General features: G+C 52.3%; 46 protein-coding genes, 6 tRNA genes, 3 rRNA genes and 1 riboswitch (2 of these 56 cut by a window edge). Of the genes, 21 read left to right on the top strand and 34 right to left on the bottom strand.

Annotation, left to right across the window (positions count from 1 at the left end; all coding sequences use genetic code 11):
* From rpoB to GE278_00745, 12 genes are all read right to left on the bottom strand, one after another.
* Positions 1-1,827 carry the 5' portion of a DNA-directed RNA polymerase subunit beta gene (gene rpoB, locus GE278_00800; GenBank protein QLK59406.1) on the bottom strand. The gene continues 2,202 nt to the left of window position 1, outside the view, so 1,827 of the gene's 4,029 nt are visible here — the first part of the coding sequence; the start codon lies at positions 1,825-1,827; its stop codon lies off the left edge, out of view.
* Between the two features lie 330 nt (positions 1,828-2,157).
* Positions 2,158-2,523 (bottom strand): 50S ribosomal protein L7/L12, encoded by a 366-nt coding sequence (gene rplL / locus GE278_00795; protein QLK59405.1) that lies wholly within the window; start codon positions 2,521-2,523, stop codon positions 2,158-2,160.
* A 66-nt stretch (positions 2,524-2,589) separates the two neighbouring features.
* Positions 2,590-3,087: a 50S ribosomal protein L10 gene (gene rplJ, locus GE278_00790; GenBank protein QLK59404.1), complete on the bottom strand. Its 498-nt coding sequence runs from the start codon at positions 3,085-3,087 to the stop codon at positions 2,590-2,592.
* A 331-nt stretch (positions 3,088-3,418) separates the two neighbouring features.
* Positions 3,419-4,123: a 50S ribosomal protein L1 gene (gene rplA / locus GE278_00785; protein ID QLK59403.1), complete on the bottom strand. Its 705-nt coding sequence runs from the start codon at positions 4,121-4,123 to the stop codon at positions 3,419-3,421.
* A 3-nt stretch (positions 4,124-4,126) separates the two neighbouring features.
* Positions 4,127-4,555, bottom strand: a complete 429-nt coding sequence (gene rplK / locus GE278_00780) for a 50S ribosomal protein L11 (protein QLK59402.1) — start codon at positions 4,553-4,555, stop codon at positions 4,127-4,129.
* A 170-nt stretch (positions 4,556-4,725) separates the two neighbouring features.
* Positions 4,726-5,271 (bottom strand): transcription termination/antitermination protein NusG, encoded by a 546-nt coding sequence (gene nusG, locus GE278_00775; GenBank protein ID QLK59401.1) that lies wholly within the window; start codon positions 5,269-5,271, stop codon positions 4,726-4,728.
* Positions 5,272-5,655: a preprotein translocase subunit SecE gene (gene secE, locus GE278_00770; protein ID QLK59400.1), complete on the bottom strand. Its 384-nt coding sequence runs from the start codon at positions 5,653-5,655 to the stop codon at positions 5,272-5,274. It abuts the gene before it with no gap.
* A gap of 256 nt (positions 5,656-5,911) precedes the next feature.
* A complete protein-coding gene (gene tuf, locus GE278_00765; GenBank protein QLK59399.1) occupies positions 5,912-7,096 on the bottom strand; it encodes an elongation factor Tu in 1,185 nt (394 codons plus the stop codon).
* Positions 7,097-7,205: 109 nt separating this feature from the next.
* A tRNA-Thr gene (locus tag GE278_00760) sits at positions 7,206-7,281 on the bottom strand.
* A 7-nt stretch (positions 7,282-7,288) separates the two neighbouring features.
* Positions 7,289-7,363, bottom strand: a tRNA-Gly gene (locus tag GE278_00755).
* A 131-nt stretch (positions 7,364-7,494) separates the two neighbouring features.
* Positions 7,495-7,579 (bottom strand) — tRNA-Tyr (locus GE278_00750).
* A gap of 19 nt (positions 7,580-7,598) precedes the next feature.
* Positions 7,599-7,674 (bottom strand) — tRNA-Thr (locus GE278_00745).
* Between the two features lie 254 nt (positions 7,675-7,928).
* Between GE278_00745 and GE278_00740 the strand changes: the two genes are divergently transcribed.
* Positions 7,929-8,255 (top strand): hypothetical protein, encoded by a 327-nt coding sequence (locus GE278_00740; protein QLK59398.1) that lies wholly within the window; start codon positions 7,929-7,931, stop codon positions 8,253-8,255.
* A gap of 215 nt (positions 8,256-8,470) precedes the next feature.
* Positions 8,471-9,421: a type I pantothenate kinase gene (gene coaA, locus GE278_00735; GenBank protein ID QLK59397.1), complete on the top strand. Its 951-nt coding sequence runs from the start codon at positions 8,471-8,473 to the stop codon at positions 9,419-9,421.
* A gap of 44 nt (positions 9,422-9,465) precedes the next feature.
* Here the strand turns inward: coaA and birA are convergent, their stop codons facing one another.
* The 9 genes from birA to btuB form a co-directional block, all read right to left on the bottom strand.
* Positions 9,466-10,425, bottom strand: a complete 960-nt coding sequence (gene birA, locus GE278_00730) for a bifunctional biotin--[acetyl-CoA-carboxylase] ligase/biotin operon repressor BirA (protein QLK59396.1) — start codon at positions 10,423-10,425, stop codon at positions 9,466-9,468.
* Complete coding sequence (gene murB, locus GE278_00725; GenBank protein ID QLK59395.1) at positions 10,422-11,459, bottom strand: UDP-N-acetylmuramate dehydrogenase; 1,038 nt, start codon at positions 11,457-11,459, stop codon at positions 10,422-10,424. The genes birA and murB overlap by 4 nt, the downstream gene beginning before the upstream one ends.
* Positions 11,460-11,661: 202 nt before the next feature.
* Positions 11,662-11,777: ribosomal RNA gene (rrf, locus tag GE278_00720) — 5S ribosomal RNA — on the bottom strand.
* Between the two features lie 117 nt (positions 11,778-11,894).
* A 23S ribosomal RNA gene (locus GE278_00715) occupies positions 11,895-14,830 on the bottom strand.
* 205 nt (positions 14,831-15,035) lie between these two features.
* Positions 15,036-15,111 (bottom strand) — tRNA-Ala (locus GE278_00710).
* A gap of 138 nt (positions 15,112-15,249) precedes the next feature.
* Positions 15,250-15,326, bottom strand: a tRNA-Ile gene (locus GE278_00705).
* A gap of 64 nt (positions 15,327-15,390) precedes the next feature.
* Positions 15,391-16,942: ribosomal RNA gene (locus GE278_00700) — 16S ribosomal RNA — on the bottom strand.
* Together the 16S, 23S and 5S rRNA genes with 2 tRNA genes alongside form the textbook arrangement of a ribosomal RNA operon.
* Positions 16,943-17,344: 402 nt before the next feature.
* Positions 17,345-18,226 carry a glutamate racemase gene (gene murI / locus GE278_00695; protein QLK59394.1) on the bottom strand — a complete coding sequence of 294 codons (882 nt, stop codon included), beginning with the start codon at positions 18,224-18,226 and terminating at the stop codon, positions 17,345-17,347.
* Complete coding sequence (gene btuB / locus GE278_00690) at positions 18,171-20,036, bottom strand: TonB-dependent vitamin B12 receptor BtuB (protein QLK59393.1); 1,866 nt, start codon at positions 20,034-20,036, stop codon at positions 18,171-18,173. Before btuB ends, murI begins: the two co-directional genes overlap by 56 nt.
* Before the next feature lie 70 nt (positions 20,037-20,106).
* Positions 20,107-20,363: riboswitch (cobalamin riboswitch) on the bottom strand.
* 244 nt (positions 20,364-20,607) lie between these two features.
* On the opposite strand from btuB, the gene trmA reads away from it, so the two are divergent.
* Positions 20,608-21,708, top strand: coding sequence for a tRNA (uridine(54)-C5)-methyltransferase TrmA (trmA, locus tag GE278_00685; GenBank protein ID QLK59392.1), 1,101 nt, complete (start codon positions 20,608-20,610; stop codon positions 21,706-21,708).
* Between the two features lie 66 nt (positions 21,709-21,774).
* Here the strand turns inward: trmA and GE278_00680 are convergent, their stop codons facing one another.
* The 4 genes from GE278_00680 to fabR all read right to left on the bottom strand — a co-directional run bounded on the left by GE278_00680 (position 21,775) and on the right by fabR (position 25,853).
* On the bottom strand, positions 21,775-22,914 hold the full coding sequence (locus tag GE278_00680; GenBank protein ID QLK59391.1) for a glycoside hydrolase family 105 protein: 1,140 nt from the start codon (positions 22,912-22,914) through the stop codon (positions 21,775-21,777).
* Between the two features lie 20 nt (positions 22,915-22,934).
* Positions 22,935-24,521: an MFS transporter gene (locus GE278_00675; GenBank protein ID QLK59390.1), complete on the bottom strand. Its 1,587-nt coding sequence runs from the start codon at positions 24,519-24,521 to the stop codon at positions 22,935-22,937.
* A gap of 314 nt (positions 24,522-24,835) precedes the next feature.
* On the bottom strand, positions 24,836-25,192 hold the full coding sequence (locus GE278_00670; protein ID QLK59389.1) for a YijD family membrane protein: 357 nt from the start codon (positions 25,190-25,192) through the stop codon (positions 24,836-24,838).
* Positions 25,167-25,853, bottom strand: coding sequence for an HTH-type transcriptional repressor FabR (gene fabR / locus GE278_00665; protein QLK59388.1), 687 nt, complete (start codon positions 25,851-25,853; stop codon positions 25,167-25,169). The genes GE278_00670 and fabR overlap by 26 nt, the downstream gene beginning before the upstream one ends.
* A 203-nt stretch (positions 25,854-26,056) precedes the next feature.
* Between fabR and GE278_00660 the strand changes: the two genes are divergently transcribed.
* Positions 26,057-27,457, top strand: a complete 1,401-nt coding sequence (locus tag GE278_00660; protein ID QLK59387.1) for a Si-specific NAD(P)(+) transhydrogenase — start codon at positions 26,057-26,059, stop codon at positions 27,455-27,457.
* Here GE278_00660 and oxyR read toward each other — a convergent pair.
* Complete coding sequence (gene oxyR, locus GE278_00655; GenBank protein ID QLK59386.1) at positions 27,440-28,363, bottom strand: DNA-binding transcriptional regulator OxyR; 924 nt, start codon at positions 28,361-28,363, stop codon at positions 27,440-27,442. The two genes, GE278_00660 and oxyR, sit on opposite strands and share 18 nt — an antisense overlap.
* Before the next feature lie 160 nt (positions 28,364-28,523).
* Here oxyR and GE278_00650 point away from each other — a divergent pair, with 160 nt between their 5' ends.
* From GE278_00650 to GE278_00625, 6 genes are all read left to right on the top strand, one after another.
* On the top strand, positions 28,524-29,285 hold the full coding sequence (locus GE278_00650; protein ID QLK59385.1) for a redoxin family protein: 762 nt from the start codon (positions 28,524-28,526) through the stop codon (positions 29,283-29,285).
* Positions 29,286-29,497: 212 nt separating this feature from the next.
* Positions 29,498-30,544 (top strand): LacI family DNA-binding transcriptional regulator, encoded by a 1,047-nt coding sequence (locus GE278_00645; GenBank protein ID QLK59384.1) that lies wholly within the window; start codon positions 29,498-29,500, stop codon positions 30,542-30,544.
* 83 nt (positions 30,545-30,627) lie between these two features.
* Complete coding sequence (locus GE278_00640; protein QLK59383.1) at positions 30,628-32,046, top strand: Sapep family Mn(2+)-dependent dipeptidase; 1,419 nt, start codon at positions 30,628-30,630, stop codon at positions 32,044-32,046.
* Between the two features lie 2 nt (positions 32,047-32,048).
* The gene (locus GE278_00635; protein ID QLK59382.1) at positions 32,049-32,369 is read left to right on the top strand and encodes a PTS fructose transporter subunit IIB; all 321 of its coding nucleotides are present in this window, start codon (positions 32,049-32,051) and stop codon (positions 32,367-32,369) included.
* 35 nt (positions 32,370-32,404) lie between these two features.
* Entirely contained in the window at positions 32,405-33,646 is a 1,242-nt protein-coding gene (locus GE278_00630; GenBank protein ID QLK59381.1) for a PTS fructose transporter subunit IIC, read from the top strand.
* A gap of 34 nt (positions 33,647-33,680) precedes the next feature.
* The gene (locus GE278_00625) at positions 33,681-34,757 is read left to right on the top strand and encodes a M24 family metallopeptidase (GenBank protein QLK59380.1); all 1,077 of its coding nucleotides are present in this window, start codon (positions 33,681-33,683) and stop codon (positions 34,755-34,757) included.
* Between the two features lie 41 nt (positions 34,758-34,798).
* Here the strand turns inward: GE278_00625 and argH are convergent, their stop codons facing one another.
* The 3 genes from argH to argC all read right to left on the bottom strand — a co-directional run bounded on the left by argH (position 34,799) and on the right by argC (position 38,187).
* A complete protein-coding gene (argH, locus tag GE278_00620) occupies positions 34,799-36,175 on the bottom strand; it encodes an argininosuccinate lyase (protein ID QLK59379.1) in 1,377 nt (458 codons plus the stop codon).
* A 102-nt stretch (positions 36,176-36,277) separates the two neighbouring features.
* A complete protein-coding gene (argB, locus tag GE278_00615) occupies positions 36,278-37,051 on the bottom strand; it encodes an acetylglutamate kinase (GenBank protein QLK59378.1) in 774 nt (257 codons plus the stop codon).
* A gap of 131 nt (positions 37,052-37,182) precedes the next feature.
* Positions 37,183-38,187, bottom strand: a complete 1,005-nt coding sequence (gene argC, locus GE278_00610; GenBank protein QLK59377.1) for an N-acetyl-gamma-glutamyl-phosphate reductase — start codon at positions 38,185-38,187, stop codon at positions 37,183-37,185.
* A gap of 222 nt (positions 38,188-38,409) precedes the next feature.
* On the opposite strand from argC, the gene argE reads away from it, so the two are divergent.
* Together argE and GE278_00600 are read left to right on the top strand one after the other, a co-directional pair.
* Positions 38,410-39,561: an acetylornithine deacetylase gene (gene argE / locus GE278_00605; GenBank protein QLK59376.1), complete on the top strand. Its 1,152-nt coding sequence runs from the start codon at positions 38,410-38,412 to the stop codon at positions 39,559-39,561.
* 301 nt (positions 39,562-39,862) lie between these two features.
* Positions 39,863-42,508 (top strand): phosphoenolpyruvate carboxylase, encoded by a 2,646-nt coding sequence (locus GE278_00600; GenBank protein ID QLK59375.1) that lies wholly within the window; start codon positions 39,863-39,865, stop codon positions 42,506-42,508.
* 75 nt (positions 42,509-42,583) lie between these two features.
* Here the strand turns inward: GE278_00600 and metF are convergent, their stop codons facing one another.
* The 3 genes from metF to metB form a co-directional block, all read right to left on the bottom strand.
* Positions 42,584-43,492 (bottom strand): methylenetetrahydrofolate reductase, encoded by a 909-nt coding sequence (gene metF, locus GE278_00595; GenBank protein ID QLK59374.1) that lies wholly within the window; start codon positions 43,490-43,492, stop codon positions 42,584-42,586.
* A gap of 247 nt (positions 43,493-43,739) precedes the next feature.
* Positions 43,740-46,175 carry an aspartate kinase gene (locus tag GE278_00590; protein QLK59373.1) on the bottom strand — a complete coding sequence of 812 codons (2,436 nt, stop codon included), beginning with the start codon at positions 46,173-46,175 and terminating at the stop codon, positions 43,740-43,742.
* 2 nt (positions 46,176-46,177) lie between these two features.
* Entirely contained in the window at positions 46,178-47,338 is a 1,161-nt protein-coding gene (gene metB / locus GE278_00585; protein ID QLK59372.1) for a cystathionine gamma-synthase, read from the bottom strand.
* 338 nt (positions 47,339-47,676) lie between these two features.
* On the opposite strand from metB, the gene metJ reads away from it, so the two are divergent.
* Positions 47,677-47,994, top strand: a complete 318-nt coding sequence (gene metJ, locus GE278_00580; GenBank protein QLK59371.1) for a met regulon transcriptional regulator MetJ — start codon at positions 47,677-47,679, stop codon at positions 47,992-47,994.
* Positions 47,995-48,160: 166 nt separating this feature from the next.
* On the opposite strand, the gene rpmE is transcribed toward metJ, so the two are convergent.
* Positions 48,161-48,373, bottom strand: a complete 213-nt coding sequence (rpmE, locus tag GE278_00575) for a 50S ribosomal protein L31 (GenBank protein QLK59370.1) — start codon at positions 48,371-48,373, stop codon at positions 48,161-48,163.
* A gap of 201 nt (positions 48,374-48,574) precedes the next feature.
* Here rpmE and priA point away from each other — a divergent pair, with 201 nt between their 5' ends.
* The 7 genes from priA to rraA all read left to right on the top strand — a co-directional run bounded on the left by priA (position 48,575) and on the right by rraA (position 56,667).
* Complete coding sequence (gene priA / locus GE278_00570) at positions 48,575-50,770, top strand: primosomal protein N' (protein QLK59369.1); 2,196 nt, start codon at positions 48,575-48,577, stop codon at positions 50,768-50,770.
* Between the two features lie 194 nt (positions 50,771-50,964).
* A complete protein-coding gene (gene cytR, locus GE278_00565; GenBank protein ID QLK59368.1) occupies positions 50,965-51,993 on the top strand; it encodes a DNA-binding transcriptional regulator CytR in 1,029 nt (342 codons plus the stop codon).
* A 102-nt stretch (positions 51,994-52,095) separates the two neighbouring features.
* Positions 52,096-53,046: a cell division protein FtsN gene (ftsN, locus tag GE278_00560; GenBank protein ID QLK59367.1), complete on the top strand. Its 951-nt coding sequence runs from the start codon at positions 52,096-52,098 to the stop codon at positions 53,044-53,046.
* Between the two features lie 115 nt (positions 53,047-53,161).
* On the top strand, positions 53,162-53,692 hold the full coding sequence (hslV, locus tag GE278_00555) for an ATP-dependent protease subunit HslV (protein ID QLK59366.1): 531 nt from the start codon (positions 53,162-53,164) through the stop codon (positions 53,690-53,692).
* Between the two features lie 12 nt (positions 53,693-53,704).
* Positions 53,705-55,039 (top strand): HslU--HslV peptidase ATPase subunit, encoded by a 1,335-nt coding sequence (hslU, locus tag GE278_00550; protein ID QLK59365.1) that lies wholly within the window; start codon positions 53,705-53,707, stop codon positions 55,037-55,039.
* Positions 55,040-55,134: 95 nt separating this feature from the next.
* On the top strand, positions 55,135-56,061 hold the full coding sequence (locus GE278_00545; protein ID QLK59364.1) for a 1,4-dihydroxy-2-naphthoate polyprenyltransferase: 927 nt from the start codon (positions 55,135-55,137) through the stop codon (positions 56,059-56,061).
* A gap of 120 nt (positions 56,062-56,181) precedes the next feature.
* Positions 56,182-56,667: a ribonuclease E activity regulator RraA gene (gene rraA / locus GE278_00540; protein ID QLK59363.1), complete on the top strand. Its 486-nt coding sequence runs from the start codon at positions 56,182-56,184 to the stop codon at positions 56,665-56,667.
* 78 nt (positions 56,668-56,745) lie between these two features.
* Here rraA and zapB read toward each other — a convergent pair whose 3' ends face one another.
* Complete coding sequence (zapB, locus tag GE278_00535; GenBank protein ID QLK59362.1) at positions 56,746-56,985, bottom strand: cell division protein ZapB; 240 nt, start codon at positions 56,983-56,985, stop codon at positions 56,746-56,748.
* Between the two features lie 577 nt (positions 56,986-57,562).
* Here zapB and GE278_00530 point away from each other — a divergent pair.
* Positions 57,563-57,671, top strand: the 5' end (the start) of a protein-coding gene (locus GE278_00530; protein QLK59361.1) for an MIP family channel protein. It continues 740 nt past the right edge of the window; the window shows 109 of its 849 coding nt (coding positions 1-109); its start codon is at positions 57,563-57,565; the stop codon falls past the right edge of the window.

The raw sequence follows: 57,671 nt of genomic DNA, 5'->3' as shown, positions 1-57,671 counted from the left end.
GATGGCAGAAAGGTAGTTAATTTCATCGGTAACCATACCTTCACGCACACGGCGGTAAGGGGTTTCCAGGAAACCATACTCATTCGTCTGCGCATAGACAGATAAGGAGTTGATCAGACCGATGTTTGGACCTTCTGGCGTTTCGATAGGACATACGCGACCGTAGTGCGTCGGGTGTACGTCTCGAACTTCAAAGCCAGCACGTTCACGGGTCAAACCGCCCGGGCCCAATGCAGAGATACGACGTTTGTGCGTGATCTCAGACAACGGGTTGTTCTGGTCCATAAATTGTGACAGCTGGCTTGAGCCGAAGAACTCTTTCACCGCAGCCGAAATCGGCTTAGCGTTGATCATGTCCTGAGGCATCAGAGTGTCGAGGTCGCCAAGAGACAGACGCTCTTTAACAGCACGCTCAACACGGACCAAACCAACACGGAATTGGTTTTCAGCCATTTCGCCGACAGAACGAATACGACGGTTGCCTAAGTGGTCAATATCATCCACTTCGCCCTGGCCGTTACGAATGCCGATCAGCTTTCTCATCACCTGAATGATGTCGTCTTTGCTCAGGATACCTGAACCTTCGATTTCATCACGAAGCAGAGAACGGTTGAACTTCATACGGCCAACAGCAGACAGGTCGTAACGATCTTCAGAGAAGAAGAGGTTTTCGAACAGAGTCTCAGCTGCTTCACGCGTTGGCGGCTCACCAGGACGCATCATGCGGTAGATCTCAACCAATGCGCTCAAACGATCGCTGGTTGGGTCGACGCGGATGGTCTCGGACATGTACGCGCCATGATCGAGATCGTTGGTAAACAGCGTTTCAATTGTTTTGTGTCCGGCCTGGCTCAGTTTCGCCAGCAGATCCAGAGACAATTCCATGTTCGCAGGGACAATCAGCTCACCGGTATTGGTGTCGATGTAGTCTTTAGCAACTACTTTCCCTGCGATGTACTCAACAGGAACTTCGATGCGCTGAATATCGTCTTTTTCAAGCTGACGAATATGGCGAGCAGTGATACGGCGGCCTTTCTCAATATAGACTTTGCCATCAGCTTCGATATCAAACGAGGCTGTTTCACCGCGCAGGCGCTCAGGTACCAGTTCCATCTGCAACTTGTTGTCGCGGATCTGGTAAGTCACCTTCTCAAAGAACAGGTCAAGGATCTGTTCTGTGGTATAGCTCAATGCACGCAGAATGATGGTCGCTGGTAATTTACGGCGACGGTCAATACGTACAAACAGGTTATCTTTCGGGTCGAACTCGAAATCTAACCATGAACCGCGATAAGGGATGATACGTGCGTTGTACAGCACTTTACCCGATGAGTGGGTTTTACCCTTATCACTGTCAAAGAATACGCCTGGACTACGGTGAAGCTGAGATACGATAACCCTCTCAGTACCGTTAATCACAAAGGTACCATTTTCGGTCATGAGCGGAATTTCGCCCATATAGACTTCTTGTTCCTTGATGTCTTTGACCGTACCTTCTGGTGCTTCACGTTCGTAGATAACCAGACGCAGTTTCACACGCAATGGCGCAGAGAAAGTTACACCGCGGATCTGGCATTCTTTAACGTCGAATACTGGCTCACCAAGACGGTAGCTAACGTATTGCAGCTCAGAATTGCCGCTGTAGCTTTTGATTGGAAATACAGAACGGAATGCAGCTTCCAAACCGTGCTGGCCTTCCGGATCTTGCTCGATAAACTTCTGGAACGAGTCAAGCTGGATAGAAAGGAGAAAGGGAATGTCCAAAACTTGTGGACGTTTACCAAAATCCTTACGAATGCGTTTTTTCTCGGTATAGGAGTAAACCATAGGGTTCCTCAGCTCGCTGATCAGTGACCCAATCTTGTCTGCCCTGAGAAGGACAGTTCATGCAACACCGTTTATGTCGACCGGAAAGCAGAGACGCTTTCCGCAATATCTGTTTCTATCACTCTTAAATCATTTCGTTGTGCATTATCTATGGATGAGCCATAGCAAGCGGCATCAATATATTAAGGCGTCTCAAGAAGAGATATTAGAGTAGTTCAGTGCTCAAACAGTGTGAAACACCACTGACACTCTATAGCGCAAAAAGGCTGGTGACTAAAAAGTCACCAGCCATCAGTCTGTTAGGACAGACTGCACTCCGGGAAGTTAAACTTACTTAACTTCAACAGAAGCACCAGCTTCTTCCAGAGATTTTTTCAGAGCTTCAGCGTCGTCTTTGCTGATGCCTTCTTTCAGAGCTGCTGGAGCAGACTCAACCAGGTCTTTTGCTTCTTTCAGACCCAGGCCAGTCGCGGTGCGAACAGCTTTGATAACTGCAACTTTGTTCGCGCCAACAGCGGCCAGAACAACGTCGAATTCAGTTTTTTCTTCAACAGCTTCAGCAGCAGCAGCAGGACCTGCAACAGCAGCAGCAGCAGAAACGCCGAATTTTTCTTCCATAGCGGAGATCAGTTCAACGATTTCCATTACAGACAGAGCTGCAACGCCTTCAATGATTTGTTCTTTAGTGATTGACATTTCAAGTGTTCCTAGAATTCAGAAATAGTTTATACGTAAGCAAATAAACGAGAAAAGAAAGGCTGATTAAGCAGCTTCTTTCTGATCGCGTACAGCAGCCAGAGTGCGAACCAGTTTGCCTGCAGAGGCTTCTTTCATGGTTGCCATCAGGCGTGCGATTGCTTCTTCGTAAGTAGGCAGAGTTGCCAAGCGGTCGATTTGAGCCGCAGAGATAAACTCACCTTCAAAGGCCGCAGCTTTAACCTCAAATTTTGCATTCGCTTTAGCGAAATCTTTGAACAGACGGGCAGCAGCGCCTGGGTGTTCAGAAGAAAATGCAATCAAGGTTGGACCGACAAACGTGTCTTTCAGGCACTCAAACTGAGTACCTTCAACGACGCGGCGCATTAAGGTGTTGCGAACAACACGCATATAAACGCCAGCTTCACGACCTGCTTTACGCAGTTCAGTCATTTTATCTACAGTTACGCCGCGAGAATCCGCAACAACCGCAGACAGCGCGCCTTTGGCTACTTCGATGACTTCAGCAACAATCGCTTGTTTGTCTTGAAGATTTAATGCCATTAGCTTTTTGCTCCTGGATTTGGCCGGGGAAAATCCCCGGAACTCACATCACTTGTTATCGAGATCGATATCAAGCGTTCAAACACGGTGAGCAGAGAATCCAGCAAAGACAAATCTTAATTAAGAATAAAAAAGAAATACTTTCTTCAGGCTCTGTCACCGTCTACGCAGGAAGGATTAAGTCCCTTTCGGAACACCTGCGGTCTTGGACGGAGGCCTGGATAGGCCAGGCTCCAACCGAAAAAATCTTGGTTTCGCGTTAACGAAACAACGGGCGATAGATTTTATACAAATCCACCACCCGCGTAAAGCGATAAACACAGGTAGTTAATTAGTTAACTACTGCGCTCAGGCCGCTTTGATCAACAGAAACGCCGGCGCCCATGGTGGTGGACAGGCTGACTTTCTTGATGAAAACGCCTTTAGCCTGGGAAGGCTTCGCTTTTTTCAGAGCGATCAACAGAGCTTCAAGGTTTTCTTTCAGCTTGTCGGATTCGAAATCAACCTTACCGATAGTGGTATGGATGATGCCGTTTTTGTCGTTACGATAACGAACCTGACCTGCTTTAGCGTTCTTAACAGCTTCAGCAACGTTAGGTGTTACAGTACCAACTTTCGGGTTAGGCATCAGGCCACGTGGACCCAGTACCTGACCTAATTGGCCAACAACGCGCATTGCATCTGGAGATGCGATAACAACGTCGAAGTTCATTTCGCCTTTTTTGATCTGATCGGCCAGATCTTCCATACCTACCAGTTCAGCGCCTGCAGCTTTAGCAGCTTCAGCGTTTGCACCTTGAGCGAAGACGGCAACGCGAACAGAACGACCGGTGCCGTGTGGCAGAACGGTTGCACCGCGAACGTTTTGATCAGATTTACGTGCGTCGATACCGAGATTAACGGCAACGTCCACGCTTTCTACGAATTTAGCAGTGGCCAGCTCTTTGAGCAGAGCAACGGCTTCGGTGATGTCATACTGTTTAGTAGCATCAACTTTGTCACGGATCACGCGCATGCGCTTGGTCAGCTTAGCCATTTATTAATCCTCCACTACCAGGCCCATGGAACGAGCAGTACCTTCGATGGAGCGAGTCATCGCTTCAACGTCAGAACCAGTCATATCCGCAGCTTTGGTTTCTGCGATTTCACGAACCTGAGCACTCGTTACTTTACCCACTTTGTCTTTGTTCGGCTTGCCGGAACCAGACTTGATACCAGCCGCTTTCTTCAGCAATACTGCTGCAGGAGGGGTTTTGGTAACGAAAGTGAAAGAACGGTCAGAATAAACAGTAATAACAACAGGAATTGGCAGGCCTTTTTCCATGCTATCAGTCTTAGCATTGAACGCCTTACAGAATTCCATGATGTTCACGCCTTGTTGACCCAATGCTGGACCAACTGGCGGACTTGGGTTTGCCATACCAGCTGCAACTTGCAGCTTAACGTAGGCTTGTACTTTCTTGGCCATGGTAAATATCCTCGTTTGGGTGATATCGCCTGTTTGAAGAGGCTCCCCGTTATATGTAGTACTTTACAGTTTTATGTACAGAGGCTGCACATAAAAACAAAAGGCGCGAAATTATAGTTCAATTTCGCGCCCTGTACAACATCTGTTCTAATGATTATCGAACGTGGTTGTTAGCCTTTTTCTACCTGACCGAAGTCCAGTTCAACCGGTGTTGCACGGCCAAAGATGGAAACAGAGACTTTCAGGCGGCTTTTTTCGTAATCCACTTCTTCGACCACACCATTGAAGTCCGCAAACGGACCGTCACTAACACGTACCAGTTCACCTGGTTCAAACAATGTTTTAGGACGTGGTTTATCACCCACTTGTTGCAGGCGATTCATAATCGCATCAACTTCTTTGTCGCTGATCGGCGCAGGACGATCAGATGTCCCACCGATGAAGCCCATCACACGAGGCACGCTGCGAACTAAGTGCCAGCTGGCGTCATTCATCACCATCTGAACCAGCACATAACCCGGGAAGAATTTACGCTCGCTCTTACGGCGCTGACCACCACGGATTTCAACCACTTCTTCGGTTGGCACCATGACTTCGCCAAACAGCTCTTCCATGTCATGTAATTTGATGTGCTCACGCAGCGATTGCGCTACGCGGCCTTCAAAGCCAGAAAACGCCTGAACGACGTACCAACGTTTTTTAGGTGCTTCAGACATTTAGAACCTCAGACCAGTAATGAAGGATACCAGGCGGACTAAAATACCATCCAGCCCCCACAGAATCAGAGACATAACGGCAGTCACCGCAGCAACGATCAGTGTGGTATGCAATGTTTCCTGGCGCGTTGGCCAAATGACTTTACGTACTTCGGTGCGCGCTTCGCGAGCAAACGCAACCGTCGCTTTGCCTTTAGTGGTCAATAATGCCACTGCACCTGCAATTGCGATAACTACAACTACTGCTAACGCGCGTAACGGCAGGCTGTATGCACGGTAATAATAGTTACCGACAATAGCTACAACCAACAAAACGGCAACAACCAGCCACTTTACCGCTTCCAGGCCGCGCCCGCTCCCTTGAGCCTCGGTATTCGCACTCATAAACCAACCCGTCACAATGATTCAGAACAAACAACTTTGCCTCGCATTGCGAGGCAAACCAAACCGATCGATGCTCTACTCGAGCGCAATTCGGTGTTTTACGCTATATCTCAGAGCCTATCTCACCAATGATTATGACGTATAAATCGCTGATGAGATAGGTTCTCGCGCCACAGCGTAGAAAAAAAGGGCATCGAATGATGCCCTTTTAGTGTGTATTGCGTCAACGTTTAGTGACAAAAAAGTCTATCAGCGTTTAAGCGATAACTTTAGCAACAACACCTGCACCTACGGTACGGCCACCTTCACGGATTGCGAAACGCAGACCGTCATCCATCGCGATTGGGTGGATCAGGGTAACAACCATGTTCACGTTGTCACCAGGCATTACCATCTCAACGCCTTCTGGCAGTTCGATGGTACCGGTCACGTCAGTTGTACGGAAGTAGAACTGTGGACGGTAGCCTTTGAAGAATGGAGTGTGACGACCACCTTCTTCTTTGCTCAGGATATAAACTTCTGAGTCAAATTTGGTGTGTGGCTTGATTGAACTTGGTTTAGACAGTACCTGACCACGTTCGATGTCTTCACGTTTGATACCACGCAGCAGAACACCCACGTTCTCGCCTGCACGACCTTCGTCAAGCAGTTTGCGGAACATTTCAACGCCAGTACAAGTAGACTTAACAGTGTCCTTGATACCTACGATTTCAACTTCTTCGCCAACTTTAACGATTCCGCGCTCTACACGACCGGTAACAACAGTACCACGGCCGGAGATGGAGAATACGTCTTCGATTGGCAGCAGGAATGGCTTATCGATAGCACGCTCTGGCAATGGAATGTAGGTATCCAGGGCATTTGCCAGTTCGATGATCTTCGCTTCCCAAGTAGCATCGCCTTCCAGTGCTTTCAGCGCTGAACCTTTGATTACTGGGATTTCGTCGCCTGGGAAATTGTAAGTAGTAAGAAGTTCACGAACTTCCATCTCTACCAGTTCCAGCAACTCTTCGTCATCTACCATGTCGCATTTGTTCATGAATACGATCATGTATGGAACGCCAACTTGGCGACCCAGCAGGATGTGCTCACGAGTCTGTGGCATAGGGCCATCAGTCGCAGCAACAACCAGGATAGCGCCGTCCATCTGAGCAGCACCGGTGATCATGTTTTTCACGTAGTCGGCGTGCCCTGGGCAGTCAACGTGCGCGTAGTGACGAGTCGGGGTGTCATATTCAACGTGAGAAGTGTTGATGGTGATACCACGAGCTTTTTCTTCTGGTGCGTTATCGATCTGATCGAATGCGCGTGCAGAACCGCCGTAGGTTTTAGCCAGAACGGTAGTGATTGCTGCAGTCAGGGTAGTTTTACCGTGGTCAACGTGGCCGATAGTACCAACGTTAACGTGCGGTTTGTTACGTTCAAACTTTTCTTTAGACATCGATTGTCCCTCTAAGACACGGTTTAATCGGTGGTATCACCACATCAACCAAGCGGTTGCTTGACGAATTAGTTTACAGAAAGAAAATCAGGGAGGGAGAATTTGGAAGTGGTGCTGATAGGCAGATTCGAACTGCCGACCTCACCCTTACCAAGGGTGCGCTCTACCAACTGAGCTATATCAGCACATACTTGGAGCGGGCAGTGGGAATCGAACCCACATCATCAGCTTGGAAGGCTGAGGTAATAGCCATTATACGATGCCCGCATCCTGGAACTCGGCTACCTAATTTTTCTGAAGAACTTCGAAGACGGGGAAAAGGACGTGAGACGCTTAATTCCTCACCTTCACTTAAAGCGATTCTATCACTTTAAGTTGCCTTATTGCTAAGGCCTGTATGGTGGTGGGGGAAGGATTCGAACCTTCGAAGTCGATGACGGCAGATTTACAGTCTGCTCCCTTTGGCCGCTCGGGAACCCCACCTAATTGTTAAGTACTTGATTGGTGCCGGCACCAAGAGTCGAACTCGGGACCTACTGATTACAAGTCAGTTGCTCTACCAACTGAGCTATGCCGGCATCAAGTGCTGCGCATTCTAGGGAGACTTTGCGGGGTATGCAACTAAAAAATTGCATGAATTGCTTCTTCGCTCATGTTTTATTCAAAAAATAGGGTTTTTACATCTTCACCCCCAATAACCGGACAAGTAACACCCAATTGATGCCACCCACTTTCACCGATAAAGACCGGCCGCACTGGTTTTATACCTCTGCTTTGACAAAAAATGGGTCCATGGAGTAATTGCCGCTCTTTTTGCACCAGAAATGCGCACTTGCCTTATAAAGGGGAATCATGGAACACGCTCCTGGCCCCAGTTTTAAAACTCTTTCATTGGGGCGTGTCTTTTGCGTCAAACCTTGTGCCTGCCGCAACATTACCTGTCTATCGCGATGAGCTCACCCGTTTGCTTATTGAAGCCAGCCATCAGGGAGTTCCTGCAGGACTGCCCTGCACTTTTGAACATACAACATTTTATCGCGCGCAAAGTTATCGGTGTGCGCCCTCCCAGGCAAGCTCTCCGGCTTACAGCAGAAAAAATGCAGTGGTCTATTACAAGCAACTCAAGCCTATAGGTTGTTCTTCACATCATCTCTTTTAACCTGACAGGGCGAAGGGCTCCGCAAATCTGCCTTAACGTTCTTCTTCGCTTACATGACTTTCTCAAAAAATTTTTAACTCAATCAAAGAAATCGTTAAGTTATAAGAAAAAGATCTCCCCTGAAAACGAAGCTGTCTATAATATGCTGCTGGTTTACTGTCTGGAGTTGGCGTGAACGCCTATCCTGACCTGCGCTAACAGGCAGACTTTAACTTATGAAAAAAAGAGACCCATCTTTGGCAACGCCTTACTTGCAGTTCGATCGTGCACAGTGGGCTGCCTTACGTGATTCGGTACCGTTAACGCTCAAAGAAGCGGAAGTGGTAAATCTTAAAGGCATCAACGAGGACTTATCCCTCGAAGAAGTGGCACAAATCTATTTGCCACTTTCACGCCTTCTCAATTTCTACATCAGTTCAAACCTGCGCCGGCAGGCTGTGCTTGAGCAATTCCTGGGCACCGACGGTCAGAAGATCCCTTATGTCATTGGTATTGCGGGAAGCGTGGCTGTAGGGAAAAGCACTACGGCACGTGTCCTGCAAGCGTTGCTAAGCCGCTGGCCTGAGCATCGCTCGGTCGAGTTGATCACAACCGATGGGTTCCTCTATCCCAATAAGACGCTTCAGGAGCGTGGGATCATGAAGAAAAAAGGGTTTCCTCAGTCCTACGATATGCACCAGTTGGTCAATTTTGTTTCTGAAGTAAAATCTGGTGCGAAAACTGTCACCGCGCCGGTATATTCACATTTAATCTATGATGTGATCCCAGACGGAAATAAAATCATTGAGCAGCCAGATATTCTTATTCTCGAAGGCTTGAATGTTTTACAAAGCGGCATGGATTATCCTCATGATCCGCATCGGGTATTCGTTTCAGATTTCGTAGATTTTTCAATATACGTTGATGCACCGGAAGATTTATTACAAGGCTGGTATATCAACCGCTTCCTGAAATTCCGGCAGGGTGCATTTTCTGATCCGGATTCTTATTTCCATCACTATGCAAAGCTGCCGGAAGAAGAGGCAGTGAACATAGCAACGCAGCTATGGAATGAAATCAATGGATTGAATCTTAAGGAAAACATACTCCCTACCAGAGAGCGGGCAAGCCTCATTCTCACTAAGAGTGCTAACCACGCGGTTGAAAATGTCAGGTTGAGAAAATAGATCATTTAAATTGATAAGGAGAGCCACGGCTCTCCTTTTTTGTTTCATCGTCCACGCAGGGATATTTCCCCTCCGATATAGGGCTTAATTATACCATCCTGTTCTAGCAATAAAGCGCCTTGCTGATCAATGCCGCGTTCAATACCGTGAATTTCCTGATCACCGATCAGCAATTTTACCGGCCGGTCGAGGAAATTATCTAATCCACGCCAACGGCTAATAAAAGGTGCAAGTCCTTCCTTCTCAAAATGCAATAACGCTGCGCGTAATTCTTTCAGCAGAGTTGCTGTCAACTCATTGCGATCAATATTGACGCCCGCCTCCTGCAAGTTTATCCAGCCCTGATTAATCGTGTCCGCTGCTGGTTCTCGCATTTTAAGGTTAATACCCGCCCCTATAACCAGCTGTGCTGCATCTCCGGTTTTTCCCGTCAGCTCTACCAGAATACCGGCCAGCTTTCTATCCTTCAGATAAAGGTCATTAGGCCACTTAACCCTTACGTCTTCAGCCCCGAGGCGCTGAAGAACTTCTGTCATTACGATCCCAATAACCAGACTAAGACCCATCGCAGCAGCCGGACCTTGATCGAGTTTCCAATACATTGAAAGATAGAGGTTGCTGCCAAATGGCGAAAACCATTTTCTTCCTCGACGTCCTCGCCCCGCCTGTTGGTATTCGGCAACACAGGCATCTCCCGAGCTCAGTTCACCGATCCTGTCGAGTAGATATTGGTTGGTAGAATCAATGACGGGCAGAACATTTACGCGGCCCGCTGGCAGCATGGAAAGAATTTTGGCTTCATCCAGTAACTGGATTGGATATGGGAGGCTATATCCTTTGCCAGTTACAGTGAAAATATCCACACCCCAGTCGCGAACAGTTTGAATATGCTTGTTGATTGCGGCGCGGCTCATTCCCAGCGCACCTCCCAGCTGTTCACCGGAATGAAACTCACCGTCAGCCAGGATAGAGATCAAATGTAGGGGAACCGTAATATCTTTCATGACAGCGCCTCCACGGCATTCACTTCGCCACCGGCGGCAATAAAACGAACCTCCGGTTCAAGCCAGATACCAAACTTCGCAGCAACGGTATTTCGCACGTGTTTTGCCAGCGCACGAACATCAGCACTACTTGCATGATCTTTGTTGATCAACACCAGCGCCTGGTTCTGATGTACGGCTGCCCCGCCGATACTGAACCCTTTGAGATGCGCCTGTTCAATCAGCCAGCCTGCGGCTAGTTTAATCTGCCCATTAGGCTGAGGATAAGATGGCATTCTCGGAAACTCACTGCGGATCTTTTCAGCGATGGCCGCATCAACCGTCGGATTCTTATAAAAACTGCCAGCATTACCGGTAATCGCGGGATCAGGTAGTTTACTCAAACGCATTGCGCATACTGAATCAAAAATCTGACGTGGTGTGACCGTTTGAGGATCAAGGCGAGTGAGATCTCCATAGGTCAGCTTAGGTTGCCAGTGCTTAGTCAGCTTAAAACCTACAGCGACAATAGCATAACCGTCTTTATAAGCATGTTTGAAGATGCTTTCACGATACCCAAACTGGCACTCATCCGACTGAAGTCGGGTTACCTTGCCGGTTTGCATATCTAACACGTCAACATGACTACAGACACTTTGTAGCTCAATGCCGTACGCGCCAATATTCTGAATAGGTGCAGACCCGACACATCCGGGGATCAATGCAAGATTTTCTAATCCAGGAATATTATGTTCGAGAGTGAAGCATACCAATTGGTGCCAATTTTCCCCAGCACCGACGTGCAATAGCCATTCATTTGCGTTCTCCGTTACTTCAATACCTTTGATTCTGTTCACAACGACACAACCGGTGAAGTCTTCAAGAAACAGAACGTTGCTACCCTCGCCTAACAGTAGAAATGGCTGCTGTTTTCCCTGCGCCTTTTTCCATGCATCAATTAGTTGAGTTGTATTATTTATATGTGTAATGACAGCAGCATGTGCAGCTAAAGAGAAGGTATTCAGGGATTGAAGCGAGGTGTCGTCAGTCGACATAACATATTACTCATGAGTGACTTATTTGTGCTTAGTTTAACTGATTCGATAACCTCTAGCGCAGCGTTTTATCAGCACCAAGGGAGCACAGCGAGAAAGATATCGATTCAATGATCTCTCCCGCCTACGTTTCTCCTCTACCCTAAATCCCAGACAGACAAAAGCCCCGTACTTTCGTACGGGGCTTTTGTCTTTATTTGATGCCTGGCAGTTCCCTACTCTCGCATGGGGAGACCCCACACTACCATCGGCGCTACGGCGTTTCACTTCTGAGTTCGGCATGGGGTCAGGTGGGACCACCGCGCTACTGCCGCCAGGCAAATTCTGTTTCATCCATACCGCATTGTGCTATACACACCCCGCCGTACGAACCAATCTCGGAACATTCGCTGAAAATCTACTTCTCCACGCTCGCGCGCAGCTGAGTCTCTCTAAAAACACCTTTGGTGTTGTAAGGTTAAGCCTCTCGGGTCATTAGTACTGGTTAGCTCAATGCATCGCTGCACTTACACACCCAGCCTATCAACGTCTTAGTCTTAAACGTCCCTTCAGGTGGCTTAAAGCCACAGGGAAGACTCATCTCGAGGCAAGTTTCGCGCTTAGATGCTTTCAGCGCTTATCTTTTCCGCATTTAGCTACCGGGCAATGCCATTGGCATGACAACCCGAACACCAGTGATGCGTCCACTCCGGTCCTCTCGTACTAGGAGCAGCCCCTCTCAATCTTCCAACGCCCACGGCAGATAGGGACCGAACTGTCTCACGACGTTCTAAACCCAGCTCGCGTACCACTTTAAACGGCGAACAGCCGTACCCTTGGGACCTACTTCAGCCCCAGGATGTGATGAGCCGACATCGAGGTGCCAAACACCGCCGTCGATATGAACTCTTGGGCGGTATCAGCCTGTTATCCCCGGAGTACCTTTTATCCGTTGAGCGATGGCCCTTCCATTCAGAACCACCGGATCACTATGACCTACTTTCGTACCTGCTCGAGCCGTCACTCTCGCAGTCAAGCTAGCTTATGCCATTGCACTAACCTCACGATGTCCGACCGTGATTAGCTAACCTTCGTGCTCCTCCGTTACTCTTTAGGAGGAGACCGCCCCAGTCAAACTACCCACCAGACACTGTCCTCACCCCGGATTACGGGGCCGAGTTAGAACATCAAACATTAAAGGGTGGTATTTCAAGGTTGGCTCCACGCAGACTGGCGTCCACGCTTCAAAGCCTCCCACCTATCCTACACATCAAGGCTCAATGTTCAGTGTCAAGCTATAGTAAAGGTTCACGGGGTCTTTCCGTCTTGCCGCGGGTACACTGCATCTTCACAGCGAGTTCAATTTCACTGAGTCTCGGGTGGAGACAGCCTGGCCATCATTACGCCATTCGTGCAGGTCGGAACTTACCCGACAAGGAATTTCGCTACCTTAGGACCGTTATAGTTACGGCCGCCGTTTACCGGGGCTTCGATCAAGAGCTTCGCATTGCTGCTAACCCCATCAATTAACCTTCCGGCACCGGGCAGGCGTCACACCGTATACGTCCACTTTCGTGTTTGCACAGTGCTGTGTTTTTATTAAACAGTTGCAGCCAGCTGGTATCTGCGACTGGCTTCGGCTCCGAGAGCAAGTCTCTTCACCTACGTGCCAGCGTGCCTTCTCCCGAAGTTACGGCACCATTTTGCCTAGTTCCTTCACCCGAGTTCTCTCAAGCGCCTGAGTATTCTCTACCTGACCACCTGTGTCGGTTTGGGGTACGATTTCGTGTTACCTGGAGCTTAGAGGCTTTTCCTGGAAGCATGGCATCAACTACTTCACCACCGTAGTGGCTCGTTATCACGCCTCAGGGTTAATATGCAACCGGATTTACCAAGTCACACCCCCTACACGCTTGAACCGGGACAACCGTCGCCCGGCTAGCCTAGCCTTCTCCGTCCCCCCTTCGCAGTAACACCAAGTGCTGGAATATTAACCAGCTTCCCATCGACTACGCTTTTCAGCCTCGCCTTAGGGGTCGACTCACCCTGCCCCGATTAACGTTGGACAGGAACCCTTGGTCTTCCGGCGTGCGGGTTTTTCACCCGCATTATCGTTACTTATGTCAGCATTCGCACTTCTGATACCTCCAGCAACCCTCACAGGTCACCTTCGACGGCTTACAGAACGCTCCCCTACCCAACAACGCCTAAGCGTCGCTGCCGCAGCTTCGGTGCATGGTTTAGCCCCGTTACATCTTCCGCGCAGGCCGACTCGACCAGTGAGCTATTACGCTTTCTTTAAATGATGGCTGCTTCTAAGCCAACATCCTGGCTGTCTATGCCTTCCCACATCGTTTCCCACTTAACCATGACTTTGGGACCTTAGCTGGCGGTCTGGGTTGTTTCCCTCTTCACGACGGACGTTAGCACCCGCCGTGTGTCTCCCGTGATAACATTCTTCGGTATTCGGAGTTTGCATCGAGTTGGTAAGCCGGGATGGCCCCCTAGTCGAAACAGTGCTCTACCCCCGAAGATGAGTTCACGAGGCGCTACCTAAATAGCTTTCGGGGAGAACCAGCTATCTCCCGGTTTGATTGGCCTTTCACCCCCAGCCACAAGTCATCCGCTAATTTTTCAACATTAGTCGGTTCGGTCCTCCAGTTAGTGTTACCCAACCTTCAACCTGCCCATGGCTAGATCACCGGGTTTCGGGTCTATACCTTGCAACTTGACGCCCAGTTAAGACTCGGTTTCCCTACGGCTCCCCTATTCGGTTAACCTTGCTACAAAATATAAGTCGCTGACCCATTATACAAAAGGTACGCAGTCACCCAACAAAGTAGGCTCCCACTGCTTGTACGTACACGGTTTCAGGTTCTATTTCACTCCCCTCGCCGGGGTTCTTTTCGCCTTTCCCTCACGGTACTGGTTCACTATCGGTCAGTCAGGAGTATTTAGCCTTGGAGGATGGTCCCCCCATATTCAGACAGGATGTCACGTGTCCCGCCCTACTCATCGAACTCACAACAAGTGCATTTTTGTGTACGGGACTATCACCCTATACTGTGCGACTTTCCAGACGCTTCCACTAATGCACAAACTGATTCAGGTTCTGGGCTCTTCCCCGTTCGCTCGCCGCTACTGGGGGAATCTCGGTTGATTTCTTTTCCTCGGGGTACTTAGATGTTTCAGTTCCCCCGGTTCGCCTTGCATGGCTATGTATTCACCATGCAATAGTGTGTCGAAACACACTGGGTTTCCCCATTCGGGTATCGTCGGTTATAACGGTTCATATCACCTTACCGACGCTTTTCGCAGATTAGCACGCCCTTCATCGCCTCTGACTGCCTAGGCATCCACCGTGTACGCTTAGTCGCTTAACCTCACAACCCGAAGGTGTCTTAAAGACATCATCGCGCTGCGATTATTTGAGAGACTCTATTACAGACAAAAGCACCACTCAGTACTTCTACGGAGAGTGATGTTCAGCTGTAATCTTTCAATTTTCAGCTTGTTCCAGATTGTTAAAGAGCAAAATACTTCGCAGCATACTGTTACCAATATACTCTGAAGTATTATTTAAAGGCTGTACGGTAATGGTGGAGCTAAGCGGGATCGAACCGCTGACCTCCTGCGTGCAAGGCAGGCGCTCTCCCAGCTGAGCTATAGCCCCATACAGTCACTTACAGATACCCTTATCTACTAACACATCAAGAGGATGAGTTAGCCAATTTGTTCTCAGGCAAGGCGGAGTCATACGACGTTTGCGCGTGCAAACGAGTCGTGGCGACAACGCAGCATGAGGACGAATTGGTAGGCCTGAGTGGACTTGAACCACCGACCTCACCCTTATCAGGGGTGCGCTCTAACCACCTGAGCTACAAGCCTATAAAGGTATTTCTGCTCGTTACTTTTTCATCAGACAATCTGTGTGGACACTGCACAATGCGTATCTTTAGGTAAGGAGGTGATCCAACCGCAGGTTCCCCTACGGTTACCTTGTTACGACTTCACCCCAGTCATGAATCACAAAGTGGTAAGCGCCCTCCCGAAGGTTAAGCTACCTACTTCTTTTGCAACCCACTCCCATGGTGTGACGGGCGGTGTGTACAAGGCCCGGGAACGTATTCACCGTAGCATTCTGATCTACGATTACTAGCGATTCCGACTTCATGGAGTCGAGTTGCAGACTCCAATCCGGACTACGACATACTTTATGAGGTCCGCTTGCTCTCGCGAGTTTGCTTCTCTTTGTATATGCCATTGTAGCACGTGTGTAGCCCTACTCGTAAGGGCCATGATGACTTGACGTCATCCCCACCTTCCTCCGGTTTATCACCGGCAGTCTCCTTTGAGTTCCCGACATGACTCGCTGGCAACAAAGGATAAGGGTTGCGCTCGTTGCGGGACTTAACCCAACATTTCACAACACGAGCTGACGACAGCCATGCAGCACCTGTCTCACGGTTCCCGAAGGCACTAAGCTATCTCTAGCGAATTCCGTGGATGTCAAGAGTAGGTAAGGTTCTTCGCGTTGCATCGAATTAAACCACATGCTCCACCGCTTGTGCGGGCCCCCGTCAATTCATTTGAGTTTTAACCTTGCGGCCGTACTCCCCAGGCGGTCGACTTAACGCGTTAGCTCCGGAAGCCACGCCTCAAGGGCACAACCTCCAAGTCGACATCGTTTACAGCGTGGACTACCAGGGTATCTAATCCTGTTTGCTCCCCACGCTTTCGCACCTGAGCGTCAGTCTTTGTCCAGGGGGCCGCCTTCGCCACCGGTATTCCTCCAGATCTCTACGCATTTCACCGCTACACCTGGAATTCTACCCCCCTCTACAAGACTCTAGCTTGCCAGTTTCAAATGCAGTTCCCAAGTTAAGCTCGGGGATTTCACATCTGACTTAACAAACCGCCTGCGTGCGCTTTACGCCCAGTAATTCCGATTAACGCTTGCACCCTCCGTATTACCGCGGCTGCTGGCACGGAGTTAGCCGGTGCTTCTTCTGCGAGTAACGTCAATCGCTGCAGCTATTAACTACAGCGCCTTCCTCCTCGCTGAAAGTGCTTTACAACCCTAAGGCCTTCTTCACACACGCGGCATGGCTGCATCAGGCTTGCGCCCATTGTGCAATATTCCCCACTGCTGCCTCCCGTAGGAGTCTGGACCGTGTCTCAGTTCCAGTGTGGCTGGTCATCCTCTCAGACCAGCTAGGGATCGTCGCCTAGGTGAGCCATTACCCCACCTACTAGCTAATCCCATCTGGGCACATCCGATGGCGTGAGGCCCGAAGGTCCCCCACTTTGCTCTTGCGAGGTCATGCGGTATTAGCTACCGTTTCCAGTAGTTATCCCCCTCCATCAGGCAGTTTCCCAGACATTACTCACCCGTCCGCCGCTCGTCACCCAGAGAGCAAGCTCTCCCGTGCTACCGCTCGACTTGCATGTGTTAGGCCTGCCGCCAGCGTTCAATCTGAGCCATGATCAAACTCTTCAATTAAAAGTTCGATTTGCTTAAACACGTTAAGCGGTGCTCAAAGATTACTTCGTAATAATTCAACTAAATGAATTACTGCTTGGTCACTCTAAGACTTGATATTTTTTGCCACCGAGGTGGCTGATATCGTCTTGTGAGTGCCCACACAGATTGTCTGATAAATTGTTAAAGAGCATGCCGCGGTTCGCAAGGAATCTTATGCGGCGCGGGAGGCGTATATTACGTTTTCCCGCTGAAGAGTCAAGAGATTATTCATTCGAACTTTCATCTTTTTCTCTTCCTGTCCGAGCGACTTCTCAGTCGTTGTTCCCGGTCAGTGGAGGCGCATTATAGGGAGTTCTCAGAAGGCCGCAACCCCTAAAATACAAATAATTTACCGACCGCTGATTCTTTCGCCAAATGCCGTTTAAAGCGGCAATTCCTGGATACTTCTGAAGCCATATGACTGTAAAACAGGCAGTAAACTTTGGGCCTCGGCGGTCATCGCCATGCAGTAGGCGACACTCTCTATTTCTACGTCTGCTTTTTTTTGTGGAACAGGCACATGAGACGTCTCAATTAACCAGTGTGCACGGCGGGCAATCGCAGAACCGGAGTCGATCATACGTGTGCCGTCGGGCAAAACCTGCGCGAGCTCTTCGGAAAGCAACGGAAAATGCGTGCAACCTAATACGACTGTGTCAGGAGGTTCGCGCAAACGCAGCCACGGATGGAGGATTTTCTTCAGTGCCGCCAGTGAGACCTCTTCGCCATGCAGCTTCGCTTCAGCCAGTTCGACCAGTTCCGCCGAGCCCAACATCAGAATCTGACAATCTATCGCAAACCGCGCCACCAGATCGTGTGTATAAGGACGCTGAACCGTCGCGCGCGTCGCCAGTAAGCCGACGACGCCGTTTCGCGTTAATTTCGCAGCAGGTTTGATCGCAGGTACTACGCCAACGACCGGGCAGCTGAATTTGGCGCGCAAGGCAGGGAGTGAGACGGTGCTCGCCGTGTTACAGGCAATGACGATAATAGAGAGGGGATGACGTTTCGCAACGGCGGTGACAATTTCGACCACCCGTTCGACGATGAACTCTTCCGATTTCTCGCCATAAGGAAAAGCGACATTATCGAAGGCATAGATATAGTGCAGGTCCGGCAACATTTGCCGGACCTCTTGATAAACTGACAACCCGCCGACGCCGGAATCGAAAACCAGCACCGTCGGGCGGTCAGGAACTTGTGTTGTATCAGAAGGTATAGCTTCCAGTAAGGTAGAACTCACGTCCTGGTGTGGCATAGCCATAAGCCGTCTCGTAATCTTTATCAAACAAGTTGGCAATTCTACCACGAACCGTCAGATGTGAGGTCACGGGATATGAGGCAGCCAGGTCCCATAAGCTTACGCCGCCCAGTTTAACGGTCTGATAAGGATACGAACCGTAGTCGGTGTCGTACCGCTGTCCCAGATACTGGTAATTGATGGACCAGTCAATGTTCGCTACATTCCAGTCAATCTGGTATTTCGCCTGCTGCTTAGCACGGCGCGCCAGAATTTCGTTGGTCTCGGCATTACGCGGGTCGAGATATTCCAGCGTAATCTGGTGCTGCAACGGACCGGTATCGAATGAGCCAGTCCATTCAACGCCTTTGATGGTCGCTTTGCCAATGTTGTAATAACCGAAAGTTGAATTGTCGTAATCGATCATCTGATCGATGTCGTTGCGATACACCGACAAGCGCCAGTCCAGCGGACCGGTCAAACCTTCCAGTCCACCTTCCCACTGCTTGCTCTCTTCAGGCTTAAGGTCCGGATTGCCACCAAAGCCACTATAAAGCTGCCCCAGGTTCGGGGATTTATAGGCCGTACCGTAAGAACCAATCAGACGATACCCATCAATGAATTCCCACGCCGCGCTGCTCTGCCAGGTGGTGTGCTGACCAAACTGGGAGTTATCGTCGCTGCGCACTGCGCCTTCAAGCGTCACATCACTGATTTTTTGCTGAGTCGTCAGATAAACGCCGGTGTTGTGCTGGTTATAGCCATCATCCAGATAGTTGGTGCCAGGCTCCGTGGTCAGCTTCTGCCAGTCAAGCCCTGCGCTGACTTCCCCTTTCCAGATTTGGAATGTGTTACCCCATTGCACGTTGTACTGATCGGAGTCATCCAGCGTTGCGGATGCATCGTACGGGCCGTATTTCGGATCGTAGTTATAGTCTTTGACGTGACTATAGCTGCCGATAAGTTGCGTGGCGTAGATGCCGTTTTCATAACGCAAACCGGTGTCGTACGTGCGGCTGTAAAGCTGACGAGTATCGATAAGTGCACTGCCCGGCGAAGAATAGGCATCATAGGCAGTACGGTTGTCGTAGCCGTACGCACGGGCAAAGCCACTGATTTCCTGATTGAACTGGTGTTGCAGCGCCAGATACAGCGTCTTGCTCATGAAGCCGTCGCGGTCAGGCTGAGGTACACCGCCGGTATTGCCATCCGCAACTACGTCGATGCCACGGGTATAGGTGTAATCACCGGCCGCCGTCAGCGTAGTGTTTTCGCCCAGCTTCTGCTGTGTGGAGCCGTTATAGTTCTGGTAACCGTGGGAACCCACGCCTGCACCGAGTGTCGTGCCATCTTTATCACGCGTGGTGATAATGTTAACAACGCCACCGATCGCATCAGAGCCATAAACCGCAGAGCGCGGCCCGCGAATAAATTCGATGCGCTGGACCAGGGAAAGTGGGATCTGGCTGATATCCGCAGCGCCGGAAATACCGGCCTGATTCAGACGCACACCGTCGATTAAGACTAATGTGTGGCTGGAATTGGTGCCACGAACGAATAAAGACGTCTGCTGGCCCAGCCCGCCATTTTGGGCAATATCGACGCCCGGTAAACGACGTAATACATCAGCGACAGATTTTGACTGCCATCTGTCGATATCATCACGCGTCACCACATCGGTCGGTGCCAGTACGGAAGAGACCGGCTGTGGAAAACGGTTAGCCGTGACGACCAGATTATCGCTGTTGTTGCCTGTGGAAGTACTGTCTTGCGCCCACCCTGAAAAAGCCGTGACGGATAAGGCCGTCAACAGCACGTGCTTTTTAATTGTCATGAATCGAGCATCCAAACTTAATTGGCGGATGCCGCAGAGGATCACCGACGGTATTTCGCGACGACGATGATGAATGCGACGTAATATCGGCAGGTCTTCGGACTTAGGATTTGCAGGCTTATTCATTACAAGAGAAGTAATTCAGATAACCCACACCGGGCGATGACTTCCCATTCCTTCTTTCTTATCTATATAGAAAGAAGAAACAGTGTCTGCATTATAAAGAATGCGATCGCCGTGATTTCCCCATACCGCTGCGCGCCAGTTCCGGATTCACACCGGATTCCCTTTTAACTCAGTCATGAGGCCGAGCGGCAATCCTACGATCAACCCATTTGGAAATCCAGACATCCGTAATGACTACCCTTATTTCCCCAAAGTCATTGACGTTAGAACAAGGCAATAAAGGAGAGAATTCCGGTGAGCTGACTCAGGTGAGTGATTCGGATGAAAGAATGCAGCTAACGTAGTTATAACGTCCAGGACGATGGGGAAAGCTGGACTTTGCAGTGTTATTCCCTAGAATCCCCCAAAAGTTTGTCCATTTACCCCCAGTTAGACGAGATAACCGATGACGCCTGAAAACCTGCCCATTGAACAGTACGACGACCAACTGGCGGAAAAGACCGCACGTCTCACGGCGATGATGTCGCCTTTTAATGCGCCGCAGCCTGACGTTTTCCGTTCTCCGGTCAGCCATTATCGTATGCGTGCCGAATTCCGCGTATGGCACGACGAAGGCGACCTGTACCATATTATGTTTGATCAGCAGACTAAAGCTCGCGTGCGTGTGGATCAGTTCCCGGCCGGCAGCGAGCTGATTAACCGCCTGATGCCTGTGCTGATCGCCGCCGTGAAGCAAGATCCGGCACTGCGCCGTAAGATCTTCCAGATCGACTATCTTTCGACCCGCAGCGGTAAAATCATCGCTTCTTTGCTGTACCACCGGAAGCTTGATGAAGAATGGCAGCAGGCCGCCACACTTCTTCGTGACCAGCTGCGCGCCGACGGGTTTGATATCCAGCTGATTGGCCGCGCAGCCAAAACTAAAATCATGCTCGATCAGGATTATATTGATGAAGTCCTGCCGGTCGCAGGCCGCGATATGATTTACCGTCAGGTGGAAAATAGCTTCACTCAGCCAAACGCCGAGATGAATATTCAGATGCTGGAGTGGGCGCTGGACGCCACGCAAAACTCGACCGGCGATTTGCTGGAACTTTACTGCGGCAACGGCAATTTCTCACTGGCGCTGGCGCGCAACTTCCGCCGGGTACTGGCAACAGAAATTGCCAAACCGTCAGTGGCAGCAGCGCAGTTCAACATTGCGGCGAACCATATAGATAACGTGCAGATCATCCGCATGGCGGCTGAAGATTTCACTCAGGCACTGAACGGCGTACGTGAATTCCGTCGTCTGCAGGATGTGGATTTAAGCGGATATGAATGCAACACAATTTTTGTCGATCCACCGCGCAGCGGGCTGGATGATGAGACCGTGAAGATGGTGCAGGGCTATGACCGTATTTTGTATATCTCCTGCAATCCGGAAACCCTGTGCGCAAATCTGGAAACGCTGAGCCAGACACACCGCGTCACGCGCCTCGCGTTATTCGATCAGTTCCCTTACACCCACCATATGGAATCGGGCGTTCTGCTGGAAAAGATCTGATCGACGAAAACTAAAACAAAAAACGGGCACCTCGGCGTGCCCGTTCTTTTTACTGCCGCAAGATAATTACAAGTACACGCGCAGATATTCTGACAGACACAGAATCGCCATCGCCTGCCCGTAAGGCATCGAGGTCAGCGCAATCTGGCGATAAAACTCAAGATCTGCCCCCATCGCGGTACCGAACGACGTTTGTGTCAGTTCGCCCGCTGGATTGATATGTTTGATCACACCCTGAATGGCTTTTTCCGCCACCGGTGCATAAGACGCATCGATATAACGCTTACGCACCGCTTTCAGAATACCGTACGCAAAACCGGCCGTGGCCGAGCTTTCAAGATAAGAGTGCGGATCGTCAAGCAGCGTGTGCCATAAACCGCTGTCGTCCTGACATTTCGCCAGCGCACTGACCTGGCTTTCCAGTACCTGCAATAAATAGCGGCGGGTCGCGTTATTCTCCGGCAAATCCACCAGTTCGAGAAATTCGGGAATGGCGATCGTCAGCCAGCTGTTGCCACGCGCCCAGCGCGCCTGCGCAAAGTTATGGTGACCGTCGAACGTCCAGCCGTGGAACCACAGGCCAGTCTGGCGATCCATCAGATACTGCACGTGGACCAGAAACTGATACGTTGCTTCTTCGATAAATTCAGGACGACCGAGCAGTTTGCCAATTTTCGCCAGCGGCAGGACGCTCATCATCAGCGTGTCATCCCACATCTGCTGATGGTTTTCATTGTTATAAACAATGTGCTGCATTGCGCCTTTATCGGTGCGCGGCATTTCGTACATTACCCATTCTGCCCAGCGCTCAAGATAAGGACGCCACGCTTCATTACCCGTTTCCTCGTAGCGATAAGCTAGTGTCAGGAACGGGCTCATGGTATTAACGTTTTTAGTGGGCGTCCCTTCCGCCAGGCGCGCGGTGAACCAGTCATCAATTACCGACCGCATTTTTTCATCACCGGTCTGCTGATAATACTGGTAAATGCCGTAAAGCCCGATACCGTGCGTCCATTCCCAGCCTGCCCACCCTTTGGTGTCGATGACGCGGCCATCATCCAGCCGTAGCAGAAACTCACCGGTTTTATCTTCGATATTCACCAGATTGTCGGTCACGTTATGGATCAGCGCTTTCAGTTCGTTGCGCGAGATGAAATGCTCCGGCTGACGCAGCAAGGCACTGTGTTTAACTTCAAAAACTTTCATAGCGTTCTCCTGTGAATAGATTACAAACGTCCCTGAACCGGCATTTCTACGGTATTTTCTCGGGTCAGCTTTTCAGGTGGCGGGTTATTGCGATGCAGATAACCGATGTTGTTATTGCCCCACAGAGATTCGTATTTCATCCCTGTCAACATTTCGACGGTAGCGCGGTCTTCCGGCGTGATTTGCTCCGGCACGATACGGTTTGCTTCGCGCATCTTGTGCGTTTCGCGGGTCAGCACGCCGTGCGTTCTCTGATTCAGGCGGAAGAACAGCGAGATGATAAAGCCCATGCTGAGCATGACCAGTGAACCGATCACCAGAACCCCCAGAATCGTGTGACCGACCGCAGGAACCTGCTGGGTCTGGCCGGAAACAAATCCGGCGAGTTGCAGGATAATCCCCACCAGCATCACGGCACCGGCCTGCGAGGCTTTGCGGGTCAGCGTCATTACGCCGGCAAAAATCCCTTCGCGGCGCTGGCCGGTGATGGTTTCATCGACGTCAGCGATATAGGTATAGATATTCCACGGCACGTAGTTGATCCCGCCACGTCCCAGACCGGCCAGGGCAGAAATCAGCAACAGCAGTGACATTGAGTCATTCATCCCGGCGTAATACAGGCCGCCGTAGGAAATAGCCGCCAGCCCGAAGAGTGTCACCGCCAGCCGGTAAGACGGCGCCGGTCCGAAGCGAATACACAGCGGGATCATCCCGATAACGGCAACAAATTGCAGAATTGCCATCATTCCCATGAGATTTGAAGCGACGGCAGCGCTTTGCATCAGAACAAACACCACGTAATAAGTGAACACGGCGTTAAAGACGTCCTGCGCGATGTAGCCGCCCAGATATAAACCGAGATGCTGGCGGAAGATCTTGATGCGCAGCGTTGAAGACAGTTCGACTTTCAGACGTTTCAGGCTTTGTGCCAGTGTCAGTTGCTGGCGCTCACGTTCAATTTTCTTAGTCGCTTCCGATTTAAGCTCTTCCGGCCGTTCCCAGGTGAAGAAATACACCAGTGTCAGCACCAGTGAACAAATCACTGCAAAGACCAGACTCGAGTAGAAGAAGGAAATAGCGTTATCTTTGCCGAAATGCTGTAACAGAATGCCGGGCAGGAACGCTGCCAGAATTGCTGACAACTGCGCCAACGCGATGCGGGCACCTGAGAATTTGGTTTTTTGCTTGAAATCATCGGTCATTTCCGGGACCAGCGTTTCATACGGCACCAAAATCATGGTGTAAACGATATCGAACAGCAGATACGTCAGCAGGTAATAGACGTATCCCATTTCGCCCACCCACATAAAGCTGTAGCTGAAGACGCAGGGAATACCTAGCAGAATAAAGAACTTACGGCGGCCAAACCGTTTGCCGAGCCACGTATTGCCGAAGTTATCGGTGAGATACCCCATCAGCGGGCTAAGAACCGCATCGGCCACGCGTGCAGTCGCGAAAATAAACGTAGCCTGAATGGGCGATAGCCCGCAGAACGTCGTGTAGAAATACAATAACCATGCCGCAGTCAGTGCAGTCGTGCCTGCACCGAGGAAATCCCCGGAGCCATAAGCGATATAAGTGAAGAATCCGATCTTACGTGTTTTCATTGCCGTGTTGCCCCTGTTAATCACCTTTAGGCGTAGGCTGAATGCGAACGAAAATGCGTCGTCCGGCCATGATTCAAATTAGCGAGGAGCCGACATGAAAACCTTTTGGTTTTTGCCACCCGGATGCACTTTATGGCAAAGAAATAAAGAAGTGGGCGATCTACATCTAAATAATGAACATGGGTTTGATATTAATGAAATGACAGTTCATTAAATGGGAAGGGAAATGCTTAGTGAAGGGAATAAGACGAATGATGGCGCATAAAAAAGGCAATCCGCAGATTGCCTTTAAAGAAGGTGAAACAGAAGAGGCGTTATATGGACGATTTGCGCTTTTTCAGTTTTACACCAATCCAAAATACCAGCGCCACACAGACAAGCGACGGCAAGAAATTCGAGCCTAATTCAGGATACTCAGCGCGTACAATTGCACTATATAACAGCAGACCCAGCAGGAAACAGGCCGCGGCAATCCCCGGTAATCCTTTCGGCATTTCACTTTTGTGGTAGCGGACGTGCAGACAGTACACCGCTAACACCAGAGCAATAATCGGGAATATCGAAAACGCGACGACAGAGCTGAATAAAGCATCAAATGTGCCGCTAATCGACAGCCCGGCAATTAAAGACAAAACCAGAGTGCCATTATCCTGGTTCGCTTGTTCGGTCATCTTCTTTACCTCGGGTCTTATTAATGGGAGTCACTGCCGTGCGTTCCTGTTGACGGCGATACCAGTAATACGCGCCTTTAGAAATCATCCGCAATTGCAGTACCAGACGCTCTTCAAGCTGACGGCGCTGTGCGAGATCAACATCCAGCGCTTCCGCGCCGGCGTTAAACACGATGATTACCATGGCTTCCGCCTGCGCTTCAGTAAAACTGCGCGGCATATGGTTTTCGAGTTGCAGATAGTCGGCAAGTTCCGCAATAAAATGCTGAATTTCACGGGCAACGGCGGCACGAAACGCCGAAGACGTTCCGGAACGTTCGCGAAGCAACAGGCGGAATGCATTGGGGTTATTGCCGATGAACTCCATAAACGTGGAGACCGAAGTGCGGATTACGCTGCCGCCTTTAGCAATTCGCTGACGCGCCTGACGCATCAGCTGGCGCAGCATCAGACCACTCTCATCCACCATCGTCAGACCGAGTTCATCCACATCACGGAAGTGCCGGTAGAAGGACGTCGGCGCAATGCCTGCTTCGCGCGAGACCTCACGCAAACTCAGACTGGCGAAGCTGCGCTCAGCGCTGAGTTGGCTGAAAGCCGCCTCAATCAGCGTGCGACGCGTACGCTCTTTTTGTTGTGCTCTGACTCCCATGACCTTCATCCGGATAGTGTTCTTCTTTTTAGTTGTTAGCCCGATATGGTTTCACTATACCAAAATTTTTATCGGTCCGAGTCATAGAAACAGCAGCATAAAGTGGGTCTGGATGTTGCAACATTCCCATTAAATGACAACTGCATGTGGGGTAAACAGGTGTAATATGTTATTTTCTCGTTGTGATTTTGTATAAAAATAGGTTTCGAACAATGCAACAGCACTCACATTTTGATGCCATCATCATTGGCTCAGGCCCTGGCGGAGAAGGCGCTGCGATGGGACTGGTTAAACAAGGCGCCAGAGTTGCTGTCATCGAACGCTACAACAACGTCGGTGGCGGCTGTACACACTGGGGTACCATCCCTTCCAAAGCACTGCGTCACGCCGTCAGCCGAATCATCGAATTTAACCAAAATCCGCTCTACAGCGATAACTCGCGCACCATGAGCTCCAGCTTTCCCGATATCCTGCGTCATGCGGATTCGGTTATTAATCAGCAAACACGCATGCGTCAGGGTTTCTACGAAAGAAACCAGTGCCAGCTATTTTCCGGCGACGCCAGCTTTGTCGATGCTAATACTATCAGCATCCGCTACGCCGACGGCACGCATGAGCAGATCACTGCGGATAACATCGTCATCGCCTGTGGCTCGCGCCCTTATCGCCCTGCTAACGTCGATTTTGGTCACCCGCGCATTTATGACAGCGATTTAATTCTTGAGCTGAGCCATGAACCGCGTCACGTAATTATTTACGGTGCGGGCGTGATCGGCTGCGAATATGCGTCGATCTTCCGAGGTCTGAACGTCAAAGTGGACTTAATCAACACGCGTGACCGCCTGCTGTCTTTCCTCGATCAGGAAATGTCAGATGCGCTTTCTTATCACTTCTGGAACAACGGTGTGGTTATCCGTCACAACGAAGAGTTCGAGAAGATTGAAGGTGTGGAAGATGGTGTGATCATGCACTTGAAATCCGGGAAGAAAGTGAAGGCCGATGCCCTGTTGTATGCTAACGGTCGCACCGGTAACACGGACAAACTAGGTCTGGAAAATATCGGGCTGGAAGCAGACAGCCGGGGCTTGCTGAAAGTAAACAGCATGTATCAGACCGCACTGTCGCACATTTATGCTGTCGGTGATGTGATTGGTTACCCAAGTCTGGCGTCTGCGGCTTACGATCAGGGGCGCATTGCCGCACAGGCGATGATTCAGGGCGAAGCCAAAGTCCATCTGATCGAAAACATTCCGACCGGGATTTACACCATTCCGGAGATAAGTTCCGTGGGTAAAACCGAGCAGGAACTGACGTCGATGAAAGTCCCTTACGAAGTTGGCCGTGCACAGTTTAAACATCTGGCTCGCGCACAAATCGCTGGCATGAACGTGGGCAGCCTGAAGTTACTGTTCCACCGTGAAACCAAGGAAATTCTGGGCATTCACTGTTTCGGTGAGCGTGCTGCCGAAATCATTCATATCGGGCAGGCGATCATGGAACAGAAAGGTGAAGGTAATACTATCGAGTATTTCGTCAATACTACCTTCAACTATCCGACCATGGCCGAAGCCTATCGTGTGGCTGCGCTTAACGGATTAAACCGCCTTTTTTAAAGCAGCGGCGTTATCCCAGTAAGCCTGCATATGTTCTTTGATGGCTTCGGCAAGCTGTTCGTAACGCCCGCGCAGTGGTGAACCAGGGCGATAAACCAGCGCGATCGTGCGCCGAGGCTCCGGTTTGTCACAAGTAAGATAAGTCACACCATCACGGCTGCGCTCACGAGGTACAGCCAGTGATGGCAGTAACGTAATCCCGCTTCCTGCCGCCACCATGTTACGCAGCGTTTCAAGACTGGTGGCGCGGAAGTGGGTATCTTCATCCGCACCCGCCTGGAAGCAAAAACCAAGCGCCTGATCGCGCAGACAGTGGCCATCTTCCAGCATCAGCAGTTTCTCACCGGCCAGATCGGCCATCGCCACGCGATCGCGGGATGCCCATGGATGATCATCGTAGATTGCCAGCTTCATCGGCTCGTCAAACAGCGGCACTTCGATAAACGCTTCGCTCTCCTTCACCAGTGCCAGAATGGCACAATCAAGCTTTCCGCTGTCGAGTTGCGCCAGCAGCTGATGGGTTTGCGCTTCGTGCAGATACATTTCCAGTTTGGGAAACGTTTTGTGCAGCGTGGGAATAATTTGCGGCAGCAGGTAAGGCCCGACGGTTGGGATCAGACCGATATGCATCGGTCCCGACATTGCTTCGCCCTGCTGGCTCGCCATCTCTTTGAGCACTTTCACTTCACGCAATACCGTACGCGCCTGATCCACCAGCAGCAGACCGGCTTGTGTGAACAGTACTTTGCGGCTGGTTCTTTCGAGCAGCATGACGCCGAGCTCATCTTCCAACTTGCGGATTTGCCCGCTCAGCGTTGGCTGGCTGACGTGGCATGAATCTGCAGCGCGACGGAAGTGGCGAAACTCTGCCAGTGCCACCAGATACTCTAAATCACGAATGTTCATTTTTCCCCCAGTCCCTCATAGGCGATGCGATAGCCGTTAACGATAGATAAGATAGCAACCAACGATTATATCTATCAACCACAATCGTCAATAATGCTCCCCATCGAAACGGCACCGCCGAAAAAATTGTTCAATTTATAGATTAATTAAGAGGTTATTCATGTTTGCAAGCCAGGAAGGGAAACACGTACCGCACGTTACTTTTCATACCCGTCAGGGCGACCAATGGGTTGACCTCACGACAGATGAGCTGTTCAAAAACAAAACAGTGATTGTCTTTTCACTGCCGGGCGCATTTACCCCGACCTGTTCTTCGAGCCACCTGCCGCGTTACAACGAACTGGCTCCGGTGTTCAAAAGCCACGGCGTAGACAGCATTCTTTGCGTCTCTGTAAATGACACTTTCGTGATGAATGCGTGGAAAGCAGAACAAAGCGCCGCCAATATCACCTTCATTCCGGACGGTAACGGTGAGTTCACCAAAGGGATGGACATGCTGGTCGAGAAGGCCGATTTGGGCTTCGGTCCGCGTTCATGGCGCTATTCCATGCTGGTACGTAACGGCGTGGTCGAGAAAATGTTCGTCGAGCCAAACAAGCCGGGCGACCCGTTTGAAGTGTCTGATGCAGACACCATGCTGAAGTATCTGGCACCAGAATATAAAGTGCAGGAATCCGTTTCCGTGTTCACCAAACCGGGCTGTCCGTTCTGTTCGAAAGCCAAACAGATGCTCCAGGAACGCGGTATTCAGTACGAAGAAATTGTATTAGGTAAAGACGCGACCACCGTCAGCCTGCGCGCTGTTACCGGCCGTGCCACCGTGCCGCAGGTCTTCATCGGTGGACGCCACATCGGCGGAAGCGACGATCTGGACGTTTACCTGCATTCAGAAACTCAGGAAGTGTGCGAAGTTGCACAATAAGTTCCAGTGAATACCCAGAGTAAGAAGTAAGAAGTAAGACAAGAGTCCCTGCATTACCAACAAAAAAGCAAAGTTAGACTACGTGAACTTTCGGCGGACCCTGGGTCCGCCTTTTTTTGCTTCATCATTCCCCCGTTCTGAGATCCCCGCCTGTTTTTTCATGACATTCTCCTGCGACACTTCATGGTTAATGCACTTCTGATGGCAGAACGATGACGGCGCAAAAACCCCGCAATAAAATCACTCAGCAGGATGTCGCACGTCTGGCCGGCGTTTCAGTTGCTGCGGTGTCTCTGGTGCTCGGCGGAAAAGGTCGGATTTCGCCGGAAGGCGTGCAACGCATCTATCAGGCCATCGACCAGCTCGGTTACCGGTTACCATCGGCATCCTCTGTCACGCCCCTTCCACGGATTGGTGTTTTGCTGATGGCGGGTTGCCAGTTCGCAACGGATTTGCTTCCAGCGCTTTCGCAGGCATTGCAGGAAGCGGGATTTTCACTGTTACTTTCCTACGCACACGCCGGGACGCTTCTGGAACATGTCGGGCAACTTCTGGCGCAGAACGTTCGCGGAATAATTGTGTGCGGAAAGTTACTCAATGCCGGCCCGGAAACGCTGAAAGCCCTGAGTGCGCGGTCGGCAGCGCGCTATGTGGCACTTATCGGCGTAGGAGAGCATTATCATCCGGGGCCGCTCGCAACGGTGCATCCGGATAATGCACAGGCCGCACATCAGGCGGCGGACGCTCTCCTTCATCAGCAACATCAAAACATTGCCTATCTCGGCGGTGTGAACCATTCGCTGGTCCGTGCCGAGCGGCTGGGCGGTCTTTCCCTCGCACTCGGTCAAGCCGGTATCGCGTTTTCACCGTCGTTCAGCCTGCCATGCGCGGCAAACTTTGCGGACAGCTTCCGCGCCACCGCGCAGTTGCTGAAACAGAATCCCAAAATTTCCGCCATCCTGTGCGACAACCCGACGGTATTGCTGGCTGCACATCATGCGCTGGCCGAAGGATTACAAACCTCCAAATGGCGGCTGTTTTCGCGCCGCATAGCACTGACCGGATTCGGAGAGTGCGAAGAAGCGCTGAAACTGTTGCTGCCGCAAATTTCTGCCAGCAATAACGCGCTGGCTTCGTACGCGGTGAAATGCCTGCGCGTACAGCTCACCGGCGAGCCGGTATTCCCTGACGATCCGCGCCTGACGGTCGCTCCGGTATTCAATTCCCCCTCACTTTCCGTGGCCTCGAAAGCCGGTTAAAAAAATGGGCGAAAAATTTTACCCGTTTTATTTATCACTTCTGCCTCCTGCCTTTTGACGCTTTTTCCTCCAGCCTCAATGCTATGACCATTGTTTTCGGAGGATTAACGTCAATGATCGACTTCGCTGCGCACGCCCGGGATCGGGCGAACCAATTCCTCACGTTACTCGCCCAATGGGTGGCGATCCCCTCACCGTTTGACAGCGCCACGGTGCAGCCGAATACGCCCTTTGGACGTGGGATAGCCGACGCGCTCAGCTGGTGGCAGCAACTTGGTGATGATGCCGGGCTGAATACACTGAATGTCGATCATCATGCCGTGCATATTGAATACGGCAGCGGCGAGGAAATCGTGTACGTGTTTGGTCACGCCGACGTCGTGCCCGCCGGCGAAGGCTGGCATTTTCCGCCGTATCAGCTCTCACGTCTGGGCGACAACCTGATTGGCCGCGGCGTAGTGGATGACAAAGGCCCGATGATTGCCGCGTGGCTGGCGCTGGATATTCTGCGTGAACTGAAGCTGCCGCTGCAACGCCGCATCCGGCTGGTAGCGGGCGGCAACGAAGAAACAGGTTTTCGTTGTATCCGCCGTTATTTTGAATTGCAGCCACAGCCGACTTTCGCCTTCACGCCTGACGGCAAATTTCCAGTGATTTATGGCGAAAAAGGCTCGTTGCTGGTGACGCTGACGTCACCGACTGTACAACCCGATTTGCAGGTTTCCTGCGGCGGTGTGGTGAATAATATTCCTGATGTCGCCCATCTGCGCGGGCTGTCGCTTTCCTGCGACGGCTGGACGCTGGCTGACGGTTTTACACTGCTGGCTGAACCGGGACAGGTTGATCACTGGCAGCTTTACGGGCGCGGCGGCCATTCTTCGAAACCTGAGGTGTGCCTCAATCCGATTGCTGCCACCGCACAGTTGCTGCATCAGCAATTCAATTCCCGTTGGACGCAGCAACTGTACGAAATTACAGAGACAACATCCGGGCAGAGCGGCGTGCGTTTTGCGCTGGATACGCCGGGCGAATGCGGTCAGATCCTGCTGGTACCGACCGTCCTGATAATTGAAAACGGCATGATGTCGCTGACGCTGAACGTGCGGTATCCCGAAAATCTGACCGCAGAGTACATTGCCGAACAGCTGACGAACTGGAACAGCAACTGGCCCGCCAGTCGCATTGCCATTGAGCCGGTCAAACCGCCGAGTCTCTATCCGCCGGACAGCGCGCTGGTACGAACGTTGCACGAGATTTTCACCCGCCACACAGGTGATAAAAGCCATCCGTCGCGCACCACCGGCGCTGGCAGCTATGCCAGCGCGATGCAAAACGCGGTAATTTTCGGCTGCGAATTTCCTGACGGTTCTTCAGGTAACACCCACGGCGCGGACGAATACGGCAGCTTAAGCCGCTTTATCAGCGCCATCGCCATCTATGCCGAAGCCCTTTACCGGCTGGCAAACCTGCCCGCCGACTCTTCTGAAAAACGAGGTAATTGATCATGTCTGCAAAAAAACTGATTGCGCTGTGCGCCTGTCCGATGGGTCTGGCTCATACCTTTATGGCCGCCGAAGCCATTGAAGTCGCCGCCCGCGCCCGCGGTTATGACGTCAAAATAGAAACCCAGGGCGCCGACGGGATCCAGAACGAACTGACGGCGGAAGACATCGCGCAGGCGACGGTGATCATTCACGCCACCGGCATTACACCGCAAAATATCGAACGTTTTAACGGGCTCGCCGTGTATGAAGTCGAGCTGAAAGACGCGGTAAAAAATGCGGGCGGGCTGATCGACGAGATTGAAGAAGATCAGGCGCAGTGATCCTACTTTTGCTTTTTTAGCGTAAGGAGTTTTCCGTGGCGATAAGAAAAAGAGTCATCAATACCGGTCACAGTCAGACATCCGACGTCCCGCCGCCGTCTGCGGGGCCCGCAGGTAAAGGCCAGAGCCATGCCTGGAAAGAGTTCAGCAAACACATCATGACCGGCATCTCCTACATGATCCCGGTGTTGATCATGGGCGGCCTGATTGGCGCGCTGTCGCAAATCATTCCCTATGTGTTCCTTGGCATGTCGCCGGATGAATCCATCATGGCGGCGCTCAACAGCGGCCGTTACAGCGGCAGTTCTGTCTGGATGCTGCAAATCGCCAGTATCATGGAAAGCTTCGGTTTCACGCTTTTTGGCTTCGCAATCCCGATGTTCGCGGCATTTACTGCTAATTCCATCGGCGGTAAAACCGCGCTGGCTGCCGGATTTATCGGCGGATACGTGGCGATCAAACCGGTGGCCGTTCCCACGCTTCTTGGCGGCGAATGGTCAGCGGTTGCGCCTGTCGCCTCCGGGTTCCTTGGAGCAATCGTGATTGCTTTCGTGGTCGGGTATTTCGTCCGCTGGCTGAACAACGCCATCAAGGTGTCACACAACTGGCTGGCGTTCAAAACCACCTTCTTTATTCCGCTGATCTCTGCAATTGTCGCCATGTTGCTGATGGTCTTCCTCATTACGCCAATTGGCGGCTGGCTGAACACGCTGATTAAAGAAGCGTTGCAGGCTGCTGGCGCAGCGGGAACCTATTTCTACGCCACTGTACTGGCTGCAGCCACGGCGTTTGACCTGGGCGGGCCGGTGAACAAAGCTGCAGGGTTCGTCGCACTCGGCTTCACAACCGAGAAAGTTCTGCCGATCACCGCGCGCTGTCTGGCCGTAGTTATTCCGTCATTCGGCCTGGGCCTTTCGACGGTGATCGACAAATGGCTGGTTGGCCGTCGCGTTTACGATCGCCAGTTCAATCAAATTGGCCGCACCGCGATTTTCCTCGGTTTTATGGGGATTTCCGAAGGATCGATTCCGTTCGCGCTGGAACGTCCGGGATTTGTCATTCCGGTATATGTGACTGGTGCAATTATCGGCGCACTGCTCGGGGTTTCGCTCGGCGCAGTACAATGGTTCCCGGAATCCGCCATCTGGGCGTGGCCGCTGATTACCAACATTCCGGCTTACCTGATCGGCCTGCTTGGCGGTTCGCTGTTTATCGCCGTCACCTGCGTGTTCTATCGCAACCGTCTGATCAAAAAAGGTCTGCTCGAAGTGGCCTGACTTTCATCTCCTCAGGGCGCACCCGCGCCCTGACATGCTCACAGGAGGAAATATGAGCCGTCAGCAACGTCTTACCGTTCTGCGCCAGCGCATGGCCGAACGCCAAATGCCCGCCGTCCTGCTCACCGACAGATTCAGCAAATATTCGCTGACTGAACTCTACAGCGCCTCCGGCTACGTGCTGGTCACCGCCGACAGCCTGCTGATGCTGGTCGATGGCCGCTACAGCGCTGAATGCCGTCAGAACAATCCTGATACCGATGTCATCACGCTCACCGCGGAACAGCCGCTGGCGAAATATCTGTCCGGCCACCGCACGCTTTTTGCCGATGCCAGCGCGTTATCACACCTGGCGTGGCAGACGTTGGAGAAACAGTGCAACCTGCCGTTACAACACTGGGATGCGTCAGTTCTGCGCGTGCATAAATATTGCGATGAAATCGCCAAAATCCGTCAGGCTGCGGCCATCGCCGACCAGGCTTTGCGAACAGTCATGCCGATGATTCGGCCCGGAATAACCGAGAAAGCACTGGCAGATCAGCTCGAAATGGCGGTCCGTCTGGCCGGAGGCAGTAAAACAGCGTTTGATACCGTGGTGGTTTCCGGCACACGCGGCGCATTGCCGCACGGGCGACCGACGGATAAAAAGCTGGCTGCGGGTGAATTAGTGACGATTGATTTTGGCGCGGTATATCAGCATTACTGCTCCGACATGACACGAACGTTCGTACTGGGCAACGTCAGCGCTGAACTGAAAGCGTTGTACGACACGGTGCTGATCGCGCAGCAATCTGCCCGCGATGCCGTCAGACCGGGAATACGCTGTCAGGAACTTGACGCTGTGGCGCGCGACATTATCGTTGCGGCCGGATACGGCGACCACTTCAGTCACAATCTGGGACATGGCTTAGGGTTGGACGTCCATGAAACCCCCGCGATCAGCCCGCAAAACACGCAGTCGCTGGAAACAGGAATGGTGATCACCATTGAGCCGGGAATTTATATTCCGGGGCTTGGCGGCGTGAGAATTGAGGATGATGTGCTGGTCACAGAAAGCGGCAGCGAAGTGCTGACGCAGAGCCCAAGGGCATGGAAAGAGATTGAATGTTGAGGAAGCATTCTCCCCCTTACCAGGGGGAGAAACGCAAAGACTTACAGCGCTAAACGCGTCTTCGCATCGGCAATTGCCAGTGCAACCTGCTGAGGAGACACGCCGCCTTTGGCTGCGCGTTTGTCGAGGCAGGATTGCAGCTCGAGGATCGGATAAACATCATCGCCAATCACGCTGCTGAATTTCTGCAAATCTTGCAAAGACAACGCTTCCAGCGCTTTACCCTGAGTGATCGCTTCCACTACCGCTTCACCCACAATATGGTGCGCTTCACGGAACGGGACACCTTTAGCAACCAGATAATCCGCCAGCTCGGTGGAGTTAGCGTAGCCCTGCTGCGCAGCTTCTTTCGCACGCGGACGTTTCACCTGTATGCCATCGAGCACCAGCGCCGCCATGTTAAGGCAATCCATCCAGGTGTCGAGCGCGTCGAACAACCCTTCTTTGTCTTCCTGCATGTCCTTGTTGTAGGCCAGCGGCAAGCCTTTCATGGTCATCATCATGCCGGTCAGTGCGCCCTGCACGCGGCCACATTTGCCACGGATAAGCTCCAGTGCGTCCGGATTTTTCTTCTGTGGCATCAGGGAAGAGCCGGAAGTCACGCGGTCAGACAGGTCGATAAACGCCGCTTCGCCGGTGTTGAAGAAAATCAGATCTTCGGCGAAACGAGAAAGGTGAACCATGCTGATGGCGGCGTCAGACAGTAGTTCCAGCACGTGGTCCCGGTCGGAAACGCTGTCGAGACTGTTGCGGGTTGCAGACGCGAAACCTAACCAGCCCGCCAGCTGCTCGCGGTCCATCGGATAGGCTGTACCGGCCAGTGCGCCACAACCCAGCGGGCTGACGTCCAGACGGGTAAGGGTATCTTTCAGACGGCTTTCGTCACGCGCCAGCATCTCCACATAAGCCATGCACCAGTGAGCAAAGGTCACCGGCTGGGCACGTTGAAGATGGGTATAACCCGGCATAACTGCGTCCTGATTAGCTTCAGCAGTCGCAACCAGCGCCTGTTGAAGATGATGCAACGCATCGCCAAGTTCAATCACCTGCGCCTTACACCACAGTTTGAGGTCAGTCGCGACCTGATCGTTACGGCTGCGGCCAGTGTGCAGTTTTTTGCCGAGGTTACCGACTTTGTCGATCAGTTTGCCTTCGACCCAGCTGTGAATATCTTCTGCGTCGCTGGCTAAAATAGCGCGGGGATTCGCACGGACCTCTTCCAGCAGTACGTTCAGCGCACCTTCCAGCTCAATCTGCTCGTCAGCCGTGAGTACATTGACGGTGACCAGCGCTTTCGACCATGCCACCGAACCGATGATATCTTGCTCTGCCAGCCGGTAATCGAAACGCAGTGAGTCATTGAGTTCTTTAAACCGCTGATCCGCCGCCTGAGTAAAACGTCCGCCCCAAAGTGCCATTTTCCCGCTCCTGAAATTTTTATGCAAAAGGGCGCACTATGCCGCGCCCTTGAAAAGTGTATACCGAATGCGCGGCAGGTCTTAAACCTGTCGAAAGGTGTGCTACGCCAGAATACGTGTCCCGATCGCGACGCCGTTAAAGAGTGCTGGCAATTGCTCGGCGTGACGCCAGCTGGCGATATCCACCGGACGTCCGAGCGCACGTGCGGCGTCCAGCGCGGCGTGCACTTTGACGATCATGCCGTCAGTAATAATGCCCTGGTCGATCAATTGTTCAGCCCTTTCCGCGCTCATTTGCGGAATGCGCTGACCTTTGCCGTCGAGAATACCGCTGACGTCGGAAAGCAGAATCAGATCTGCGCCCAGCGTGGCGGCCAGAGCGGTCGCGGCCTGATCGGCGTTCACGTTCATTAATTCACCCGCTGCGGTGATCCCGATAGAGCTGACGATCGGCAGGTAGCCTGCACCGGTCAGGGTATTAATCAGCGCCGGGTTACCCGCTTCGGCTTTGCCGACGTTGCCCAATACTTCGCTCAGTTGCGTTACGCTGACCGAGCCGCCGTCTGCCAGTGACAGGCCGACTGCGTTGATATGATTTTTGACAGCCCATGCCAGCAGAGTTTTGTTGGCACTGCCGGCGAGTGCGCCGGTAATGATGTCAATCTGGTCGGCAGGCGTGACACGCAGGCCAGCTTTCTTAACGACGGGCAGATTCAGCTTTTTCATCAGCTCATCAACCAGGCAGCCGCCACCGTGGACGATCACCAGCGGGCGCTGATATTCCTGACGATAAGCGACGACCGCCATGAACAGGCGCTCAAGCGCTTCTTCATTATCCAGCAACACTCCACCCAATTTGATGACTAACGGATTCATAGCTGTTTGCGCCTCGACCGATTGTTTATGTTAATGAATAACAATATGTTTAATTTAATCTAACATCCCTGCGCATCTGAATAAACGCTCAGGGACGGTTGTTTTCTGTTTGCTGACAATCTGAATGATTGTTAAAGCAGTGATTGCGTTTCCGGGAAGCCAAAGCGGATATTCATACACTGTACCGCCTGTGCCGACGCGCCTTTCAGCACGTTATCTTCCGTCGCCACCACAATCAGATGCTCACCTTTCACGGCAAAACCGATATCGCAGAACGGCAGCCCGACCACGTCTTTCAGCGCCGGTACACCTTGGGTATACAAGCGCACCAGCGGTTTGTCGTGATACGCATTGTGGAAGGCTTCCGCCACGTCCTGCTCCGTCACGCCCGCTTTCAAACGACAGGTGATGGTTGCCAGGATACCGCGCGGGAAGTTGCCCAGATGCGGCGTGAAAATCACGGGCACACCGAGGTGCTCAGCGATTTCAGGTTCATGACGATGGCTGAAGAGTTTGTAAGGTTGCAGGCTAACTTCACAGAAGCTGTTGCCCAATGTGGCTTTACGCCCTGCGCCGCTGACGCCGCTGGTGGCGTTGATCACCGGCCACTGGCTGTCATTGAGCAATCCGTTTTCGATGAGCGGTTTGAGCGCCAGCTGTGACGCAGTCGGGTAACAACCCGGCACGGCGATAAGCTCGGCATTTTTCAGTTTATCCGCCTGCCATTCGGCGAGGCCGTACACGGCTTTATCCAGCAGATCGAGGTGCTGATGCTCAAAACCGTAAAATTCGGTATAAAACTCAGGTTTGCTTACACGGAACGCACCGGACAAATCAAACACTACACAGCCCGCCGCCAGAAACTGCGGAGCCAAATCGTGGCTGACTTCATGCGCGGTCGCGAGAAACACGACATCGACGCCTTTTGCAGCTTCGGCAACATCCGTCAGCGGCAAAACAGGCAGATCGACAATACCTTTTAATTGAGGATGCAAATCAGAAAGCAACTTTCCTGCATCTGCACTTTGCGCTGAAACCGTTAAACCGGTTATGTTCATATGTGGGTGGCGATTCAGGTAAGCAGCGAGTTCAGCTCCGGCATAACCTGTGGCACCAACAATCAGCGTATTCAACATAGGGTCTGTTCACCTTCTCAACTTATCTGTATGGCTTTGCGATACAGGGACTTCAACAGGTAACAGGTGGTCACCGCGTTGTACGCCGCTCACCCGCGAGATTCAGCCGTGTCGTTTTACCTTACCGGAATTTTTCCGGTTTCCTTACGCGCTGGCTTATTGTATTTTTATTCACAATTATTGCATGAATATGAATACTACCCTAACTAAAGGCTGTCAACAGTGAAGATGAAATTACCTCCTTTTATTGAGCTCTATCGGGTGTTAATCGCAACCCCTTCCATCAGCGCAACAGACAGCGCGTTGGATCAGAGCAATGAAACGCTAATCAACTTACTGGCAGGCTGGTTTGGTGATTTGGGTTTTAAAGTAGAAGTGCAGCCCGTGCCGGGAACCCGAAACAAATTCAATATGTTAGCCAGCACTGGCGAAGGTGCGGGTGGTTTGCTGTTAGCCGGTCATACTGACACCGTTCCGTTCGACGATGGACGCTGGACACGCGATCCTTTCACCCTCACCGAGCACGAAAATAAGCTCTACGGTTTGGGTACTGCCGATATGAAAGGTTTCTTCGCCTTTATCCTCGATTCACTGCGTGACGTCGATCTGACTAAACTGACTAAACCGCTGTATATCTTGGCGACCGCCGATGAAGAAACTACCATGGCCGGTGCCAGCTATTTTTCCAAAAACGCTACAATCCGCCCTGACTGCGCGATCATCGGAGAACCGACCTCGCTGAAGCCGGTTCGTGCGCACAAAGGTCATTTATCGAACGCCATCCGCATCACCGGTCAGTCCGGTCACTCAAGCGATCCCTCGCGCGGCGTGAACGCCATTGAGCTGATGCATGAGTCGATTACCCATTTAATGACCCTGCGCAATACGTTGAAAACCCGATACAACCACAGTGGTTTCGTGATCCCGTATCCGACCATGAACTTTGGTCATATCAACGGCGGCGATGCGCCAAACCGCATCTGCGCCTGTTGTGAACTGCATATGGATATCCGCCCGCTTCCGGGTCTGACACTGTCGGAAATCAATGGTCTGCTCAATGAAGCGCTGGAGCCGGTGAGTCAGCGCTGGCCAGGGCGCATCGTGATTGAAGAACTGCATCCGCCGATCCCAGGCTATGAATGCCCGCCGGATCACGCGCTGGTTCAGGTGGTTGAGAAATTGCTGGGTGTGGAAACGGAAATCGTTAACTACTGCACTGAAGCGCCGTTTATTCAGGAACTGTGCCCGACGCTGGTGCTTGGCCCCGGTTCTATCGATCAGGCGCATCAGCCAGATGAATATATTGATACCGCGTTCATTAAACCGACTCGCGAGCTTATATCTCAGGTTGTGCATCACTTCTGTTATCACTGATCCTGAATCAGGGTTGATGAAGAAACAATCAGGGCGCTCCGGGGCGCCCTTTGCTACTGTACAAAACGAGTTCGCAAAAGTGGATTAGCCAAACTGATATCGTCGCGGTTGTAATTAAATTTCAGCGACATTGCTAAAAAGACCATTTTTCACGTGAGTGATCGGGGCTTTTTGGGTTAAAACAGGGGCTGCTTTTGAAAAGTGTGGCCAGGTTGGCAGGGTGAACGGGGCAAGAGTGCCTGACGGGTGAAAGTTATTTACAGAATATAAAAATTAAACGAGAGAACGGGTCAGAGGTGATATGAACGAACAATATTCCGCAATGCGAAGTAATGTCAGTACGTTAGGTAAACTGCTGGGCGATACGATTAAAGATACGTTGGGAGAACATATCCTCGATCGTGTTGAGCAAATTCGTAAACTGTCGAAATCCTCCCGCGCCGGAAACGAAGCGGATCGTCAGGAATTACTGTCAACGCTGCAAAATCTGTCGAATGACGAGCTGTTACCGGTTGCCCGCGCATTCAGCCAGTTTCTGAATTTAGCCAACGTGGCAGAGCAATATCACAGCATTTCGCCGCACGGTGAAGCAGCCAGCAATCCTGAAGCGCTGGCGTTGTTGTTCGAACGTCTGAAATCCAAAAATCTCTCTGATCAGCAACTGCGTGACGCCGTTGACCAGCTTTCCATCGAACTGGTCCTGACCGCGCACCCGACCGAAATCGCCCGCCGGACGCTTATCCATAAACTGGTCGAAGTGAATAACTGCCTCAAGCAGCTCGACCATAACGATCTGGCCGATTACGAACGCAAACAAATTATGCGCCGCCTGCGCCAGTTGATCGCGCAGTCATGGCATACCGATGAAATCCGCAAAAACCGCCCTTCTCCGGTGGATGAAGCCAAATGGGGTTTTGCGGTCGTTGAAAACAGCCTCTGGGAAGGCGTTCCGGCTTTCCTGCGCGAACTGAATGAACAGCTGGAAACCTCGCTGGATTACAAGATGCCGGTGGAAGCAGTACCGGTTCGCTTCACTTCCTGGATGGGGGGGGATCGCGACGGTAACCCGAATGTGACCGCGGATATCACCCGTCACGTGCTGTTGCTGAGCCGCTGGAAAGCGACCGATCTGTTCCTGCGTGATATCGCGGTGCTGGTGTCCGAACTGTCGATGACTGAATGTACGCCTGAGTTGCGCGAGCTGGCTGGTGGCGCCGACATCATCGAGCCGTACCGTGAAATCATGAAACAGTTGCGCACGCAGCTGACCTCTACCCAGGTCTATCTGGAAGCGCGCCTGAAAGGCGAACGCGTGACCCGTCCACATGATTTACTGGTGAAAAATGACCAGCTATGGGCACCGCTGTACGCCTGCTATCAATCTTTGCAGGCCTGCAACATGGGCATCATCGCCAACGGTCAGTTGCTCGATACCCTGCGTCGTGTACGCTGTTTCGGCGTGCCGTTAGTGCGTATCGACGTGCGTCAGGAAAGTACCCGTCACACCGACGCCATTGCAGAAATCACCCGCTATCTGGGGCTGGGGGATTACGAAAACTGGTCTGAATCTGACAAGCAGGCGTTCCTGATCCGCGAACTTAATTCTCAGCGTCCGCTGGTTCCACGTCACTGGGAACCGAGCGCTGACACCAAAGAAGTACTGGATACCTGTCAGGTCATCGCGGAAGCACCGGAAGGCTCTATCGCCGCCTATGTGATTTCTATGGCACGCACACCGTCTGACGTGCTGGCTGTGCATCTGTTGCTCAAAGAAGCGGGTTGCCCGTTCCCGATGCCGGTCGCGCCGCTGTTCGAAACGCTGGACGACCTGAACAATGCCGACGACGTGATGAAGCAGTTGCTGAGCATCGACTGGTATCGCGGTTTCATTCAGGGCAAACAGATGGTGATGATTGGCTATTCCGACTCCGCAAAAGACGCGGGCGTGATGGCGGCATCATGGGCGCAGTATCGCGCGCAGGATGCACTGATCAAAACCTGTGAGAAAGCGGGTATTGCGCTCACACTGTTCCACGGACGCGGCGGTTCTATCGGCCGTGGCGGCGCTCCGGCACAGGCGGCGTTACTATCTCAGCCTCCGGGCAGCCTGAAAGGTGGTTTGCGCGTGACCGAACAGGGCGAGATGATCCGCTTCAAGTTTGGTCTGCCAGAAGTGACCATCAGCAGTCTGGCGCTTTACACCTCCGCCATTCTGGAAGCCAACCTGTTGCCGCCGCCTGAGCCGAAAAAAGCCTGGGTGGACATTATGGAGCAGCTGTCTGACGTATCCTGCAAGATGTACCGTGGTTACATCCGCGAGAACAAAGATTTCGTGCCTTACTTCCGCGCCGCAACGCCGGAACAGGAACTGGCTAAGCTTCCGCTGGGTTCGCGCCCTGCAAAACGTAAAGCCAGCGGCGGCGTCGAAAGCCTTCGCGCTATTCCGTGGATCTTCGCATGGACGCAAAACCGTCTGATGCTGCCTGCCTGGCTTGGTGCGGGTGCCGGTTTGCAGGCCGTGGTGGATGATGGGAAGCGTGACGAGCTGGAAACCATGTGCCGCGACTGGCCATTCTTCTCCACCCGCATCGGGATGCTGGAAATGGTGTTTGCCAAAGCCGACCTGTGGCTGGCGGAATACTACGATCACCGCCTGGTGGAGAAAGAACTGTGGCCGCTCGGTCAGCAACTACGCGATCAGCTGGCCAGCGACATCAAAGTCATTCTGGCGATTTCCAACGACGATCATCTGATGGAAGATTTACCGTGGATTGCTGAATCCATCGCACTGCGTAACGTCTACACCGATCCGCTGAACGTCCTGCAGGCTGAACTGCTGCACCGTTCACGCGAACTGGAAAAAGACGGCAAGCAGGATGCCAATATTGAACAGGCACTGATGGTGACGATTGCCGGCGTGGCGGCGGGTATGCGCAATACTGGCTAGTCTGGCCTGAACGCTTTAAAGCAAAAACCCGCGACTTCGCGGGTTTTTTGTTTTCAGCCTTTTTGATGCAATGAATCAGGCACGAACGGGGACGGCGATTTCAGGGCGAACGCCCAGCGTATGGCAAATCGCATAACTCATTTCTGCACGGTTCAGGGTATAGAAGTGGAAATCCTTCACGCCTTCACGGCTGAGGATTTTCACCATGTCCATCGCGATGTTGGCACCGACCATTTTGCGGGTCTCGGCGTCATCATCCAGCCCTTCAAACATACTGTTCATCCAGTGCGGTACGCGAACGTTAGTCATGGTCGCAAAACGGGTCAGCTGTTTGAAGTTCGAGACTGGCAGAATGCCCGGCACGATTTCCACATCAATCCCCTGACCGGCGCAGCGGTCGCGGAAACGCAGGTAGCTTTCCACGTCGAAGAAAAATTGTGTAATGGCGCGATTAGCACCGGCATCAATTTTACGCTTCAGGTTAATGAGATCTGCCTGCGCGCTTTTCGCTTCCGGGTGAACTTCCGGGTAAGCGGCGACGGAAATATCGAAATCGCCGACTTCTTTCAGCAGATGCACCAGATCGGTCGCGTACATTTCAGGTTTGCCACTGCCCGCAGGCAAATCGCCGCGCAGCGCCACAATGTGACGGATGCCGCTCTGCCAGTAATCCTGTGCAATCTGGCGCAGTTCGTCGCGATTAGCATCGATACAGGTCAGGTGCGGGGCTGCTTCCAGACCTGTACGCTCTTTGATGCCTTTGATGATGCTGTGCGTGCGGTCGCGCTCGCCGGAGTTCGCGCCATAGGTGACGGAAACAAACTTAGGTTTGAGACTGCTCAGACGGTCGATAGAGCTCCACAACGTTTCTTCCATCTCGCTGGTACGCGGCGGGAAAAACTCGAAAGAAACGTTAATCTGACCCTGCAACTCTGCCAGATTTTGATTCAGCGCTTCGCGCTGGTTTGCGTGGAAAAAGCTCATAAACACTACCTCATGGATCACTGCGTTTTTATTATGGTTCGTTATGATAGACGTTTGGACGTCTAAACGTATAGATAGAAAATGACGGAAAGCGGACGAGGTGTCAACGTTAAAATGATGGCAGAGGATGATTAATCTTCACGCAAACTGAAAGAATTTCACTTTGGTGAAAAGGTGCTGTGGGGAAGATGTGGAAAAGTGGAGGTTTTTCACTGCTTCCCCTCCCGGGAGGGGAAGCTGCAAAGGATTACAGAAGTTGCGTCAGGCGGTTAAGGTCTGACTGTAACGCACCTGCGGTAACGTCACGTCCGGCACCCGGCCCGCGGATAACCAGCGGATTGTCGCGATACCAGCGGCTTTCGATAGCAAAGACGTTGTCGCACGGCAGCAAAGACGCCAGAGGATGGTCTTCACGCACCGCTTCAACGCCGACACGCGCTTTGCCATTGGCATCGAAACGCGCCACGTAGCGCAGCACCAGCCCCATTTCCCGGGCCGCTTCCAGACGCTGCAACATTTGCTGGTTCAGCGCCTCGCCGTCTTCAAAGAACTGATCAACAGAACCGGTCGTGCAAGCTGGCGGCACCAGCGATTCCACACGAACCTGAGTCGGTTCGATGTCATAACCCGCCTCACGCGCCAGAATCACCAGCTTGCGCATGACGTCCTGACCCGATAAATCATCGCGCGGATCCGGCTCCGTCAGCCCCTGCTGCCACGCCAGATCGACCAGTTCGGTGAACGGCAGCGTGCCGTCAAATTGCAGGAACAGCCAGGATAACGTGCCGGAGAAAATTCCGCTGATCGCCAGAATGCTGTCGCCACTTTCGCGCAAATCACGCACCGTATGATTAACCGGTAAACCGGCGCCGACGGTGGCGTTATACAGCCAGTGGCTGTCGGTTTTAGAAAACGCATCGCGGATCTGACGGTATTTATTGCTGTCAGACGCGCCCGCCAGTTTGTTGGCGCTGATCACGTGGAAACCGTAGCTGGCGAAATCCAGATACTGATCGGCCAGTTCGGCGCTGGCGGTCACATCCAGCACCACCAGATCGTCGTAAGGATGGGCACGCATCCACAGGAATAGCGACTCTTCGTCGTGCGCCTGCGATTCGTCATCGAAGAAAGCTAGCGCGCGGCTGGCGTCCAACCCGTCGTAATTGAGCAGGCTGCGTTTACTGTCGACCACGCCCGCCAGCACAAACTCAAAGCCGCTGCGGGCGGAAATGTTCTTTTGCTCGCGGGCAAACAATTCCAGCCAGCGCGAACCGATATTACCTTTACCAAACAGCATCAGGCCGATTTGTTTTTCAGCACGGAACAGCGTTTTGTGCAGCCCCTGAATCAGGTGCGCCGTCGGTCCGATGCGCAGAACTGCGACCAGGCTGATGCCATCTTCTGCCTGCCAGATAAACTCAACCGGCTGATCTTTCATTTCCTGATAGAAACGGTGGCTGTGCAGCGGGTTTTTACACACGCCCGCACCGACCAGCGCCACCAGTGCCAGCCCTTCACGCAGCGTCAGACGCCCCGGCAGTGCCGCTTCTTCCAGCACCTGCAATGCACTGCCTGCAACCTCGGAGGTGTAGCAAAGTTGCAGCAGATTCCGGTCAGGATGCACACCGGTGCACAACGGTTTGACCTGCGCGCGCTTGAGCAATAGCTCGACATCTTTCTGTGCCAGACCGAAATCGTGACCGGACGGGATCGCCACTTCGATCAGACAAATATCATCGTGACTGGTGACAATTTTCGCGCCAGTACCAGACGCCAGCACGCGCTCAATGCGCGTCGAGCCCTGCTCCGGCTGATAACTGCAACGCAGCTGTAAATCGATATCACTGCCGGAGACCGGTTGTAAAGTACGGGTGTGCAGAACGGGGGCGGCCAGACGCGCCAGTTCACTGGCTTCATCCAGACGCAGCAACGGCAGCAAACACGCATCTTTCACTTTACGCGGGTCAGCGCTGTACACACCGGCAACGTCGCTCCAGATGGTCACGCGGCTGGCATCGGCCAGTGCGCCGATCTGGGTAGCGGAATAGTCGCTGCCGTTACGGCCAAGCAGCACGGTTTCGCCCGCGTCATTACGCGAGATAAATCCGGTCACTACCAAATATTGCTGAGGATGTTGTGCGAGTAGTTGTTGCAGCAGCGGATAAGAACGGCCTTCATCCACCTGCGGTTGCGCAGCGCGTTCGGCACGCAGGAATTCGCGTGCATCCAGCCAGGCTGCCGGAAGCTCCAGTTTGCACAGTACCGCCGACATCAGGCGGGCCGACCAGATTTCGCCGTGCCCGACCACTTCCGCATAAATCGCGTCGGTTATCTTGCCGTCAAGCAGCACGGCCAGACGTTCAAGATCGTGAATAAAGGAAGCAATAAGCGGTTCGGCCATTTCCGGCGGTAGCAGACCGGAAATCAAATCACTCTGATAGCGGCGCAGTGTCTGCTGGACCTGATGCGCGGAAATCCTGTCGGTCTGGCTCAATTTCAACCAGCTGATCAGCTGGTTCGTCGTGCTGCCCGCCGCCGACACGACCATCATGTCGCCCGGTTTCGCGTACTCGGACATAATGCCTGCGACGCGCAGATAACATTTCACGTCAGCCAGACTGCTACCACCAAATTTGTGCAACTGCCGGCTTCCCGCCGGTGCTGCGACCGCTATTGCATTCATACTTACCTCGTTGCCACTGACTGGAATGCGTGTTCCAGATCAGCAATCAAATCTTCACTGTCTTCAAGACCTACAGAAATACGGAGCAAGCTGTCAGAAATCCCGGCGGCTTTACGCGCCTCAGGCGCCATACCGGCGTGTGTCATGGTGGCGGTATGAGAAATCAGGCTTTCGACACCTCCCAAGGATTCTGCGAGGGTAAATAACTTCAATTCTTTCAGGAAATGACGCAACTGCGCTTCATCACCGTTAAATTCAAAACTGATCATGGCGCCAAAGCCACGTTGCTGACGGCGGGCAATTTCATGCCCCTGGTTTTCCGGCAGCGACGGATGATACAGCTTTTTGACCTGCGATTGCTGTTGTAAATAAGCAACAATCGCCAGTGCATTTTCCTGCTGCTGTTTCACGCGAACCGTTAACGTGCGCAGACCGCGCAGCAACAGATAGCTGTCGAAGGCGGCGGCGGTGACGCCGATGTTATTTGCCCACCAGGCCAGTTCAGTCGCATGTTCAGCGGTCTTAGATATTACCGTACCGGCGACCACATCAGAATGGCCGTTAAGATATTTAGTACAAGAATGAACAACTAAATCCGCGCCGAGCTGCAACGGGTTTTGCAATGCAGGGCTGAGGAAGGTGTTATCAACCACCGTCAGCGCACCCGCTTCATGAGAAGCCGCGCAAATCGCCTGAATATCCACCACACGCAGCAGCGGATTACTTGGGGTTTCGATCAGCACCAGCGCCGGTTTTTCCTTCAGCGCCTCAGCCAGCGCCTGCGGATCGCCCTGATCGACAAACCGCACCCGATACGCGCCGCGCTTGCTCAGGCTGTCGAACAAACGGTAGCTGCCGCCATAGCAGTCGTGCGGAGCCAGCAGTAAATCGCCAGGTTTCAGAAAGACCGTACACACCAGATGAATCGCAGACATGCCACTGCTGGTCAGTACCGCGCCCGCGCCGCCTTCAAGATCCGCCAGTGCACGCTGAGCGATATCACGCGTCGGGTTTCCGCGGCGTGAATAATCGTGGGCTCTTGGCTGATTAAAATCTTCAAAGTTATAGGTGCTGGAAAGCGCGATGGGCGGAACTACACAACCATATTGCTGATCATTGTTCAGGCCACTGCCCACGGCAATGGTGGCTTGCTTATGCGTCATAGTCTTTTCTTCCTGCAATATGCGAAGGGTGAGGACGTAAAGAGTAGCGCCCGGAGTTATAGACGTCAATACATCTGGACATCTAAACTTCTTTGCGTATAGATTGAGCAACGGCCCAATACCCGCTAAAATTATGGCGTTATGAGAATGTCTGGCTGATCGCAGACGCACAGGCCACTGAACACAACCCTGCGTCAGGCGACAAAATGAACAATGCCCAGGGGTAAATCGTGAGATAACCCTGTTAAATACGGACATTTACTTAGTGAGAACAGTGAAAATCGGGCATAATCGCCGGGTTTTCAGAATTTTATTTTTTGATAAATTTAAGGTGTCCCATGGCTGAGTGGAACGGCGAATATGTCAGCCCTTACGCTGAACACGGTAAGAAAAGCGAACAAGTTAAGAAAATTACGGTATCTATTCCGTTGAAAGTCCTCAAAATTCTCACCGATGAACGCACCCGTCGTCAGGTCAACAACCTGCGTCATGCGACCAACAGTGAATTATTGTGTGAGGCTTTCCTGCACGCCTTTACCGGTCAGCCTTTGCCGAATGACGAAGACCTGCGTAAAGAGCGCAGTGATGAAATCCCGGAAGCGGCGAAGATCCTGATGCGTGAACTGGGTGTGGATCCTGATACCTGGGAATATTGATTCACTGATAACGGCCTGAATATCCCGTGCGGACGATTGTGCGGGTTTCAGCGTATCGGATGAGTGAAGCAGGGTGTGATCGGGAAGATTTGTCTGGCGGGAAGTAAAACGACAGGCAACAAAAAAGGCGCCATCGGCGCCTTTTTTTGCTCTCAAGCCAGCAATATTACTTGCTGCTTGGCACGCTGAAACGCTTGTTAAAGCGGTCAACACGGCCACCGGTAGCGACTTCACGTTGCTTACCAGTATAGAACGGGTGGCATTCGCCACAAACGTCCAGGTTCAGGTCGTGACCCACAGTTGAGTGAGTTTTGATAACATTACCGCATGAGCAGTTTGCAGTAATTTCTACGTATTTAGGGTGAATACCTTGTTTCATGGGAAAACCTCTTCTTAAGGCCGCGTCGCTATCCAACCCTGTTCCGTCAGACACCACGCGTAGTGGATGATAGGCTTTAGTACGAAATGCACTAAAGGCGGCGAATCATACAGAATCTCTGATAACCGCGCAATGATGTTCATGCATTTCGAAGGACACAGTGTACACTATCTCGTCATTTTTTTAAAGTCTGGACCCCCGATGCCTGTTGCCCACGTTGCTTTGCCTGTTCCGCTTGCCCGCACTTTCGATTATTTACTGCCGCCAGGAATGCAGGTGACGCAGGGTTGTCGGGTCAGTGTGCCTTTTGGTAAACGCGATGCAATTGGTATTGTGACCAGAATCAGTGAGACCAGCGAGTTTGGCCTTGAGAAGTTAAAGCCTGTACGCGACGTGCTCGACCGCACCAGTCTTTTTACCCCCGATTTATGGCGCATTCTGTTCTGGGCCGCCGACTATTACCATTTCCCGATTGGCGAAGTGCTATTCCACGCGCTTCCGGTGTTGCTGCGTCAGGGGAAACCCGCCGAGCTGACACCGCTTTGGCAGTGGTTTGCCACCGAGCAGGGGCGCGCGACGCCGCTGGATTCGCTTAAACGCGCACCAAAACAGCAGCAGGCCATGGCCGCACTGATGCAAAAACCGGTTTATCGCCATCAGGTCGCCGACCTTGATCTTACCGACACAGCTTTGCAGGCTCTGCGGGCAAAAGGGATGACGGATTTGCGCAGCATCGCGCCCGACGCAGCAGACTGGCGAAAAGATTTTTCGGTTGTCGGCGAGCGTTTACGCCTGAACACTGAACAGGCCACCGCCGTCGGGGCGATCCGCAGTGAAGATCAGCAATTCTCCGCCTGGCTGCTGGCCGGTGTGACCGGTTCAGGCAAGACAGAAGTGTATCTCAGCGTGCTGGAGAACATTCTCGAACAGGGACGGCAGGCGCTGGTGATGGTGCCTGAAATCGGGCTGACGCCGCAGACTATCGCCCGCTTTCGCGAACGTTTCAGCGCGCCGGTGGATGTCCTGCATTCCGGCCTCAATGACAGCGAACGTCTCGCCGTCTGGCTGCGCGCCCGCAATGGTGAAGCGGGTATTGTGATCGGCACGCGTTCTTCACTGTTTACGCCGTTTGCCCGCCTCGGCGTGATCATCATTGATGAAGAACACGACAGCTCTTATAAGCAACAGGAAGGCTGGCGCTATCACGCCCGCGATCTGGCAGTGTACCGCGCTCACGCGGAAAACATCCCGATTATCATGGGTTCGGCAACACCCGCGCTGGAAACGCTGCATAACGTTGAGCTGGGAAAATATCGCCAGCTGAAGCTGACCAAACGTGCCGGTAACGCTAAGCTCGCCCGGCAGAATCTACTCGATCTGAAGGGATTACAGCTAAAAGTCGGGTTGTCGCAGCCGCTTATCCAGAAGATGCACGAACATCTGAAAGCGGATAATCAGGTGATGTTGTTTCTCAACCGCCGTGGCTACGCACCGGCCCTGCTGTGCCATGAATGCGGATGGATCGCCGAATGCCAGCGCTGCGACCACTATTACACTATTCATCAGAACCAGCGTCAGTTACGCTGCCACCACTGCGACAGCCAGCGCGCAGTGCCGCATCAGTGTCCGCACTGCGGCTCGACGCAACTGGTTTCCGTCGGCGTTGGCACAGAACAGCTGGAAAACGAACTCGCGCCGCTGTTCCCCGATACGCCGATTACCCGCATCGACCGCGATACCACCAGCCGTAAGGGCTCGCTGGAACTGCATCTGAACGAAATCCACCGCGGCGGCGCGCGTATTCTTATCGGGACGCAAATGCTGGCGAAAGGCCACCATTTCCCGGACGTTACGCTGGTGTCGTTACTCGACGTCGATGGCGCACTGTTCTCGGCAGATTTCCGCTCAGCTGAGCGTTTTGCTCAGCTGTATACGCAAGTATCTGGTCGCGCCGGACGTGCCGGCAAACAGGGTGAAGTGGTATTGCAAACCCACCACCCGGAACACCCGCTGTTGCAGGTTCTGCTGCAAAAAGGTTATGAAGAATTTGCCCGGCAAACGCTCGCCGAGCGCAAAAGCGTCTTTTTACCGCCATACACCAGCCACATTCTGATCCGCTCTGAAGATCACGATAATCAGCAGGCCCCGCTCTTCCTCCAGCAGTTACGTAACCTGCTGGAATCCAGCCCGCTGAGAGATGATTCACTGTGGATTTTAGGCCCCGTTCCCGCACTCGCAGCTAAACGCAATGGCCGCTTCCGCTGGCAGCTATTATTGCAGCATCCTTCCCGCCGCGTGTTACAGCAGTTGATCAAGAGTTCTCAGCCGCTTATCGCCAGCCTTCCGCAGGCCAGAAAGGTGAAATGGACGCTGGATGTGGATCCCATCGACAGCTAATCCACATAAAAGCGTGGGATTTCTGCGTGATGGATCGAAAAAAAGCATCTGCGTCACACTTTTAATGCAAATTAGGTAACAAATCCTACTCACATTCTGTTTAGAATGTGATGAGCTACACAGCACGCAGGTGTAGCAGGTGAGGAATGTTGATGTTGTCGTGTCCGTTTGATGCAGTTGCAAGGAGAGATGCGTTGGAGCACAAGAAAGAATTACCCGCCGCGACAATGAAAGATGTGGCTGAACAGGCAGGCGTTTCAACAGCAACGGTATCCCGCGCGTTAATGAATCCGGAAAAAGTTTCCGCCTCCACCCGTCAAAAAGTGGATCAGGCAGTCATGGCTGTGGGTTATTCCCCTCATGCCATGTCGCGCAATTTAAAACGCAACGAATCACGTACGATTCTGGTGATCGTCCCGGACATCTGCGATCCGTTTTTCGCGGATCTGATCCAGGGGATCGAGCATACGGCGGCGAAAAGTGGCTATCTGGTACTGATCGGCGACTGCGCTCATCAGAACCAGCAGGAAAAAACCTTCATCAATCTGATCATCACTAAGCAAATTGACGGCATGCTGCTGCTCGGCTCCGATTTACCGTTCGACGCCAGCAAAGAAGAACAGCGTAATTTGCCACCGATGGTGATGGCCAACGAATTTGCCCCGGAACTCGAGCTGCCGACCGTACATATCGACAACCTGACCGCCGCCTTCGAAGCCGTACATTATCTGCTTAAGCTCGGGCATCAGCGTATTGCCTGCATTGCAGGCCCGAAACACATGCCGCTTTGTCAGTATCGCTCACAGGGCTACGTACAGGCGCTGCGCCGTAATGGCATGAGCGTCGAAAGTGCGCTGACCGTGCATGGCGATTTTAGCTATGAATCAGGCGCACAAGCAGTTATTGAGCTGATGTCACTGCCCAAGCCGCCAACGGCAATTTTCTGTCATAACGACGTGATGGCGATTGGCGCGATGTTCCAGGCAAAAAAAATGGGACTGAATATTCCGAAAGATCTGTCGATTGTCGGCTTCGATGACATCAAAGCCAGCCAGTTCACTGATCCTCCGCTGACGACCGTGGCGCAGCCCAGATTCCAGCTTGGTCGTCAGGCCATGTTATTATTACTTGAACAGCTACAAGGTAATCTGGGACAAAACGGTTCACTGCTGCTTGATAGCGAACTGGTGGTTCGTGAAAGTACTGCGGCACCCAAAGCGTGAGTTGTTTTTTATCCAATCATGAAGTTTTAATTTCAGTAAATGTTCAGGGTTAAGTAACATGACGCACTTCTTCTTTAATCATCACGACACAGCGAAACGATAGTGGCACAGAAAGACTATGTAAGCCGTGGGCGCTCAGGAGCGCGGCGGAAAAGTACCAGCCGGAGTAAAAAACGCAATTCCACAACGATCTCCAAAACCATGGTGGTGTTAGCCGTTGCGGTGCTGGTGGTGTTTGTCGGTGGCCTCTATTTTATTGCTCACAATAAGCACGAAGAAGCCGTCGTCGTGCCAACGCATCCTGTTCGTCCAGGTAACGGCTTGCCGCCTAAACCGGAAGAACGCTGGCGCTATATTAAAGAACTTGAAAATCGTCAGATGGGCGTGACCACGCCGACGGAACCGACGGCGGGCGGTCAGGTCGAATCTAAAACACAACTGACGCCGGAACAGCGCCAGCTGCTTGAGCAAATGCAGGCCGATATGCGCCAGACGCCAACGCAGCTGTCTGAAGTCCCTTATAACGATCCGAATCAGGCCACACGCACCGCGCCAGTGCAGCGTCAGGTACAACAGCAGCAGCCGACCTATACACAGCCGCAGGTGCAAACCCAGCCTCGTCAGGTACAGCAGCAGCCAACGTATACGCCGCAGACACAGCCAGTACGCGCGCCCCAGGCTCAGGTCCAGACGCAACCGGTGCAGCCGAAGCCAAAACCGGTGCCGAAAGAAACTGTGAAAGAGCAACCGAAGGAACAGCCTAAAACGCAGCAACCGGCCGCTATCACGCAGGTTGCGCCCGAGAAGCCAAAAGAGCAGGAAAAAACCCAGCGCTTTATGGTTCAGTGCGGCTCATTCCACGGTACCGAACAGGCAGAATCCCAGCGCGCCAAGCTGGCCTTCGAAGGTTTTGAAGGCCGCATCACCACCGGCGGTGGCTGGAATCGCGTCGTGATCGGCCCGTATAACAATCGTTCAGGTGCTGACAGCACCTTAGCCCGCCTGAAGAACGCAGGCATCTCCGGTTGCATTCCCCTCGCAACCGGGGGTTGAAAACCCGTAATCCTTCCCCAATCTATACTTTCAATATGCCCCGTAAGCTTGTGAGACACACAGCGTGTCCCACAAGCCTGCGGGGATCTTTCCCGTCTGCAACGAGGAACCGCTCGTGACAACAATTGTAAGTGTACGCCGCAACGGCAAGGTCGTTATCGGTGGTGATGGTCAGGCCACATTGGGAAATACCGTCATGAAAGGCAACGTCAAAAAAGTACGTCGCCTGTATAACGATAAAGTGATCGCGGGCTTTGCCGGCGGTACCGCTGATGCCTTCACGCTGTTTGAGCTGTTCGAGCGCAAACTGGAAATGCACCAGGGTCATCTGGTGAAAGCTGCCGTGGAACTGGCGAAAGACTGGCGTACCGACCGTATGCTACGTCGTCTGGAAGCGCTGCTGGCGGTCGCCGATGAAAATGCCTCGCTGATTATCAGCGGAAACGGTGACGTGATTCAGCCCGAAAACGATCTGATAGCGATTGGTTCCGGTGGACCTTATGCACAGGCTGCTGCCCGCGCGCTGCTGGAAAACTCCGAGCTGGGCGCGCGTGATATCGTCGAAAAATCGCTGAGCATCGCCGGTGACATCTGCATCTACACCAACCAATTCCACACCATCGAAGAATTGTCTTCTAAAGCGTAAGGATCGAAAATTATGTCTGAGATGACCCCGCGCGAGATCGTCAGCGAACTAGACAGCTACATCATTGGCCAGGACAAAGCGAAACGCGCCGTGGCCATTGCGTTGCGTAACCGCTGGCGCCGCATGCAGCTCGACGAAGCGCTGCGCCATGAAGTCACCCCGAAAAACATTCTGATGATCGGTCCGACCGGTGTGGGTAAAACCGAAATCGCACGCCGTCTGGCGAAACTGGCAAATGCGCCGTTTATCAAAGTTGAAGCAACGAAATTCACCGAAGTCGGTTACGTCGGGAAAGAAGTGGATTCTATTATCCGCGATCTGACTGATTCCGCCGTGAAAATGATCCGTCTGCAATCCATCGACAAAAACCGTTATCGCGCCGAAGAACTGGCCGAAGAGCGCATTCTTGATGTCCTGATCCCGCCTGCCAAAAACAACTGGGGCCAGCCGGACGAAGCGCAGGAACCTTCTGCCGCGCGCCAAAACTTCCGCAAAAAACTGCGTGAAGGTCAGCTCGACGACAAAGAAATCGAAATCAGTCTGGCTTCCGGTCCGATGGGCGTAGAAATTATGTCCCCTCCGGGCATGGAAGAAATGACCAACCAGCTGCAGTCTATGTTCCAGAACATGGCCGGGCAAAAACAGAAACCGCGTAAACTGAAAATCAAAGAAGCCTACAAGCTGCTGATCGAAGAAGAAGCGGCGAAACTGGTGAATCCGGAAGACCTGAAAGAACAGGCGATTGAAGCTGTTGAGCAGCACGGTATCGTGTTCATCGATGAAATCGACAAAATCTGTAAACGCGGCGGACAGAGCTCAGGCCCTGATGTATCCCGCGAAGGTGTTCAGCGCGATCTGCTGCCGCTGGTGGAGGGTTGTACGGTTTCCACCAAGCACGGCATGGTGAAAACAGATCACATTCTGTTTATTGCCTCCGGTGCTTTCCAGACAGCAAGCCCGTCCGATCTAATCCCAGAATTGCAGGGTCGTCTGCCGATCCGTGTGGAACTGCAGGCGCTGTCGACGGAAGACTTCGAACGCATCCTGACCGAGCCAAGTGCCTCCCTGACTCATCAGTACAAAGCATTGATGGCGACCGAAGGTGTGACGATTGATTTTACCGCTGACGGCATCCGTCGTATCGCTGAAGCGGCATGGCAGGTAAACGAAACCACCGAGAACATTGGTGCGCGTCGTCTGCATACCGTTCTGGAGCGTCTGATGGAAGATATCTCTTACGACGCCAGCGAAAGCAGCGGTATTTCCATAAACATTGATGCAGATTATGTTAGAAGCCACCTTGATCAGCTGGTAGCTGATGAAGATCTGAGCCGTTTCATCTTATAATTTGCTCATACGTTCCGAAAGTGATCTTCAGGGAGGCGTTTGCCTCCCTGTTTTTTTAGATTTCGGACTGACTTGTTCACCTGAGCGAATCCACTATGAGCACTATGACTCCCTGCACTCCGACGACGCCCGCCCGCGCCTGGCTCGAAAGCCTGCGTCCTAAAACGTTGCCTCTGGCTTTTGCCTCTATCGTCATGGGTTCGGCAATTGCCAGCCTGCAAGGCGTTTTTCATCCGCTGACGGCCCTGCTGGCGCTGCTCACTGCCGGGTGTCTGCAAATTCTGTCAAATCTGGCGAATGATTATGGCGATGCAGAAAAAGGCAGTGATACGCCGGATCGCGTCGGGCCGTTGCGCGGGATGCAAAAAGGGATGATTACGGCCGCACAGATGAAACGCGCCATTATGCTGACCATCGCACTGACAATCGTCTGCGGCATCGCGCTCATCGCCGTGGCGTGTCACAAGCCGAGCGATGTGGTCGGTTTCCTCATCCTCGGCCTGCTGTCGATTGGCGCGGCGATCACTTACACCGTCGGCACACGTCCTTACGGTTATATGGGCCTCGGGGATATCTCGGTACTGATTTTCTTCGGCTGGATCAGCGTAGCAGGGACGTTCTATTTACAGGCGGGATATTTCGACTGGATCGTGATGCTGCCGGCCACGGCGACCGGTTTGCTGTCGACTGCAGTGCTCAACATCAACAATTTGCGCGATATCGAAACCGACAGCGCCAACGGCAAGAATACGCTGGCTGTACGCCTTGGGCCGGTAAATGCCCGCCGCTATCACACCATCATTCTCAGCGCGGCAACGCTGTGTCTGGCAATATTCTCTGCCATTCACCTGCACCACTGGACCGGCTGGCTATTCCTTCTTGCGCTGCCAATGCTGGCTGTCCACATCAAGCGCGTGAATCACGCCAAAACGTCGCTGGAAGTTCGCCCTCTGCTGGAGCACATGGTTAAAGCCGCGTTACTGACTAACGTATTGTTTGCGGTGGGTCTGTTACTCAATTGATGAAAAGTGGCCGGGCGTGCGCTAATCACACTGCTTTTCGCATTTAACAATTGATGATTTTGCCAACATCCGCGGTAAAGGGATATACTGAACACTCATGCAGCAACCAGATGAAATCCTATGAAATACGATACTTCCGAACTTTGCGATATCTACCATGAAGAAGTGAATGTTGTCGAACCCCTGTTCTCCAACTTTGGCGGGCGTACTTCATTTGGCGGGCAAATCACGACAGTGAAGTGTTTCGAAGACAATGGCTTGCTTTATGACCTGCTGGAAGAAAATGGCCGTGGCCGTGTGCTGGTGGTCGATGGCGGGGGTTCTGTTCGTCGTGCATTGCTCGATGCAGGTCTGGCACGTCAGGCACTGCAAAACGAATGGGAAGGCATTTTGATTTACGGTGCGGTTCGTCAGGTGGACGATCTGGAAGAGCTCGATATTGGCATTCAGGCCATGGCAGCGATCCCGGCAGGCGCAGGCAGTGAAGGGATCGGCGAAAGCGACATTCGTGTCAATTTCGGCGGCGTCACCTTCTTCTCCGGTGACCATCTGTATGCCGATAACACCGGTATCATCCTGTCCGAAGACCCGCTCGATATCGAATAACCTTTGCTTTCAGCGACAAAAAAGGACGCCTGAGCGTCCTTTTTTATGCTTAAAAATCAAGCGCAACGGCCGAAGTCCTCAGACTTCTTCCATTTTTCCCAACAGTGCACGCAGACGATCCTGCCACACGTGTTGTTCTTCTTTCAGTTGCGCATTTTCACGCACCAGCGACTCGTGATTACCACTCGCCTGCTGAACTTCATGAGACAGAGTGTTGTTCTGCTCTTTCAGTTCTTCGATTTCCATCTGCAACAGAGTAATGGTATCGATCGCTTGCTGAACTTTAGCTTCTAGTTTCTCAAATACTTCAAATGACATTTTTCGGTCCCCTTATGTTCGCAAGGCGCACATCTTATGTTCTGCCGCATCGTCCGGACACGGCTCAAAAATTCCTGCACTCCGTCGATTTTTATAACAAATTCAAACCAGAAAAACGTCTGAACCCTTCAAAACCGGCGGGTGTCTTAACGGGTGATTGTATGTAGCCAGCCATGCCCTGTCTAGCAAGAACCCCTTTCTGCACGCAGTCTGTTGCAATTTTAACGGGCCGGGTATCAGGAAATGCTTAAAAAGCAGAGGCACTCACCAGAAATGTCACCGAATACCGAATACTCTGAGCGCCGCGCTGACATGCGCGCTGAGTGGAAACGCCTTCGCTAAGGTGTCACGGCGTGGACTTTTTACCCGTCAGCATGACCTTTGAACACGCGAAATCGCTCATTTTTATGACACAACACACAAATATTGATTTCGCTATTTCTCGTTTATGCTCGTTAACGATAAATTCACATTACGTTCTCATTTAATGATGAACGGCAAAATCCGATTACGTTCACGTACGCAAGACAGAAAAACTATAACTAACCATTAACATCATCCTTAGCAGGATCAAACTATGAGCCAAACCATGAGTTCCACATTAAAAGGTCAGTGCATCGCTGAGTTTCTGGGTACCGGGCTTATCATTTTCTTTGGCGCAGGCTGTGTTGCTGCGCTGAAACTTG

It is taken from the genome of Enterobacteriaceae bacterium Kacie_13 (assembly GCA_013457415.1).
GTDB lineage: Bacteria > Pseudomonadota > Gammaproteobacteria > Enterobacterales > Enterobacteriaceae > Rahnella.
This window is presented reverse-complemented; position numbering and strand designations above follow the sequence as displayed.

What these genes read in the sequence shown, in the direction of transcription:
- GE278_00650 (QLK59385.1), top strand. Translation starts at nt 28,524, where the DNA reads ATGTTTGCAAGCCAGGAAGGGAAACACGTACCGCACGTTACTTTTCAT.
- metJ (QLK59371.1), top strand. Translation starts at nt 47,677, where the DNA reads ATGGCTGAGTGGAACGGCGAATATGTCAGCCCTTACGCTGAACACGGT.
- murI (QLK59394.1), bottom strand. Translation starts at nt 18,226, where the DNA reads ATGGCTATGCCACACCAGGACGTGAGTTCTACCTTACTGGAAGCTATA.
- GE278_00670 (QLK59389.1), bottom strand. Translation starts at nt 25,192, where the DNA reads ATGACCGAACAAGCGAACCAGGATAATGGCACTCTGGTTTTGTCTTTA.
- GE278_00625 (QLK59380.1), top strand. Translation starts at nt 33,681, where the DNA reads ATGCTCACAGGAGGAAATATGAGCCGTCAGCAACGTCTTACCGTTCTG.
- GE278_00635 (QLK59382.1), top strand. Translation starts at nt 32,049, where the DNA reads ATGTCTGCAAAAAAACTGATTGCGCTGTGCGCCTGTCCGATGGGTCTG.
- btuB (QLK59393.1), bottom strand. Translation starts at nt 20,036, where the DNA reads ATGACAATTAAAAAGCACGTGCTGTTGACGGCCTTATCCGTCACGGCT.
- oxyR (QLK59386.1), bottom strand. Translation starts at nt 28,363, where the DNA reads ATGAACATTCGTGATTTAGAGTATCTGGTGGCACTGGCAGAGTTTCGC.
- birA (QLK59396.1), bottom strand. Translation starts at nt 10,425, where the DNA reads ATGAAAGATATTACGGTTCCCCTACATTTGATCTCTATCCTGGCTGAC.
- rpmE (QLK59370.1), bottom strand. Translation starts at nt 48,373, where the DNA reads ATGAAACAAGGTATTCACCCTAAATACGTAGAAATTACTGCAAACTGC.
- priA (QLK59369.1), top strand. Translation starts at nt 48,575, where the DNA reads ATGCCTGTTGCCCACGTTGCTTTGCCTGTTCCGCTTGCCCGCACTTTC.
- GE278_00590 (QLK59373.1), bottom strand. Translation starts at nt 46,175, where the DNA reads ATGAATGCAATAGCGGTCGCAGCACCGGCGGGAAGCCGGCAGTTGCAC.
- argH (QLK59379.1), bottom strand. Translation starts at nt 36,175, where the DNA reads ATGGCACTTTGGGGCGGACGTTTTACTCAGGCGGCGGATCAGCGGTTT.
- hslU (QLK59365.1), top strand. Translation starts at nt 53,705, where the DNA reads ATGTCTGAGATGACCCCGCGCGAGATCGTCAGCGAACTAGACAGCTAC.
- secE (QLK59400.1), bottom strand. Translation starts at nt 5,655, where the DNA reads ATGAGTGCGAATACCGAGGCTCAAGGGAGCGGGCGCGGCCTGGAAGCG.
- rplJ (QLK59404.1), bottom strand. Translation starts at nt 3,087, where the DNA reads ATGGCATTAAATCTTCAAGACAAACAAGCGATTGTTGCTGAAGTCATC.
- GE278_00645 (QLK59384.1), top strand. Translation starts at nt 29,498, where the DNA reads ATGACGGCGCAAAAACCCCGCAATAAAATCACTCAGCAGGATGTCGCA.
- GE278_00600 (QLK59375.1), top strand. Translation starts at nt 39,863, where the DNA reads ATGAACGAACAATATTCCGCAATGCGAAGTAATGTCAGTACGTTAGGT.
- fabR (QLK59388.1), bottom strand. Translation starts at nt 25,853, where the DNA reads ATGAAGGTCATGGGAGTCAGAGCACAACAAAAAGAGCGTACGCGTCGC.
- trmA (QLK59392.1), top strand. Translation starts at nt 20,608, where the DNA reads ATGACGCCTGAAAACCTGCCCATTGAACAGTACGACGACCAACTGGCG.
- murB (QLK59395.1), bottom strand. Translation starts at nt 11,459, where the DNA reads ATGTCGACTGACGACACCTCGCTTCAATCCCTGAATACCTTCTCTTTA.
- argB (QLK59378.1), bottom strand. Translation starts at nt 37,051, where the DNA reads ATGAATCCGTTAGTCATCAAATTGGGTGGAGTGTTGCTGGATAATGAA.
- coaA (QLK59397.1), top strand. Translation starts at nt 8,471, where the DNA reads ATGAAAAAAAGAGACCCATCTTTGGCAACGCCTTACTTGCAGTTCGAT.
- rraA (QLK59363.1), top strand. Translation starts at nt 56,182, where the DNA reads ATGAAATACGATACTTCCGAACTTTGCGATATCTACCATGAAGAAGTG.
- rplL (QLK59405.1), bottom strand. Translation starts at nt 2,523, where the DNA reads ATGTCAATCACTAAAGAACAAATCATTGAAGGCGTTGCAGCTCTGTCT.
- rplA (QLK59403.1), bottom strand. Translation starts at nt 4,123, where the DNA reads ATGGCTAAGCTGACCAAGCGCATGCGCGTGATCCGTGACAAAGTTGAT.
- metB (QLK59372.1), bottom strand. Translation starts at nt 47,338, where the DNA reads ATGACGCATAAGCAAGCCACCATTGCCGTGGGCAGTGGCCTGAACAAT.
- zapB (QLK59362.1), bottom strand. Translation starts at nt 56,985, where the DNA reads ATGTCATTTGAAGTATTTGAGAAACTAGAAGCTAAAGTTCAGCAAGCG.
- GE278_00660 (QLK59387.1), top strand. Translation starts at nt 26,057, where the DNA reads ATGCAACAGCACTCACATTTTGATGCCATCATCATTGGCTCAGGCCCT.
- metF (QLK59374.1), bottom strand. Translation starts at nt 43,492, where the DNA reads ATGAGCTTTTTCCACGCAAACCAGCGCGAAGCGCTGAATCAAAATCTG.
- rplK (QLK59402.1), bottom strand. Translation starts at nt 4,555, where the DNA reads ATGGCCAAGAAAGTACAAGCCTACGTTAAGCTGCAAGTTGCAGCTGGT.
- GE278_00680 (QLK59391.1), bottom strand. Translation starts at nt 22,914, where the DNA reads ATGAAAGTTTTTGAAGTTAAACACAGTGCCTTGCTGCGTCAGCCGGAG.
- GE278_00640 (QLK59383.1), top strand. Translation starts at nt 30,628, where the DNA reads ATGACCATTGTTTTCGGAGGATTAACGTCAATGATCGACTTCGCTGCG.
- GE278_00675 (QLK59390.1), bottom strand. Translation starts at nt 24,521, where the DNA reads ATGAAAACACGTAAGATCGGATTCTTCACTTATATCGCTTATGGCTCC.
- GE278_00545 (QLK59364.1), top strand. Translation starts at nt 55,135, where the DNA reads ATGAGCACTATGACTCCCTGCACTCCGACGACGCCCGCCCGCGCCTGG.
- tuf (QLK59399.1), bottom strand. Translation starts at nt 7,096, where the DNA reads ATGTCTAAAGAAAAGTTTGAACGTAACAAACCGCACGTTAACGTTGGT.
- argC (QLK59377.1), bottom strand. Translation starts at nt 38,187, where the DNA reads ATGTTGAATACGCTGATTGTTGGTGCCACAGGTTATGCCGGAGCTGAA.
- nusG (QLK59401.1), bottom strand. Translation starts at nt 5,271, where the DNA reads ATGTCTGAAGCACCTAAAAAACGTTGGTACGTCGTTCAGGCGTTTTCT.